Consider the following 57671-nt stretch of genomic DNA (forward strand, 5'->3'; position numbering starts at 1 on the left):
CCCTTGACCTTGATCTTCATCTTGCCCATGACGATCATCGCGACGCCCTTGTGGAGGCCGAGACCCGCCACCGCGCCCTTGTTGGCGTGGCTGTACTCCTTCTGCGGGAAGCCCCGCATGCCGGAGACCACGTTGTCGCCGAGGACCTTCGCCTGGCGCAGCGCGTGCTGGGCGTTCGGCGGGCACCAGGCGTTCTCCACGCCGGCCTTGCGGGCGGCGACGTCCGGCACCTGGGCGTTGTCGCCGGCGGCCCAGATGTAGTCCGTGCCCGTGACCTGGAGGGTGGGCCGGCAGTCCACGTGACCGCGCGGGCCGAGGGGCAGACCGAAGCGCGAGAGCACCGGGTTGGGCTTCACGCCGGCCGTCCACACGATGGTGTTGGAGTCGACCTCAAGGCCGTTCTTCAGCACCACGTGTCCGTCGACGCAGGAGTCCATGGAGGTGGAGAGGTAGATCTCGACCCCGCGGCTCTCCAGGTGCTCCTTGCCGTACTGGCCGAGCTTGGGGCCCACTTCGGGGAGGATCTTGTCGGCGGCGTCGACGAGGATGAACCGCATGTCCTCGCGGGAGACGCTCTTGTAGTACTTGGCCGCGTCCCGGGCCATGTCCTCGACCTCGCCGATGGTCTCCGCACCGGCGAAGCCGCCGCCGATGAAGACGAAGGTGAGCGCCTTGCGGCGGATCTCCTCGTCGTTGGTGGAGTCGGCCTTGTCGAGCTGCTCAAGAACGTGGTTGCGCAGGCCGATGGACTCCTCGATGCCCTTCATGCCGATGCCCTGCTCGGCGAGGCCGGGGATCGGGAAGGTACGGGAGACCGCGCCCATCGCGACGACCAGGTAGTCGAAGGGCAGTTCGTACGCCTCACCGACCAGCGGTGCTACCCGTGCGACCTTGCGGTCCTGGTCGATGCTGGTGACCCGGCCGGTGAGGACCTCGGCCTTCGGCAGCACGCGTCGCAGCGGGACGACGACGTGGCGAGGCGAGATGCTTCCGGCGGCGGCTTCGGGAAGGAAGGGCTGGTAGGTCATGTACGACCGGGGGTCGACGACCGTGACGGTCGCCTCTCCGTAGCGCATCTTCTTGAGGATGCGCCGAGCTGCGTACAGGCCTACGTACCCACCGCCTACTACGAGGATCCTGGGACGCTCCGTGGTGCTCATGGCATCGAGTATGTACCCGCCCCGAGGGGGGTCCTCGTGCGCCCCTTCACAAGGTTCACTCACCCCTGTGCTACACTCCGCGGCTCGCGTGACGCAGATCATGATCCGGCGGGGGAACCACCGTGCGGGGCGGACCGTTGTCAATGCCGCGTGAGCTGCCGCTCCGGGCCGAACGGCCCCTTGTGGGCCGCCCCGTTCACCTCTCCGCTACTCCCCCTGGAAGCCCGGAGGGCCGCCTTTCTGAACGCGTTCAGGGGCCCGTTCACCCCTTGAAGAGGTCAACCGGCCCCCCTTCCTCGCCCTAGGGGGGCCAATTCCTTGTGAAGAACTTCACGAAGTTTTTGGGCGGTGCCTTACCGAGAGGTGTTCCCGCGCTCCGGCGCACCCCTCGGCGGCGCTCATACGTTGTCCGACCTGCTCAGCAGAGTGCCCGGATGCGCAGGTTCCTTCTCCCTCTCCGCGTCCTCCGCCGCGGTGAAGGCGATGCCGTCGAGGATGTCGTGCTCGCTGACCACGACCTCCTCCGCACCGATCCGCTCCATGATCGACAGCAGGACGAGGGCGCCCGCGCCGATCACGTCCACCCGGCCCGGATGCATGGACGAGACCGCCGCGCGCTCGGCGTGGGTGGAGCGCAGCAGCCACTCGGTGATCTCGCGGACCCGGTCGCGGGAGACCCGGGAGTGGTGGATGGCGGCCGAGTCGTACGCGGGCAGGTCCTGCGCGATCGCCGACACCGTCGTCACGGACCCCGCCAGCCCGACCAGTGTGCGCGCCTCGCGCAGCGGCACCGTCTCCTCGGCGAGGTCGAGGGCCGCCTCGATGTCGGCACGTATCGCCGCGATCTGCTCCTCGGAGGGCGGGTCGCTCACCGCCCCGTCGTGCACCAGGTGCCGTTCGGTCATCCGCACGCAGCCCACGTCGACCGAGCGCGCCGCGCGCACACGGTCGTCGCCGACGACGAACTCGGTCGATCCGCCGCCGATGTCCACGACCAGGAACGGGCGCTGCAGGTCCTGCCTGCCCGCCAGTTCCCTGGTCGCGCCGGTGAAGGAGAACTCCGCCTCCTGGTCGCCGCTGACGACCTCGGGTTCGACGCCGAGGATGTCGAGCACCCCGCGCACGAACTCGTCCCGGTTCTCGGCGTCGCGGGACGCGGAGGTGGCGACGAAGCGCAGCCGCTCGGCACCGTGCTCCTCGATGACGGCCGCGTACGCGCGGCAGGCGGCGAAGGTGCGCTCCAGCGCCTCGGGGGCGAGCCGGCCGGTGCGGTCGACGCCCTCGCCGAGCCGGACGATCGTCATGCGGCGGTCGAGCTCGACGAGTCCACCGGTCTCGGGGCTCGCCTCCGCGACCAGCAGCCGGATCGAGTTCGTACCGCAGTCGATGGCGGCGACACGGGTCACTGGCCGTCCTCCCGCCCAGCCGTCACGTCCACAGCCTTCGCGTCCACAGCCGTCACGCACGGGCCCTTGCGCCACCACTCCGGCAGCATGGCGAGCGCCTCGTCACCCAGGGGGTTCACGCCCGGCCCCGCCGCCAGCGAGTGCGCCACGAGCACATGCAGGCACTTCACCCGGTCCGGCATGCCCCCGGCGCTCGGGAACCCCTTCAGCTCCTCGATCTCGTCACGGCGCCGGATGTAGTCCTCGTGCGCGGCGCGGTACGCGGCGGCCAGCTCGGGGTCCGTGCCCAGCCGCTCCGTCATCTCCTTCATCACGCCGTTCGCCTCCAGCGTGCCGATCGCGGAGGCGGCCCGCGGACACGTCAGGTAGTACGTCGTCGGGAACGGCGTACCGTCCGGCAGCCGGGGCGCCGTCTCGACCACGTCGGGCTGCCCGCACGGGCAACGGTGCGCGATCGCGCGCAGCCCGCGCGGCGGGCGGCCGAGCTGCTGCTTGAAGGCCTCTACGTCCGCGTCGGTCGGCTCGGTGCGCGGGGTGGAAGGCGGGGGTGTTTCCATGCCTGCTGCTCAGGTCTCTCTCGTCAGCTCTCAAGGTTCTCAACGGTCGGCGGCGTCGGCCTTGTCGATCCCGTCCCAGACGCCCGCGTACCAGGGGCGATCGGCCGCCCCCCGCGTCGTACGCGACTGCTTCGCCACGTCCGGGTCGATCACGATGTAGCCGGTCTCGCCGGGCATCACATAGTGCAGCCGCTGCCGGATCTGCTGCTCGGCGTACGCGTCGTCCTGCCAGCGCGCCTTGAGGTCGCGCAGCTGCTCGACCCGCTCGCGGGCCTCGTCCCGCCGCTGCTCCAGCTCGGCGATCTCGGCGCGCTGGGAGACGTACTGCCTTATCGGGTACGCCAGCGCCACGATCAGCGAGCAGAGCACGAGCGCGAGCAGGGCGGCCCGCCCGGTCAGCCGGGAGCGGCGGGCCTGGCGTCTGGTCTGGGAGCGGTAGACGCGGGCCGCCGTCTGCTCGCCTAGCAGTCGCAGCCTGGTCGTGGTGGAGAAACGGTCCCGGTCCTTGACGGCCATTCAGCCTCTCCGCCTCCGCTCGCCTGTGTGCTTTCTGCGTGCTTCCTACGCGCGTACGTCCCCGCACACGGTACGGGACCGGGCACGGGGACGTACGGAGGACTGGCCAAGCCCTGCCCGTGGGCGGCTCAGCGCTTGATCAGCTCTTGAACCTGATCAGCCCTTGAAGCGGGGGAAGGCACTGCGGCCCGCGTACACCGCCGCGTCGTCGAGGATCTCCTCGATGCGCAGCAGCTGGTTGTACTTGGCGACGCGCTCGGAGCGGGCCGGGGCGCCGGTCTTGATCTGGCCGCAGTTGGTGGCAACGGCCAGGTCGGCGATGGTGACGTCCTCCGTCTCGCCGGAGCGGTGGGACATCATGCACTTGAAGCCGTTGCGCTGGGCCAGCTCGACGGCGTCCAGGGTCTCGGTCAGCGAGCCGATCTGGTTCACCTTGACCAGCAGGGCGTTGCCCGCGCCCTCCTCGATGCCCCGGGCCAGGCGCTCGGGGTTGGTGACGAACAGGTCGTCGCCGACGAGCTGGACCTTGTCACCGAGCTTGTCGGTGATGGTCTTCCAGCCCTCCCAGTCGTCCTCGAACAGCGGGTCCTCGATGGAGACCAGCGGGTAGGCGTCCACCAGCTCCGCGTAGTACTCCGTCATCTCGGCGGCCGAGCGCTCCTTGCCCTCGAAGACGTAGGAGCCGTCCTTGTAGAACTCGGACGCCGCGACGTCGAGCGCGAGGGCGATCTGCTCGCCGGGGGTGTAGCCGGCCTCCTTGATCGCCTCCAGGATGAGGTCGAGGGCCTCGCGGTTGGAGCCGAGGTTCGGGGCGAAGCCGCCCTCGTCGCCGAGGCCGGTGGCCAGGCCCTTGCTCTTCAGGACCTTCTTCAGGGTGTGGTAGACCTCGGCGCCCCAGCGCAGGGCCTCGGAGAAGGTCTCCGCGCCGATCGGGGCGATCATGAACTCCTGGATGTCCACGTTCGAGTCGGCGTGCGAGCCGCCGTTCAGGATGTTCATCATCGGCACCGGCAGCAGGTGCGCGTTCGGGCCGCCCAGGTAGCGGAAGAGGGGGAGGTCGGACGCCTCGGAGGCGGCGTGGGCGACGGCGAGGGAGACGCCGAGGATGGCGTTGGCGCCGAGCGAGCCCTTGTTGTCGGTGGCGTCCAGGTCGAACATCGCCTGGTCGATCAGGCGCTGCTCGGTGGCGTCGTAGCCGACCAGCTCCGGACCGATCTGCTCGATCACGGCCAGGACGGCCTTCTCGACGCCCTTGCCGAGGTAGCGGTTCGAGTCGCCGTCGCGGAGCTCGATGGCCTCGAAGGCGCCCGTGGAGGCGCCGGACGGGACGGCGGCACGACCGGTGCTGCCGTCGTCGAGGCCGACCTCGACCTCGACCGTGGGGTTGCCTCGGGAGTCCAGGATTTCCCGGGCTACGACGACGTCGATGGACGGCACGAGCATCTCCTTCTGGATGTGACGCGGTACGCGGGCCGTGGTAGCCCTGCGGGATGAGCCTAACCGGCTCCGGGGGATCAGCCAGTCTCCCGCCCACCCGGTGGACCAAACCGAGAGTAAATTGTTCCTGAACTGAACAAAATGGGGGCGTCCAGCGGGCTGAGTCAGCGGGGCACAGGGCGCGCACAAAAAGCCCCGCCCCGGTGCGTACGGGGGAATGCGCACCGAGGCGGGGAGCCCGTGGGGACAGGGGGGAGGCCTCACGAGGCGTCCCTGTGAAGGAACACGGATGTGAGGGCGCCGTGGTTCAGCGGTGAACGCGCCTGTTCTCAGCGCAGGTGCAGCTGCTGACCGGGGTAGATGAGGTCGGCTTCGTCGATGATGTCCTTGTTCAGCTGGAAGAGCTTGTGCCAGCCGCCCTTGACCTTCTTCTTCTCGGCGATGCCGCTGAGGGTGTCGCCCTTGACGACCTTGTACTCGCCGTCGCCCTTCTTGACCTTCTTGCCGGTCGGGGTCTCCACGGTGGCCCGCTCCGAGGCGCGCGAGGCGCGCTGCTCCTGGCCGCTGGAGCTCTTGGTGCTCTGGTCGGCGGTGCCGGAGTTCGAGGACGAGCCCGAGTCCGAGTCCGAGGAGGAGCCGGAGTCCGAGGAGGAGCCGCCACCGTCGTACGCGGCGCTGGACAGACCCGTGCCGCAGTTCGGCCAGGCGCCCTTGCCCTGGCCCGCGAGGACCTTCTCGGCGATCTCGATCTGCTGGGCCTTGCTGGCCTGGTCGGCGGTGGCGGCGTACTGCGTACCGCCGTACGCAGCCCAGGTGGAGGCGGAGAACTGAAGACCGCCGTAGAAGCCGTTGCCGGTGTTGATGGACCAGTTGCCGCCGGACTCGCACTGGGCGACGGCGTCCCACTCGGAGGCGGTGGCGGCGGAAGCGGTGCCGGTCACGAGCAGCGGGGCGGCGATGGCGGCACCGGTGACTCCGGCGAACGCGGCGAGCCGGGCGGCCTTGGACGGACGGCGGTGCTTGCCCTTGCAGGAAGACAGCATGGAGTGATCCCCTCACCGACGCCTACGAGGTGAGCTGTCGGGTTCGGGCCGGTTGAGTTGCCCGGCCGCGCGATGTGGCCGCGGATGACCTCCGCTGCCGCTTCCGCGCGGCTTCACCCCAAGCCGTCCCCGGTCGTCTCCCAACTCCCGGGTCCGGCGCCTACCTTGGGTCCCCCGCTCCTGCCCGCGGCGCTTGACGCGACGACTGTTCCCGGGCGGCCACTGGCAGGATTCGGCGTTGCGGCAGCCGGGGCTCGCGGTGGCGAGCGGTCTTGACCGTAGACACGCGATTCGCGGAATTTCAAAGACGATCAGGGCTTCTGAGATCTATCTCTCACCGCGTTCAAAACGGACATTCAGAGGCGAACCGGTGTGCGAACTCCCGCCGTTCTCCGCCCTATTCGGCGGGGAGTTGCAGCGTCCGACCGGGGACGATGTTGTCCGCGTCGCCGCCGATGGCCTGCTTGTTCGCGTCGTACAGCGCACGCCATCCGCCGTCGAGGTCAAGGGAGTCGGCGATGGACGCGAGGGTGTCGCCGGGGCGCACCGTGTACGCATGGCGGCCGGAGGAGGCTTTGACGCTGTCGGCCGCGGCCTCGTCGACACTGGCGCCGCGATGACGGCCGGCACCGCCCGCGCCGCTGTCGGCCGTGTCACTGCCGACGACGCCGGTGTCGACGAGGCTCCAGGAGCCCACCGTCTGCTCCGACTTGTCCGAGTCGTCACCCTCCGCGGCTTCTATGGGCGAGCTGTCGGGCGACCGTGAGGCACCGGCGTCGGAACGGGGAGGCGTGCCGGACCTCGCAGAACCGTCCGCCGGGGCGGACGCGGAGGGCGAAGACGCAGGATCCGGAGAGGTCTCGGACGACGGATCCGATGAGTCCGATGAACTGGTGGAGCCGGACGAGCCAGACGAACTGGATGACTTGGACGACTCGGGAGACTTGGACAATCCGGAGGAAATAGATGATCCCAATCCGTCGGAGGACGAGTCGCCGGCAACCCCGGTGTCGACGTCGACCGAGCCCGACTCCTGGGTGAGCCCGTGGAGCAGTCCACAGGTACGCCACGCACCGACGCCCTGGTCCTGAAGGATCTTCTGGGCGACGGCGATCTGCTGGGAACGGCTCGCCAGATCGGCGCTGGAGGCGTAGTCGAGCCCGCCGTACTTCTCCCAGTCCTCCTGGGTCAACTGCAGGCCGCCGAAGCGCCCGTTGCCCGTGTCGGCGCTCCAGGAACCGCCGCTCTCGCACTCGGCCACGCTGTCCCACACGGTGCCGTCGGCGGCACTCGCCCCCGTGGCGCCGAGGAGCGGAATCGCGATGGCGGAGCCGGTCACACCGGCCGCGACGAGAAGAGCCGGCGCCTGACGGGGGCGACGGTGACGACCGTTCCCGGAGAGCATGCGGGGACCTTTCGCGAGACAAAAGTGACCGGCGCGACGGATGGTGCGCGTCACGCTGCCCGGTGAACGTATCGGCACTCTTCGGCTTGTCACAAGTTCATGCCGCGCAGATCACGTGAAGATCACAGCAGTGTGGGTGTGTCCTCTCGACAGCACCCCGAGGTGATCCGCGCGGTGACCTCGACCTCCTCAACCCAGCGCCTCGCCCTCGCCCCGCACCGAAGGAACCGGCTCCGGATACGGTCGTCGTGTGAACGTCCCGAACGCCGCCCCCGAACTCTTCACCTGGGAGTTCGCCACCGACCCGTACCCGGCCTACGCGTGGCTGCGCGAGCACTCCCCCGTGCACTGGACGACACTGCCGAGCGGGGTCGAGGCATGGCTGGTGACGCGCTATGCCGACGCGCGTCAGGCTCTCGCGGACGGCAGGCTGTCGAAGAACCCCGACCATCACGCCGAGGACGCACAGGGCAAGAGCAGGACCGGTATCCCCGGGGAACGCAACGCCAATCTCATGGCGCATCTGCTGAACATCGACCCGCCGGACCACACTCGGCTGCGCCGTCTCGTCTCCAAGGCGTTCACTCCCCGCCGTGTGGTCGAATTCGCGCCCCGGGTGCAGGAGTTGGCAGACGGTCTCATCGACCGGTTCGCGCCACAGGGCGAGGCCGACCTCATCCACGACTTCGCCTTTCCCCTCCCCATCCACGCCATCTGCGATCTGCTCGGCGTCCCGCGCGAGGATCAGGACGACTTCCGTGACTGGGCGGGGATGATGATCCGGCACGGAGGCGGTCCGCGCGGTGGTGTCGCCCGCTCCGTCAAGAAGATCCGTGGCTATCTGGCCGAACTCATCCATCGCAAACGCAGCCACCTCGGTGACGACTTGATCTCCGGCCTCATCCGCGCCTCCGACCACGGGGAACACCTCACCGAGAACGAAGCGGCCGCGATGTGCTTCGTGCTTCTGTTCGCGGGTTTCGAGACCACCATCAACCTCATCGGCAACGGCATGTACGCGCTTCTGCGCCACCCCGAACAGCGCGCCCGGCTCCAGGGGTCGATCGAGCGCGGTGAAACCGCCCTGCTCGACACCGGCATCGAGGAGCTGCTCCGCTACGACGGCCCCGTCGAACTGGCCACCTGGCGCTTCGCCACCGAACCCCTCACCATCGGCGGGCAGCGCATCGCCACCGGCGACCCGGTACTGGTGGTCCTCGCCGCCGCGGACCGCGACCCCGCACGGTTCGCCGAGCCGGACACGCTCGACCTGTCCCGCCGCGACAACCAGCACCTCGGATACGGCCACGGCATCCACTACTGCCTCGGCGCGCCTCTGGCCCGCCTAGAAGGCCGTACCGCCATCGAGACGCTGCTGCGCCGGCTGCCCGATCTCCGGCTCGCCGCGGACCCGGCCGACCTGCGGTGGCGAGGTGGGCTCATCATGCGCGGGCTGCGCGACCTCCCGGTGCGGTTCACCGCCCCGCGTCGCCCCGTCTGATAGCCCTCGGCTGATAGCCCTCAGCCCTCCGCTTCCCGCACCGCGTCCCGGTAGGCCCGCGCCGCCGCCCGCAGCGCCGCCTCCGGGTCGACGCCCTCCGTCTCGGCCCGCACCGCCAGCGCCAGCAGCTCGTACCCGATGCCCTCGGCCTTCGGCAGCGGCACCTCCAGTCCGGCCATGCGCACGCGCGACGCCAGCTTCGCGGCGAGGGCCAGGCCGGGCTGGTGGAGGGGGATGCCCTCGGTGACCGAGGTGCGCCGCTTCTCGACCGCCTTGGTACGCAGCCAGTGCTCTCTGACCTCCTCGGGGGTGGTCGCCGTCTCGTCGCCGAAGACGTGCGGGTGGCGGTAGATCAGCTTGGTGACGATGCCGGCGGCCACGTCGTCGATGGAGAAGGGGGCGTCCGGGTCCTCCTCGGCTATGCGGGAATGGAACACGACCTGGAGGAGGACATCGCCCAGCTCCTCGCGGAGCTCGTCCCGGTCGCCCTCCTCGATGGCCTCCACCAGCTCGTACGCCTCCTCGATGCCGTACTTCGCGAGGCCCTGGTGGGTCTGCCGGGACGACCAGGGGCACTCGGCCCGGATGCGGTCCATGACCTGGACGAGGTCGAGGAGACGGGCGCCCGGGAGGTCGTACGAGGCGGGGAGCAGCTCCAGCTCGGGCATCGGCACGCGGCCCGAGCCGGCGAGGCGGGCGAGACCGTCGGTGAGGTGCGGCTCGCCCTCGCCCGTCGCCACGACGACCAGCGTGTGGCCGCCGGCGCAGGCGTCGACCAGCTCCTGGGCGGTCGGGGTCGCCTCCTCGACCGCTATGCCCGCCTCCCGGAGGTACGGCAGCTGCGGGTGCGTGCCGTCCGCGCACAGGACGCGGTCCGCCCCGTGCAGCGCCTGCCAGGCCTGCCAGGAGAGCAGGCCCGGTGCTACGCGGTGGCTGGTGGTGAGCAGGACGATGCGGCCGGATGAGCCGCCGGGGCTGGATGCGCCGCCTGGGCTGGTTGCGTTCACAGATCGAACGTAACCCACGTCACCGTCACCGCCCGAAGTTATCCACAGGCGGTAGTTGTCTGCCCTGGCTACCCCGGCTCTGGCTACCCGGCCCTGGCTACGCCGGCTGTGGCTGCGCGGGCGCCGTGATCTCCCGTACCCACGGCGTCTTCGCGTCCACACGGCTGCTCTTCTGGACGTCCCAGCTGCCGTAGCGCGGGTTGAGGTCGACGTCGAGTTTCTTCGAGGCGTCGGAGAGCGCCTTCCAGAAGGTGGCCTGGCCCGCGTCGGTGTTCATGTCGGCGCCGAGCGCGGCGGCCAGCTTCTGGGCCTCGATCTCGGTGCGGAGGTTGTCGTCGAGGCGCTGGGGGGCCACGCCGTACTGCTGCAACCAGGTCGTCTCCAGGGCCTTCGGTCCGCCCACCTGCCGCTCCAGGGAGGTACGGAAGGTCTGGATGTCCTTGCGGGTGACGCCGACACCGGCGTCCTCGGCCGCTCTCTTCAGGACCTCGTCGAGGACCATGCTGTGCAGTGTGTCGCGGGTGAGGCCGCCCGTCCGGGCGATGGTCTGCTCGTACTGGGCGTCGTCCGCGGTGGCGGCCCGCTGTGCCGCGCGCACCTCGTTCACCCGGTTCTCCAGCTGTGCGACCGTGATCCGCTGGCCGCCGACGACGGCCGCCGCGCCGGGGTGCGCGTCGTTCCCGCACGCGGTGAGAAGGGGCGCCGCGGTGACGATCGTGGCGCAGAGGACGAGGGCGGTGCGACGACGGCGGTGCAAGTTGGCCTCCCGAGGAGATTGTGCGACGGTGCACAAGGTCTTGCGGTGATCGATGGTAGGCAGTGTCCGTGTTCCAGGCCAGCCTTCCCCAGGCACTTCGTGAAGCACTTCGTGAAGCAGGTCGTGCAGCAGGTCGTGTGGGGGAGGCCCCAGGACCAACGATTCACCACGACTTCGGGCACCGCCGCGCCGCCGCCCAGGGTTCTGGCCGCTTCTAGCCGCGCACCTGCCCCAGCCACTGGAGGGTTCGCCGTACCTCGCCGGCCAGCGGGTGGCCGGGGCCCCTGAGCCGTTCCACGTCGAGCACCAGGCGGGCCAGGGTGTCGCGGGCCAAGGCGCGGTCGCCGAGGGCGAGGAGGAGGTGGCCGATGCGGCGGCGGACGTCCAACGAGAGCTCGGGGTCGCCGGCCACGTACTGGTTCTCGTAGTACGGCAGCAGGGAGCGGTACTCGGCGAGCGCGGCGGACGCCTCGCCGAGCTGCTCCAGGCACTGGGCGATGTCGTAGCGGAAGCGCAGGGACTGCGGGTCGGCCTGGCCCGCCTCCTTGGCCCGTTCGTCGGCGAGGCGGCGCAACTCGGGCAGGGCGCGGCGGTACTGGCCGTCGTCCATGAGGGTCGCCGCGTACTGCTTGCGCAGGGTACGGACGACGGGTGAGTGCTCACCGTGCTGGGCGGCGGCGGCCGGGAGGATCTGGCCGAGGCTGTCGACGGCCTGGGTGATGCGGCCCTCGCCGAGCAGCCGTTTGACCTCGTCGACGGCGCCCGCGACGTCGGGCTTCTCGACGGCGGGCGCGGCCTGGGGCTGCGGCGCGGGTATGCGGGCGCGGTCGGGCCAGGGCGCGTGCGGGCGCAGGAACGGCCGGGTGGGGTCGAGCGGGGCGCCGGTGGGCATCCCGCGCGCGGGCAGGAGCGGCAGGAGCTGCTCGTACGTCTCCTGCGCGGACTCCGGGCGGTGCTGCGGGTCCTTGGCCAGCAGGCGCAGGACGAGCGCCTCCAGGGGCTCGGGCACCTCGGGGCGCAGACGGCGGACCGGGACCGGCGGCTCGTAGAGGTGGCGGTGGAGGACGCCGAGGGCCGTGGAGCCCGCGAACGGGACGTTTCCGCTGAGCAGTTCGTGCATGAGCACGCCCAGCGCGTACAGGTCGGTGTACGGGCCGACCGCGCCGCCCATCGCCTGCTCGGGGGCCATGTAGGCGGGACTGCCTATGGGTGAGCCGGTGTGTGTCAGCCGGGTGGTGTCCGTGTCCATCACGGAGGCGACGCCCAGGTCGAGGACGGTGACCGTGCCGTCCTGCTTGACCATGATGTTCCGCGGCTTCAGGTCGCGGTGGACGATCGGCACGGCGTGCACGGCGGACAGCACGGCGCACAGCTGGGCGGCGACCGAGACGGTCCACTGCCAGGGGTACGGGTCGTGCTCGGCGAGGTGGTCGGAGAGGTCGGCGCCGTCGATGTACTGCATGACGAGGAACAGCTCCTCGCCCTCGCTGCCCGCGTCGTGGACCGTGACCAGGCCGGGGTGGTCGACCTGTGCGGTGACCCGGCACTCGCGGAGGAAGCGGCGGCGCAGTTCGTCGGCCTCGTGGCCCGCGACCTTGTCGGGGCGCAGCAGCTTGACGGCCACGCGCCGGTCGAGGCGCTGGTCGTAGGCCGTCCAGACCTGGCCCATGCCGCCCTGGCCGATGAGCGTGGACAGTTCGTAGCGGCCCGCGACGAGGCGTCCTGTCTCGCCGCTCACCTGCCGCCCTCGTGCTTGCGCAGGTAGTCACTGAGCTCGTCGAGCTCGGCGCGCACCTGGTCGATACGCGCGGGTGCCGGGCGCTGCGGCTGGGGCTGGGGGTGCGGTTGCGGCTGGCCCTGCGCTTGCGGCTGTACGGGCGGCGGCTGCTGGACCGGCGGGGAGGGAGGGAAGGGCTGGGGGCCCGGGTAGCCGTATCCGGTCTGCGGCGGCTGCGCGTAGCCCGCGGTCTGTGCGTACTGCGTCGGCCGGTACTGGCTGAAGTGGCGTATGTCCGCGTACAGGTAGTACGCGACGATCGGCACCATGCCGACGAGCATCAGCCACATTCCGGCGCTGCCCTCCGCCTGGAACTCGTCCTCGCCCGGGTCGATGGAGATCAGTGTGATGACGACGGAGATGTGCACGACCGCGAGGGTGAACAGGGCCCAGTGGAGCGGCTTGCGGGTCACGACGGCGAGCCTCAGCAGGCTCGGCCACGCCAAGAAGCCGCAGCTGAAGACGGCCAGCGCCACGAAGACCGCACGCAGGGTGATCTGCGCGCCCGGTGAGGGGCTGTGAGGCGGTTGCGGCACGTAGCCGGGGCCTTGCATGGCTGCTCCTGGTGGCCTGATGACGGCGGACGTTCGATGTCGTAGTCGAGCGTATAGGGGGACCAGGACAAGCGGTCCAGGGATGTGGACAACCGTTGCGGCACCGTTCCCCACCACCGGTTACGGGCCACCGGTTACGGACCACCGGTTGGGGAAGAGGCCGGAAAGAGACGGCCCGCTCGGCCCGGTGCGACGTCCCGTCGGTCAGGCCGTCGTCCATCGCACTCCCAGCGGCGGGCCGTAGGCGATGGGCGGCTGCCCGCCGCCCGCCGACAACCGCTGGTGCACCCGCCGACCGCAGACCCCAGCTGCCAGCCGCAAGCCGCAAGCCGCAAGCCGCAAGCCGCAAGGGCGACCTGACCTCAGTCCGCGTGGAACCGCGCCGGTGCCTTGGTCGGGTTGCCGCCCGAGGGAAGTTCCTGGTCGGGGCAGCCGGACAGGACGCTCTTCATGGCGGCCTTCTCCGCGGTGGTGACCCACAGGCCGTACTTCTTCTTCACGGCGATCTGCGCGGCCACGTACGTACAGCGGTAGGACTTGTTGGGCGGCAGCCAGGTGGCCGCGTCGCCGTCGCCCTTGCTGCGGTTGGGCCCTGCGTCCACGGCGAGGAGGTTGAGCGGGTCGTTGGCCAGGGCTATTCGTTTGCTCGCGTCCCACTGCCCGGCGCCCTTCTGCCAGGCGTCCGAGAGCGCGACAAGATGGTCTATGTCCACCTGGCTGCGACCGCGCGTGAAGGTGATCTCCTTGCCTCCGTAGGGATCGGGATCCAGCACTCCCGAAGCCACCGTGCAGTCGCCGTCCTTGAACTTCACGTCCTCCAGGTCGCGTTTGAGGATGTCGTCACGGGTGCCGCAGCCGTTCGAGTCCGTGTCGGCCCACGGGCTGCCGAACTTGTCCCGGTCGTATCCCGTCTTGGGCGCCCGGCCCTTGACGGTGAGCGAGTCGACGGCGGCGAGTGCGGCACCGCCGCCTCCGCCCGGCCGCTCATCGGGCCGTGAGGACCCCTCGGTCTCCTCCTTGCAGCCGGTGACGGCGACCAGCACCAGCGCGGCGACCGCGATCCCGCCCTTCAGACGCTCCACGCGACGAACCTCCCTTGCCCGCATGCCCGTTACGCATGCTCACTTGCTTATCCCGACGGACTTTTGACTGTTCAACAGTAGCCGGGGCAAGGGTGCGGCCCTACCGTCGCCCAACGGGCAACAGGTGCACGCCGGGCGTATCGTCGGTGGTGAGTCACCTCCGGAAGGAGTTCTCGCATGGGCATCTTCGACAGGTTCAAGAACCGGGCCCATCAGGACAAGGCCAAGGAAGCGTCCGACGCCGCGGAACGGAAGATCAACGAGAGGACGAGCGACAGGTACGCCGGCCAGGTCGACCAGGCCCAGCAGCGGGTCGAGGAATCGATGGGCATCAGGCGCGACGAGCCGCCGGAGCGGCGGTAGCCCTGAGACTTCAACTCCCCGCCGGCCCCCTCCGGGCCGATGAACCGCCAAGGGCCGGCGGCGAGTTCGTTCACCCCTTTCGTTCGCCCCTCCTGATGATCAAGACCCCAGAATCGCCTAAGGCCCCAAGAATCGCCTAAGACCCCAGAATCGACGCGAGGAACTCCCCGGTCCACCCCAGCAACTCCCGCCCGACCAGCGGCTTGCCGCCCACCTTGGCCGTCTTCGGGCGGGGCACCAGGACCTGGTGGACGGCGGGCTTGATGACGACGCCCGGGTAGAGACGCTTCACGCGCAGCTCCTGGGACTCCCTCAACTCCACCGGCGCGAAGCGGATGTTGTTGCCCTGGAGCACGATCTCGCCGACACCGCACGCGCGCGCGAGCATCCGCAGCCCCGCCACGAGCAGCAGGTTCTCCACCGGCTCGGGCAACTTGCCGTAACGGTCGACGAGTTCCTCGCGTACGGCCTTGATGTCCTCCTCGGTGTTCACCGAGGCGATCGCACGGTACGCCTGGAGCCGCAGCCGCTCGCCGGGCGCGTAGTCGTGCGGGACATGGGCGTCGACCGGGAGCTCGATCTTGACCTCCAGCGGCGGCTCCTCCTCCACACCGCCCTCCAGCGAGGCGCGGTATTCGGCGACGGCCTCGCCCACCATCCGTACGTACAGGTCGAAGCCGACACCCGCGATGTGCCCGGACTGCTCGCCGCCGAGCAGGTTGCCCGCGCCCCGGATCTCCAGGTCCTTCATGGCCACGTACATGCCCGCGCCCATCTCCGTGTGCTGGGCGATGGTGGCGAGCCGTTCGTGCGCCGTCTCCGTCAGCGGCTTCTCCGGCGGGTAGAGGAAGTACGCGTACCCGCGCTCACGGCCGCGCCCGACGCGCCCGCGCAGCTGGTGCAGCTGTGAGAGGCCGAAGTTGTCGCCGCGCTCCACGATCAGCGTGTTGGCGTTGGAGATGTCGATGCCCGACTCGACGATCGTCGTCGACACCAGCACGTCGAACTTCTTCTCCCAGAAGTCGACGACCACCTGCTCCAGCGCCTGCTCCGACATCTGGCCGTGAGCGGTCGCGATACGTGCCTCGGGGATGATCTCGCGCAGCCTCGCCGCCGCCCGGTCGATCGACTCGACCCGGTTGTGGATGTAGAAGACCTGGCCCTCGCGCAGCAGTTCCCTGCGGATGGCCGCGCCGATCTGCTTCTCCTCGTACGGGCCGACGAAGGTCAGGACCGGGTGGCGCTCCTCGGGAGGCGTGGTGATCGTGGACATCTCGCGGATGCCCGTCACCGCCATCTCCAGTGTCCGGGGGATGGGCGTCGCGGACATGGTCAGCACGTCCACGTTCGCCCGCAGCTTCTTCAGCTGTTCCTTGTGCTCGACGCCGAACCGCTGCTCCTCGTCGACGATGACCAGGCCCAGGTCCTTGAACCGGGTCTCCGCCGAGAACAGCCGGTGCGTGCCGATGACGACATCGACCGCCCCGTCCTTGAGGCCCTCCAGGGTGGCCTTCGCCTCGGCGTCCGTCTGGAAACGGGACAGCGCCCGCACGTTCACGGGGAACTGCGAGTACCGCTCGCTGAACGTCCCGAAGTGCTGCTGCACCAGCAGGGTCGTCGGTACCAGCACGGCGACCTGCTTGCCGTCCTGGACGGCCTTGAAGGCGGCGCGCACGGCGATCTCGGTCTTGCCGTAGCCGACGTCGCCGCAGACGAGCCGGTCCATGGGGACCGACTTCTCCATGTCCTCCTTGACCTCGGCGATCGTCGTCAGCTGGTCGGGGGTCTCGGCGTACGGGAAGGCGTCCTCCAGCTCACGCTGCCAGGGCGTGTCACCCCCGAAGGCATGCCCGGGGGCCGCCATGCGCGCGCTGTAGAGCTTGATGAGGTCCGCCGCGATCTCCTTGACGGCCTTCTTGGCACGCGCCTTGGTCTTCGTCCAGTCGGCGCCGCCGAGCCGGTGCAGGGTGGGCGCCTCCCCTCCGACGTACTTGGTGATCTGCTCCAGCTGGTCGGTGGGGATGTAGAGCCGGTCGCCGGGCTGGCCGCGCTTGGCGGGCGCGTACTCCACCACCAGGTACTCACGGGTGGCGCCCTGTACGGTCCGCTGGACCATCTCGATGTACCGGCCGACGCCGTGCTGCTCGTGCACGATGTAGTCGCCGGACTCCAGGGTCAGCGGGTCGATGGTCTTGCGGCGGCGGGCCGGCATACGGGCGCCGTCCTTGCCGGCGGCCTTCTGGCCGGACAGGTCGGTCTCCGTGAGCACGGCCAGCTTCAGCTGCGGGTCCACGAAGCCGTAGTCGATCGACCCGCAGGCCACGTGCACCACGGACGGGCTGATCTCGGCGAGGTCCGCGTCCAGCCTGGCCGCGATGCCCTCGCCGCCGAGCACCTCGACCGTACGGGCGGCCGGGCCGTGCGCCTCCGTCACGAAGACCGCGCGCCACCCGTCGGCGAGCCAGCCCTTGGTGTCGGCGAGCGCCTTCGCGGTGTCGCCGCGGTACGTCTCGGGGGCGTGCATGCCGAGCTTCAGGGTGTCCGCATCGAGCTGCTCGTCAGCCGCGAACGGGGACACCGACCACCACATCATGCCCAGCTCGCGCGCCCGGTCCCGGACGTCGGCGAGGGACCACAGGGAGGCCGCGCCGACGTCGATGGGGGCCTCGCCTCCGCCGGCGGTCGCGGCCCAGGACGCCTGGAGGAACTCCTGGCTGGTGGCCACCAGGTCGGCGGCCCGCGTCCGCACCCGCTCCGGATCGCACACGACGGCCATGGCCCCCTTGGGCAGGACGTCAAGGAGCAACTCCATGTCGTCGACGAGGACGGGCGCGAGCGACTCCATCCCCTCCACAGCGATACCCTCGGCGATCTTGCCCAGCAGCTCCCCCAGCTCCGGGTGCTGCTCCGCGAGGGCACGCGCGCGCGTGCGTACGTCCTCCGTCAGCAGCAGTTCACGGCAGGGCGGCGCCCACAGCCCGTGTTCGGCCACCTCAAGCGACCTCTGGTCGGCGACCTTGAAGTACCGGATCTCCTCGATGTCGTCACCCCAGAACTCGATGCGCAGGGGGTGTTCCTCGGTGGGCGGGAACACGTCGAGGATGCCGCCACGCACGGCGAACTCGCCGCGCTTCTCGACGAGCTCGACCCGCGAGTAGGCGGCCGCCGCGAGCGCGTCCACGATGTCGTTCAGGTCGGCGGTCCGGCCCGTCCGCAGGGCGACGGGCTCCAGGTCCCCCAGGCCCTTGACCTGAGGCTGGAGCACGGAACGCACGGGTGCCACGACCACGGAGACCGGGCCGGTCTCGGGGTCGTCGGGGCTCGGGTGGGCGAGCCGCCGCAGCACGGCCAGGCGCCGCCCCACGGTGTCGCTGCGCGGGCTCAGCCTCTCGTGCGGAAGGGTCTCCCAGGACGGATACTCCACGACGCCGTCCGGCGGCAGCAGCGACCTGAGCGCGGCCGCCAGGTCCTCGGCCTCGCGGCCGGTCGCCGTCACGGCGAGGACGGGCCTGCCGGCGCCCCTGGCCAGCGAGGCCACCGCGAACGGGCGGGCCGCGGGTGGCCCCACCAGGTCGACGTGCATGCGGTTGCCGTCGGTGGCTGCCGTGATCGCTTCCGCGAGGGCCGTGTCCTTGACGACGACGTCGAGCAGACCGTGCAGGCTCATGAAGGGCTTCCATCCCGGAGAAAACTGGAGAAACGAGAGAAAGGGCGCAACGCGAAGGGCCCGACACGCGGGGCGGGCCGGGGGTGTCCAGGGTACGACGGCTCCGACGGGCTCACCCGTTTGAGCGATCGACTCGAAATGTGTGGATCTTTACAGTTCCGTACACGAGTGTCACGCTTCCAGCCATGAGCGCCGAGTTCCCCATCACCGAGGCCCGTGCACAGTTCGGTTCCCTCGTCCGCCGGACCGCGCATGCCCGCGAGCGCATCACGATCACGGATCATGGCCAGCCTGCGGCGGTGTTCATAAACCCGACGGAGCTGGCTGAGCTTGAGGCACGGCTGGAGGACGCAGAGGATGAGCTCGCGCTGCTCCGATACCGGCAGCGGGAGGCCCGGGGCGAGGTCGTAGGTATCCCACAGGACGAGGCCCGTGCGCGTCTGGGGCTGAACCGCCCTTGATCTACACGGTCCTGTGGGAAGAAGAAGCCCTCGACGTCGCTGCCAAGTTCCTCACCGAGGATCCTGACGGGCTACGCCAGGTCTTCGCCGCAACTGATCTCTTGGCCTCGGACCCCCGGCCAACGGGAACCACGGAGTACGGATCACGGAATCTGCGCCGTCTGCGCGTCGGCCGGTACCGCGTCATGTACGAGATCAAAGAGGGCACCGTCACCGTCATGGTTCTCCATCTCGGCCGCAAGACGTGAACACAGGGCCGGGCCCGGTGGACAACCCACCGGGCCCGGCCCTTCCCCCGTTTCCCCCGCTCCCCCTGTTCTCTTCGCCCGCGGCAGCTACTCCGTCGCTATCGCGTTCAGCACGTTCATCCGCCCCGCCCTGAACGCCGGGACCAGCGCCGCGAAGAGCCCCACGAACGCGGACCCCAGGAACACCGCAGTGATCGTCGGCCACGGGATGTCCAGGACCTTCAGGCCCTCCAGGGCGAGGAGCTGCTGGGCCGTCGCGCCCCAGCCCATGCCCAGGCCCAGGCCCAGCAGGGCGCCGAACAGGGCGATCACCACCGACTCCAGGCGGATCATGCGGCGCAGCTGGCGGCGCGAGAGGCCGATCGCGCGCATCAGGCCGATCTCACGGGTCCGCTCCACCACCGACAGGGCCAGCGTGTTCACCACACCCAGGACCGCGACGATGATCGCCAGGGCCAGCAGGCCGTAGATCATGTTCAGGAGCTGGCCGATCTGGTCCTTCAGGGCTTCCTTGTAGTCGGTCTGGTCGCGGACCGTGTACTGGGGGTAGTCGTCCAGCGCGGCCTTGAGCGACGTGTACGCGGCCGCCTCCTGCCCGTCCTTCGCCGAGGCGAAGAGGAGCATGTCCAGCGGCATCTTCTCAGCCGGGACGTACGTGGCCATCGTGTCGATGGACGTGTACATCGCGCCCGCGTCGATGACCACGTCACTGCTGGTGATCGCGCGGACCGTCAGCCGGGCCGGGGCACGGCCGTCCTTGAACGCGACCGTGATCGTGGAGCCGAGCGTGATGTCGTGGTCCTTGGCGAACTTCTCGTGGACGGACATCGAGTCCGGCTTGTACGCGTCCTTGAGGTCCCCGGCGACCGTCTCGGTGCGCAGGTCCGTCGCGTACGACGGGTCGGCGGCCGTGATCGCGGTGTCCTTGAGCGTCTTGCCGTCGGGCGTGGTGAAGTCGGCCTGGGTCCACTTGTACTCGGTGACCCCGGTCAGGTCCTCGGCGGACTTCGCCGCCTCCACGGCCTGCGGCGTGATCAGCTGGCCGCTGTCCGACTGGATGATGAAGTCCGTACCGACCGTCTTGTCCAGCTGGTCCGTCGCCGAGGCCACCATCGAGGAGCCCACGACGGACAGACACGCGACCAGGGCCAGCCCGATCATGAGCGCGGCGCCGGTCGCCCCCGTACGGCGCGGGTTGCGCAGCGCGTTGCGCTCGGCCATCCGCCCGACCGGGCCGAAGATCCGCAGCACCACGGCGCCCAGCACCCGCACCACGGCGCCCGCGAGCACCGGCCCGATCACGACGAAGCCGATCAGCGACAGCACCACACCGCCGCCCAGCCACACCGAGCCCTCGCTCGCCTTGTCCGCCTGGGACGCGAGGTAGAGGCCGTAACCCCCGGCACCGGTCAGCGCGAGCCCCAGTACGGCCCGTACGACACCGGACCTGGCGCCGGCCGGCGCGCCCGAGTCACGCAGCGCGGCCATCGGGGAGACCTTGCCGGCCCGTCGCGCGGGCAGGTACGCGGCGAGCACGGTGACCACGATGCCGAGCAGCAGCCCGACCACCGGGGTGGTCCAGGCGACGGTGAGGTCATCGGTGGACAGGTTCATGCCCGTGGCGCTCATGAGCTTCATCAGGCCGATGGCCAGACCCACGCCCGCGCCCACGCCGAGGACCGAACCGAAGACACCCAGCAGCAGTGCCTCGACGAGCACCGACCGGTTGACCTGCCGCCGCGAGGAGCCGATGGCCCGCATCAGGCCGATCTCACGGGTCCGCTGGGCGACCAGCATCGAGAAGGTGTTGATGATCAGGAAGATGCCGACGAGGAAGGCGATCCCGGCGAAGCCGAGCATGGCGTACTTCATCACGCCCATGAAATCGCCGACGTCCTTGGCGTTGGCGTCCGCGACCTCCTTGGCCGTCTGCACCTGGTAGCCGCCGCCCAGCGCCGCGGTGACGTTCTTCTTCACCTGCGCGTCGCTGAGACCGGAGGCCGCGGTGACGTTGACGTTGGTGTAGACGCCCTTCTCGCCGAGCAGGGACTCCTGGGCGGTCTTCGTGTCCAGGTAGAAGATCGCGGCACCGGGGTTGGTGACCTGGAACTCGGCGATGCCGGAGATCTTCGCCCGATGCGTGCCGACGGCCGTGATGACGCCGATCTCGTCACCGAGCTTCAGGTGGTGCTTCTCGGCGGTGTCCGCGTCGACCATGACCTGCTCCGGCCCGCGCGGTGCCTGCCCGGAGGAGATCTCCATGGTGCGGGCGTCGTTGGCGTTCCAGTTGCCGACGATGGTCGGGCCCCCGCTCGTCGGCGAGAGGCTGTCCTTGTCACCGTCGACGACGGTCACCGACGTCGAGAACACCGTGCCCTCGGCCGACTTCACGCCGTCCGCCCCCCGCACCTCCTCCAGCACGGACGCGGGCATGGTCGGCGGTTTGCCGTTGTCGGACTGGGTCTCCCCGGTGTCCGAGGCGCCCTTGGCACTGACCGTGACATCGGACGCGGTGGCCGCGAACAGCTTGTCGAAGGTGGTGGACATCGTGTCGGTGAACACCAGCGTCCCGCAGACGAAGGCCACCGAGAGCAGGACGGCCACCGCGGACAGCGCCATGCGTCCCTTGTGCGCGAAGAAGTTGCGCAGGGAGGTCTTCATGACGGTCATGACGTGCGCCCCCGGGCGTCGAAGTCCTTCATGCGGTCGAGCACGGTGTCGGCGGTCGGCTCGTACATCTCGTCGACGATCCGGCCGTCGGCGAGGTACAGCACACGGTCCGCGTACGAGGCGGCCACCGGGTCGTGCGTGACCATGACGATGGTCTGCCCGAGCTCGTCGACGGACCGCCGCAGGAAGCCCAGCACCTCGGCGCCGGCCCGCGAGTCCAGGTTCCCGGTCGGCTCGTCACCGAAGATGATCTCGGGCCGGGCCGCCAGGGCACGGGCCACGGCGACGCGCTGCTGCTGACCGCCCGAGAGCTGGGTCGGCCGGTGCTTGAGCCGGTCGGCGAGCCCCACGGTGTCCACGACCCGCCCCAGCCACGCCTTGTCCGGCTTACGGCCCGCGATGTCCATGGGCAGCGTGATGTTCTCCAGCGCGTTCAGCGTGGGCAGCAGGTTGAACGCCTGGAAGATGAACCCGATCCGGTCCCGGCGCAGCTTCGTGAGCTTCTTGTCCTTCAGGCCGGTGATCTCGGTCTCGTCCAGATAGATCTGACCGCTGGTCACGGAGTCCAGTCCGGCGAGGCAGTGCATCAACGTGGACTTGCCGGACCCCGAGGGGCCCATGATCGCGGTGAACTGACCGCGGGCGATGTCCACGTCGACGTGATCGAGGGCGACGACACGGGTCTCACCGGAGCCGTACGCCTTCACGACCTGCCGCGCCCGCGCGGCAACGGCCGTAGTCCCTCCAGTACCCCCGTGCCTGGTGATGGTCACAGCCGATGTCACGGTATGTCTCCTATATCTGCCAGCAGTTCGAAACGAGCGCTGCTGTGAGCGAAGTAGTGCTGATGCGGTGCTGATGCGGTCCTGATGAAAGCGACGCGCTGATGTGCGGTGTGCCCGCCCCGGCGCGTGACCGGTGTTCCGCCGGTGTTCGGCCGGTGTCCGGCGTGCGGTACGCCGATGAGTCTGGCTTCCGCGAAGGGTCCGGCGCGCTGGTGCCGGACCCCGTCTCGCCCTGGGGAAAACCCCACCCCCGAACCTGCGGTCCGTACGACCCCCGTACGCCCCGACCGCTCCCCAGCGACGTAAAGCCAGGCTAAGGACGCCCCCTGCCCCGTCTCGTCCTCCGGCGGTACGAACCGCCCCCCGGCCGTAGTACGGAGATACCCCTAAGGGATGTCCACCGGCAGGTGGAGGGCATCTCAGGGTCCGATCCACCCACTGACCCACCCACTGACCCACCCACCGGTCCACCCACCGGTCCTCACACCTTGCACCCTCCCGCTACGTGAAGCTCAAGTGGCAAGCTGTGATCGGCCGATAGATGCATAGGGAAAGGACTCCGGTGGGCGAGACGAAACCCGCGATACGCGACACCGCACAGCACACCGGAACCCATCGGCGCGGAGCCGTCGTCGCCGCGCTCATGCTTGTCATGAGCCTGGCCGCGCTGGACACCACGATCGTGTCGACCGCCGTCCCCCAGATCGTCGGCGACCTCGGCGGCTTCTCCGTCTTCTCCTGGCTGTTCTCGGGCTACCTGCTGGCGGTCACGGTCACGCTCCCCGTCTACGGCAAGCTCTCCGACACCTTCGGCCGCAAGCCGGTACTGATCGCCGGAACCGCCGTCTTCCTCCTCGGCTCCCTGCTCTGCGCCCTCGCCTGGAACATGGCGGCCCTCATCGCGTTCCGCATCGTGCAGGGCCTGGGCGGCGGCGCCCTCCAGGGCACGGTGCAGACACTCGCCGCCGACCTCTACCCGCTGGAGGAGCGCCCGAAGATCCAGGCCAGGATCTCCGCGGTGTGGGCCACGTCGGCCGTCGCCGGCCCGGCCCTCGGCGGGGTCCTCGCGGCCTACGCCGACTGGCGGTGGATCTTCCTCATCAACCTGCCGCTCGGCGCGGTGGCCCTCTGGCTCCTCGCCCGCCATCTCCACGAGCCCCAGCGCCGGCAGGGCGCCCCCCGCCCCCGTATCGACTGGGCGGGCGCGCTCACGGTGTTCGCCTGCGGGGGCGCCCTGCTGACCGCCATCGTCCAGGGCGGGGTGGCCTGGCCATGGCTGTCCTGGCCCTCACTCGCCCTGCTGGGCACGGGACTCGCCCTGGTCGTGGCCCTGGTGGTCATCGAACGCCGGGCCGCGGAGCCGATCATCCCCGGCTGGGTGTGGCGACGCCGTACGATCGCGGCGGTCAATCTGGCCCTGGGCGCCCTGGGGTTGCTGATGGTGGCCCCGACGGTCTTCCTCCCGACGTACGCACAGTCGGTCCTGGGCCTGGCCCCGATAGCCGCCGGATTCGTGCTGTCCGTCTGGACGTTGAGCTGGCCGGTGTCCGCGGCGCTGAGCCAGCACGTGTACCGCAGGATCGGCTTCCGCAACACGGCGATGCTGGGCATCGGCGCGGCGACGCTGATCCTGGCCGCCTTCCCGCTGCTGCCCTACCCGGGCGAACCCTGGCAGCCGACCCTGCTCATGCTCCTGCTCGGCGCCGCGCTCGGCCTCTTCCAGCTCCCCCTCATCGTGGGCGTCCAGTCGACCGTGGAGTGGGCGGAACGCGGCACCGCCACGGCCTCGATCCTCTTCTGCCGCCAGACGGGCCAGACACTGGGCGCGGCGGCCTTCGGCGCCGTCGCCAACGCGGTGCTGGCCTCCCGCCTGGGCGGCACCGGCGACCTCGACGCCGTGACCCGCGCCCTCGACTCCGGCGCCGCCTCGGAGCACGTACGGCGAGCGGTGGCGGACGCGGTCAACGCGGTCTACCTGGGCGCGGCGGGCGCGGCCGCGCTGGGGTTCCTGGCCCTCCTGCTGCTGGCGCCCCGCCGTTTCCCCGTAATCAAGGACTGAGAGGATCGCCACAGACCGTTACGTGAAGGAGGGGGACGACCGTGATCGTCATCTTGTCCGTCGTCGTCGTGCTCGTGCTGGCGGGCTGCGCCTGCGTCGTGTGGGCGGCGCGGGGCGGCCCGCGCTGGGTCCGCGGGATAGCCGCCGTAACCCTGACGGCGGGCGAGGCGGTACGCCGCTCGGGGCGCACGAAGTCGCGACAGGACGCGGACTCGGACGACTAGTGCTGTGCCCGGGATGGTTCACCGTGATCGAAAGGCGGCTTGTGGGACGAGCGCACGCGAAACGGCTGGTATTACTGGGGCATGCAGGAAGAGACCGCACGCTCCGCGATCGACACGTTCATCTCCGCGTTCAACGCCTCGGACGACAGCTATGTGACTGCCCTGCTCTCCCAGGCCCTGACCTCAGACGTGGTCTTCTGGGGGCCGTTGGGCCGCAGCGAAGGAATCGCGGCGGTCGAGCGGTTCGTGCTGGACATCCGGCACCACCCGGCGGGGACCGGCACGATGGTGCGCTGCTCAGCGGTGGACATGCCTGACGAGTGGGCCCGGTACCAGTGGGTCTTCACCACGCCGGATGGAGGCCCCCGGCTGGCGGGAACGGACGTCGTCCATCTGCGGCGGAGCCTCATCGACCAGGTCATCGTCTTCGCGGGCGAGATCGAGCCGTCCGCCTCCTGAGTCATCTGTCGCTGTCCTTCTCCTGAACTTGCCCCCTTCGGCGCTCGGGGGCTGCGGTTCGCAGTTGGTCGGGCCGCGGTGTTGAGGGGGCGTCCGCCCCAGCGGATGCCCTTTTCGCTGCGAATGCGGGCACGTTCCTTGCGTTGGGCGGCGAGCACGTCGGGGTGGCGGGGGTTGGTGTTGCGCCAGCGCAGGTAGCGGTGCAGTGCCTGGGTTTGCTCGGGGTGGCTGCGGTGGTGGGAGTTGGCCAGGGTGAACTGCCGCAGCGGGCCGAAGTGGGCCTCGATCGGTTTGGCCCAGGAGGCGTAGGTCGGGGTGAAGCACAGTCCATCCAACCGTCGCGACCACCAACACGGCGAACCTTCACGGTCACAGCACTAGACGGGTCGGTCTGTCTTCCCGCCCTCCCCGCCCTTCCCGTCGCACCTGGGGCATTCGCGGGGCGGAAAGCACCCGGCCGACTCGATCGGCGCGTCCTTGCGCGACGGCAGATACGTCACTCTCGGTCCCCAGGTCCGCCCGCCGTCGCGTCGGTTCAGGACACCCGGCCAAGAGCGACGAGAAACGGGACAGCCTCCTCGCCACTCGTCTCGAACGGGCCCGAATCCTGGGCAACTTCGACTCGCCCAAGGTGACGCTTCTGCTCTCCGAAGCGGTCCTGCGCCAGGTGATCGGTGGCCCGGAGGTCATGTGCGAGCAGCTCCAGCACATCGTGGAGTTGGGTGAGAGCAGGCGCATCCGCGTGCACGTGCTCCCCTTCACGGTGGGCGCGCATGCCCTCCTTGAGGGCCCGGTCAAGCTCATGTGGTTCGAGGAACTGCCACCCGTCGCGTACGTCGAAGGCCTCAAGTCGGGGCGGATCTGGGAACCTCAGGGCACCGTGCGTGAGTTGGAGGACGTCTACGATCACGCGCTGGGCGACGCGTTGTCGCACCGCAAGTCCCTGGCATTGATCAGGTCGGTGGCCGAGGATTATGAGCATGAAGCGCAGCGAGAACAGCATTCCTGACGCATCGATACTGACCGGCTGGCGCAAGTCGAGCTACAGCGGTGAGAGCGGGGGCAACTGCCTCGAAGTCACCCACACCGCCCTCCCCACCCACATCCCCGTCCGGGACAGCAAGAACCCCACCGGGCCGGCCCTTGTCTTCCCGGCACCGGCCTGGCAGGCGTTCGTCACTTCACGATGGTCGTGATCAAGACCCCGCCGCGTGCGGTGTCCCCGAACCGGGCCGCCCCACTACTCCGACTCCGTCGGCGCCCGCCCCGTCAGCGCCGCCAGGCTGTTGCGTACGTGGTCCATGTGGGCCTGCACCGTGTCCCATTGCTCGGCGTGTTCGCGCAGCACGCGTTCCGTCTCGCGGATGATGCGGTCCTCCTGGACGCGGGCCTCGGCGATCACTTCGGCGGCACGGGCCTCGGCGTCCGCCTGGATGCGGGCGTCGGACTCCTCGGCCTCGGCGATGGCGCGCGTCGCCTCGGCGAGGACGGCCTCGGCGCGGGCCACCCGTTCGCCGTGCCGCGCGTCGCGAACGGACTCACGTTCGGCCAGCTCGCGGTCCATCTCCACGCACCGGTCGGCGTACTCCTTCTCCCGCTCGGCGAGCAGGCCCTCGGCCCGCTGCCGCATCTCCCGCAGCGCGGCCAGCGCCTCACCCCGGCGCTCCTTCACCTCCAGCCGGGCCTCGACCCGCAGGTCGTCCGCCTCGGCGCGCGCCACGAGCAGCCGCTGCCGGGCCCGCTCCTCGGCCTCGCCGCGCACCTCGTCGGCGTACGCCTGCGCGGCCTCCAGCGCCGCGCGCCCCTCCGCCTCCGCCTCATCAGTGATCCGCAGGGCGTCGTGACGGCCGCGCTCACGCACCGCCTCCGCCTCCTGCACGCCCAGCTCGAACAACTCCCGCGCCCCCTCACCGAGCGCCTCGTACGTCTGCGGAGGCAGCGCCGCCACGGCCTCCCGCAGCCGCTCCGCCTCCGCCTCCATCTCCCTGGCCAGCACGGTCAACCGCGCGGCCCGCTCCCACGCCGCGTCACGGTCCTGCGAGAGGGCCGTCGTGTACGCGTCGACCTGGTCGGGACGGTAGCCGCGCCGTACAACCGCGAAGCCGTCCGGCGACACCGATGCGCTGCTCATCCTGGAACCCCTCTCGAATGATTTCGCGCATATCTTGATTGATCAGACCTAAGGGCTCATAACGCGACACTCCAGCTGTAAGTAACGGTCGTCGTTCCCACACGAAAGGGCCGGGCCCGGTCACACGACCGGGCCCGGCCCTCCGCACAGGGTGACGCGACGTCAGCGCCGCGCCAGCCTCACCTTTTTCGGGTCACCGTCTTCGGGATCACCGTCAGAGCAATCCGTCCCACATCTGCTCCAGCAGCACCGACCACCAGCTCTCCGGCGAACCCAGCGCCGCCTGGTCGAGGGCGGCCAGCTGGGCCTGGAAGTCGACCGTCCAACGACCCGCCTGCTCCTGGTTCAGGCCGTAGCGCAGACGCCACATGCGGCCCAGCAACGCCAGACAGCGCTGGAACTCGGGCAGCCCCGTGTTCACGAACTGCGGCGGCACCGGAGCACCACCCGGCGCGGCCTCCACCGGAACCGCCACGATGTTCGCCGTGCCGTACTGCACACACAGCGCCTTGCCGAAGTCGCTGCCCATGACGAGGTACGAGCCCGCGTCCGACGCGGGCTGCACGCCCCGCTCCTGCGCCAGCTCGGCAAGCGTCGGCACCGGCCGCGCCGGCTGGGCCTGCGCCCAGAAGAACGGGCCCATGTCGACCGGCAGTCCGCCCACCACCAGCGAGTGCGCCACGATCGGCGGCACACCCTGCCGGGACACCGCCTGCTGGTCGAACCGGAAGAGACCCGGCCCGAACGCCGCCGCCAGCTCCTGCGCGACCCCCTCCGGCGGGATCGGCGGCGCGGGCTGCACCGGCGGCAGCGGCGCCCGCACCGGCGCGGGCCGCGCGGGACCATCGGCCACCTGGTGCAACTCCCCCTGATGCGCGAGGAGTTGCGCCATGCCCTGCTGACGCGAGGCGTGGTCGGTGCCGTACGGGGCGATCGACGTGATCCGCGCGTTCGGCCACTGCTCGCGGATCATCCGCGCACAGTACGCACCCGGCAGCTCACACGACTCCAGCTCCGTGTGCAGCTCCAGCACCTGGTCCGGCGGGATGTTCATCCCGCGCAGCTCGTGGAAGATCTGCCACTCCGGGTGCGGCACACCCGGCGCCGACCGCCGGATCACCTGCTGCTCGGAGCCGTCCGGGGCGCGGTAGCGCAGCACCGCCTGGTAGCCGGGGCCCACGGTCGGCTGGCCCGAGGGCTGCTGCGGATAGCCGTACGCGGGAGGCTGCTGCCCCGGGGCCGGCGGCTGGCCGGGCACCGGCTGATGACCGGGGACCGGCCGCGGGGCGCCCGGAGGCATGCCGGGCGGAGCCGGGGGCGGGGGAACACCGGGCGCTCCCGGCGCACCGGGAGCGCCCGGGGGGCCGACCGGAGGGGCCGCCAGCATGGTCTCGGCGTGGTGTACGGCGCCGGGTGCGCCCGGAGTTCCGGGAGCAACCGGTGCGCCCGGAGCACCAGGCACACCCGGAGCACCCGGAGGAGGCGGAGGTGCCGGCACACCCGGCGCACCAGGCGCACCCGGAGGCGCCGGAACACCGGGCGCACCCGGCCGGCCCGGAGCCCCGGGGGGACCCGGGGGCATGGGCGCGCCCGGACCGCCGACAGGAGGAGCGGACAGGACCGTCGCCGCGTGATGAACGCCACCCCCCGGCGTACCACCAGGCGGAGTAGACCCGCCCGAAGGCTGCGAACCACCAGGCACACCCGGAGCACCCGGAGCACCCGGAGGAGCCGGCACACCCGGAGCGCCAGGCGCACCCGGAGGCGCCGGAACCTGCGGGGCCAACTGCGTCGGCAGGTACCCAACCCCCGGGGCACCCGGAGGCGGCGGCGGAGGCGGCGGAGTGTTGCCGGTCGCCGCGTCGGCGGCCTCACCCGCGCCGGGCGGAGGCGTACCGGGAGACTGCGGGTAGCCGTACCCGGGCGCACCCGGAGGAGGCGTACCGGGACCCTGCGGATAGCCGTACGACGAAGCGCCCGCGGGCGGCGCGCCCTGCGGACCGCCCGGCTCGTTCGGCGGCGGAGAGACCGCTGTCGGCGGCAACTGGCTGCCCCCGGCCAACAGCGCGGTCTTGGCTTCCGGCGCCACACCGGGCGGCGGAACATCGGCGTCGTCCACACCGGTCAGCGGCGGCGCGAACACAGTCTGGGGCAGCGGTACCGAACGGTCCTCCTCCGCACCGGCATTGGTGTCTGTCCCGGCCCACGGAGTCGCCCCCGGCGCCACACCCGGCACCCGGTCCTGCGGCGGCGCGTCCCGCACGTCGTCAACGGCACCGGCGGCCGGCCACGGCGTGGCATCGGCCGTACCGGAAGGCCCCGCGAGAGTCTCGGGCAGCGCACCGTCCCGCCCGGGCACCGCATCCGAGACGGAACCCGTGTCCGAGCCGGCCCCGGCCCCCGCCACACGGGAACCCTCCCCGTCGGACGCGTCCGCCCCCGAACCCTCACCCGAGATACCCAGCTTGTCGGCCGCCTCCTGCAACCACTCCGGCGGAGTCAGCAGGAACGACGTCTGGTTCAGGTCCACCCGGGCCGGAGGAGGCGCGGACTCGGGCTCGGGCGCGGTCTCCGTCCGGCCGTACTCCTCCTCGTACCGCCGGATCACCTCACCCACCGGCAGCCCCGGCCACAGCGTGGCCTCACCGCTGTCCCGCGCGATGACGAGCCGCTGGGCGCCGCCGTCCGACCGCGGCCCCTCGGCCCGGTCCTCGGCCCAGACCACAAACCCCAGCTCGAACTCCCGCACCCGCACCTCACGGTGCTGGTAACCGGGCACATCCCCATTGATCCACTCTTCGGCCCGCTCCTGCGCCTGCGCGAAGGTCACCATCGAAAGCTCACTCCCCCACCGAAGACGCGGAAGACGACGAGGAGACAGGCACCGCACGCGCGAAGCCACCGTCCACCATCAGATTCGCCACGGTCTCCAACTCCGGCGGATTACCCGCCAGCCGCGACAGAAACGCATCGAAGTCATCCCCACACGGCAACAACAGCCGCTCGGCACGCTCCGCAGGCGTCCACGACGGATCCACGTCACGGGCATCGTCGTACGCGCAGAACCAGACCGACCCGACCCGGTCACCCCTCACCTTCACGGCGAGCAACCCGCCCTGCACGAACCCGACACCCAGATAGTCCTTGGTCAGATGATCCCGCAGACACTTGTTCACGTACACAACGTCATTGATGGCGGCCTCGTCCCGCACCGTGAAGAACGGCTGGTCGACCAGCACACCCAACTCCGCGTCCAGAGCCGCCCCCACAGGCGCACAACCACCCGCGGCCTTCAGAAACGACCGATACGCCCCCGGCAACCGGTACCCGAGATCCTCCTCGACCCCCAGCACCTGCTGCTCCGTCACCGCCAACGCCGACTTCGGCAACCCGAAATGCGCCGGCCGCGTCTCCTGCAACGGCCGCGTCCCCCGCTTGCCCTGATCGACAACCGCCGTCGCCACACCACCGTGATGCCGCAGCAGCGCCTTGACCTCCACCGGCACCAACTCAAGCCGCCGACTGCCCCGCACGTGATGCCAGGTCCAGCCGTGCGGAGTGGCCACCGCGGGAATCGTGTCCCACAACTCATGCCCCGAAGCGGCGAGCGCGGCGTTCGCGGACACGTAGTCCGTCAACCTCAACTCATCCACACCGAACCCTTCCGGAGGGTCCGCGATATCAGCGGCGGCACGCGCATAGGGCGAGAAGTCGGGATAGCCATGGGCGTCCACACGCACGCCTCTCGGATGACGCGCCGCCCGGACCGGATCCGGAAACTGCACGACCTGCCCGGCGTAGGCCGCGTTCGGCGGCGCGGCTTGATGCCCGAGCCGACCTGTCGTCATGGCGGATGCCCCCTGCGGCGTTCTCTATGGCCTGATTTGCCTGTCGGTCACGCGATAGCGGTAAGGATCGCGGTTGCCGACAGCCTAAGCCGTACGGGGGCACCGGTCACCGGGCCCCAGTTCCGTGACCAGCCGTCACCCCGCCGTGACGGTGCGGCGACGCCGGGCGTGTCGCACGGCCCCAGCTTCCGCACCCGCCACGGACTTTGGCAGGCTGTCTCCGCTGCCGGGGGACCGAACGGAGGGCATGAGAAGCATGAACGCGACCCAGACGGGCACCTCGGGCGACCCACGCATCGGCTGGAGCAACGCCGACACCGTGCACGCGCCCACCCTCCACCACCGCCGCGACGGCATACTCCCCACCGTGGCCGCCGCCCTCTCCGTCCGCGGCGAAACCCTCACCGGCACCGCCGCCAGAGGCGACCAGCCACCACCCCTCCACCCCCTCGTCCAGGACTTCCTCGACACCCTCGCCACAGCCCAACGCGACCGCTTCACCGGCCGCTGCGCCGAAGCCATCCTCATCTCCCGCCACATCGCCAGCACCGACGCCAACCGCAGCAAACGCGCGGCCCGCAAACCGATGACCAACGGCGAAGCCCGCAAAGCCCTCAAACAGGCCAAACTCACCGCCCGCCGCATCCGCGAGGCCGGCGACCCACTCCACGGCAGCTTCGCCCCGCCCTGCCGCGCCTGCCAGGCCCTCAGCGCCCACTTCGGCGTACGCATCGTCGACCCCACCCAGGAACCCTGACCCAGCAACCCACCCAGGAACCCTGACCCAGCAAAACGGCGTCACCCACGTCACCCCCACCAGCACACGGTGACCGCCCAGCCCACGACCCTCGACGAACGAAGGGCAGATGCAAGCCGACCGCTCCTCCACCACCCGCTTCCCCGTGCCCGTGGACGCCGCCCTGCGCGCCGCGGGCTGGCTGCCCGGCCGCTGGGACATACGGCAGGCCGAGATCTGGGCCGACACCCTCCGCGAGCACACGTCCCCCGCGGGACACCGCCACGCGGTCTTCCCGGCGGCAGTCGAGGTATGGGCGGAGTTCGGCAGCCTCCACATCACCGCACAGGGCCCCGGCCGCGCACTCGCCCCCTCAGCCCTGCACCTCGACCCCATGCACGGGCTCCACATGGCCCGCACCCTCGCCGACCTCGGCCGCGCCCTCGGCACCGAGGTCTGCCCCCTCGGCCTCGAACCCGACACCCACACCCTCGTCGCCATCGACACGGAAGGGCGCGTCTACGCCCTCGACCACACCGGCGACTGGTACCTGGGCCCCACCGCCGACCAGGCCCTCGCCACACTCCTCACGGGGATACCACCGGTACGGCTCACGGCAGGCTGATACGACAGGCCGATACGGCCGGCTCGGCGACCGGCTTGATACGAGGGGCTGAGCGACCAGCCGACACGGCGGGCCGGGCGACCGGCACCACTCACCCCTCCGCCGGAATCACCGCCGACACCCGAAAACCCCCCGCATCCGTCGGCCCCGACACAAACACACCCCCGAGCGCCACCACACGCTCCTTCATCCCCACCAACCCATTCCCCCCGGAAGGCAACCGCGCCGACGACGCATCCCCCGGCTCCGGCGGCGGCTCGTTCTCCACCTGCATCGCGATCTCAGCGACCCGATGCGCCAACCGCACATACGTCTTCGCCCCCGCCGCATGCTTGTGGACGTTCGTCAACGCCTCCTGAACCACCCGATACGCGGTCTGCTCGATCTCCGCCGCATACCCCCGCACATCCCCCTCCACCGACAGATCCACCACCATCCCCGCCGCCGCGGACTGCCCGACCAACTCCTCCAGCTCCGCAAGACACGGCCCCTCCACCGCCTCGTCCTGCCCCCGCGAAACCCGCGACGCCGCCTGAGCCGCAGCCACCCCCACAGCAGCCAACGGCACCGACTCACCCCGGACGCCCTCACCGCCCTTGGACGCCAGCCCATCCCCCGACCGCAGCACCCCCAACATCTCCCGCAACTCCGTCAACGCCTGCCGCCCCATGTCCCCCACCAGCGCCGCGTTCCTCACCGCCTTCTCGGGATCCTTCCGGGCAACCGCCTGCAACGCAGCCGCATGCACCACCATCAACGACACCCGATGCGCCACCACGTCATGCATCTCACGGGCGATCCGCGTCCGCTCCTCACCCCGGGCCCACTCCGCCCGCTCCTCCGCCCGCTCGGCCAGCAACTGCAACTCCCGCTCCAGCGAGTCCGCCCGCTCCCGCAGACTCTCCATCAACCGCCGCCGCGCCCCCACGTACAACCCGAGCAACACCGGCGGCGCGGTCAGCCCGATCGCCATCGTCAACGACACGAACGGCGGAAACCACTCCGATACCACCGCCGCGTCCCCCCGCACATTCCCCTGCACGGTCTGCACGTACGCGACGACGAACACCCCCACGAACGACATCCCCGACAACGCCGCGATGATCCGCCGAGGCGCCTCCGACGCGGCCAGCGTGTAGAGGCCGACCACACCCATCAGATAACCCATCTGCGCCGGCGTGATCGCGATCGACACGAGCACCACCGCGACAGGCCACATCCGCCGCACCAGCAGCACGGACCCGGCCAGCAGCCCGAACACCACCCCCACCGCCACGGGCAGCCCCGCGTCCCGCGCGAACGGATACCCCTGCACCGCACACTCGATCATCGACAACAGCGCCAGCCCGGCATCCAGCGCCGCGCTGCGCCACCGCCCCCACCACACCGGACCGGCCCTGGTCCCGGCCTCACAGCGGTCTTCCCCCGTCGTGGTCATGGCTCCCAGCCTACGGGCGCGACCCAGCGCTTTTCCGGCGAGTTTCCCGTACTGCCCTACACCACGCTCCGCAATCAAACAGAAGCGAAACCGACCGGAATCCCTCGAACTGCTGAATCGCACACCGTTCGACCCCGGAACCCCACATTCCGGCCGGACGGTATGCCCATGGCACACGCACACAGCAAGTACACGGACTTCGAGGGACTACGGGAACAGGCGGTCACCCTGCGCCGGGCAGGCCTCAGCCGCCGCCAGATCCGCGACCGGCTCCACGTCGACAACAACGACATCCTCAACCGCCTCCTGGAGGGCGAGCCCCCACCTGAATGGACGAAGCGCCCGAACGCAAAGGACGACCTGCGGGCGCGGGCAAGGGAGCTCCGGCTCCAGGGCTGGACGTACGACCAGATCCAGGTGGAGCTGGGGTGCTCGAAGAGTTCGATCTCGTTGTGGGTACGGGATTTGCCTAGGCCGGAACGGCGGGATCCGTCGGAGCAGGCGAAGCTCGCGGCACGGAAGCGCTGGGAGCACGAGTTGGCGGTACGGGACGAGAAGCGCGAACAGACGAAGGCGATTGCACAGCAGGAGATCGGCTCCCTGACCGAACGTGAGCTGTTCCTGCTCGGCGTGGGGCTCTACTGGGCTGAGGGCGCAAAGGACAAGGAGTACAGCCGCCGCGAGTTCGTCCTCTTCGTCAACAGCGACCCCGGCATGATCAAAGTCTTCCTTGCGTGGCTCGACCTGCTCCAGGTCGAACGCGAGCGCCTACGCTTCCGCGTAATGATCCACGAGTCTGCCGACGTCGGAGGGGCTGAGCAGTACTGGGCAGCGCTGGTGGGGACAGACACCTCCCGCTTCGGCAAGACCACCCTCAAGAAGCACAACCCGAAGACGGTCCGCAAGAACGTAGGTGATCAGTACCGAGGCTGCCTGGTGATCAGCGTGGTCCAGAGTGCCGACCTCTACCGGCGGATCGAGGGGTGGTGGAACGGAATCGTTCTTGGCAGCCCGCCAAGCTCCGGTAAGGTCTGATGCAGCGATCCGCCGTAGTGTAATTGGCAGCACGGCACCCTTTGGAGGTGTTTCGGTCTAGGTTCGAGTCCTAGCGGCGGAGCTGCTCAGTTCGGGGCCTGACCCACACAGTCAGGCCCCGCTCACATTTCCCCCTCACAACCCCCCGGTATCCTGCGGACGTCGACCCCACACATCCGAAGCCGAAGGGCACACCCGTGAGCGCCAACCGCCCGGCAGCCGTCGTCGTACTCGCAGCGGGTGAGGGCACCCGTATGAAGTCGGCCACACCGAAGGTCCTGCACAGCATCTGTGGCCGTTCCCTCGTCGGTCACGTACTCGCCGCCGCGCGCGAGTTGGAGCCCGAGAACCTCGTCGTCGTCGTGGGGCATGCGCGCGAGAAGGTGGCCGCGCACCTCACCGAGATCGACCCCGGCGTACGGACGGCCGTCCAGGCGGAGCAGAAGGGGACGGGGCACGCCGTACGGATGGGCCTGGAGGCGCTCGGCGGCAGCGTCGACGGGACCGTGGTGGTCGTGTGCGGTGACACGCCGCTTCTCACCGCCGCGACGCTCCAGAGCCTCGCCGCGACCCACACGACCGACGGCAACGCCGTCACCGTGCTCACCGCCGAGGTCCCGGACGCGACCGGGTACGGGCGGATCGTGCGGGACGGGGCCAGCGGCGCGGTCACGGCGATCGTCGAGCACAAGGACGCCACGGAGTCGCAGCGGGCCATCCGGGAGATCAATTCCGGGGTGTTCGCCTTCGACGGGCAGCTCCTCGCGGACGCGCTCGGGAAGGTCCGTACGGACAACAGTCAGGGTGAGGAGTACCTGACCGATGTGCTGGGGATCCTGCGTGAGGCCGGGCATCGGGTGGGAGCCTCTGTGGCCGGCGACCACCGTGAGATCGCGGGTATCAACAACCGTGTGCAGCTGGCCGAGGCCCGCCGCATCCTCAATGACCGGCTTCTCACCGACGCCATGCTCGCGGGGGTCACGGTCGTCGATCCGGCGACGACCTGGGTCGATGTCACCGTGACGTTCGAGCGGGACGTAGTGGTGCATCCGGGGACGCAGTTGCAGGGCTCCACGCATCTCGGGGAGGGCGCGGAGGTGGGGCCCAACTCCCGGCTGTCGGACACCCGGGTGGGGGCCGGTGCTCGCGTGGACAACACCGTGGCCGATCACGCTGACGTCGGGCCGCAGGCCACCGTGGGCCCGTACGCGTATCTGCGTCCGGGCACCCGACTGGGCCTGAAGTCCAAGATCGGGACGTATGTCGAGACGAAGAACGCGTCCATCGGGGAGGGGACGAAGGTTCCGCACCTCTCCTATGTGGGGGACGCGACGATCGGTGAGTACACGAACATCGGTGCGGCGAGTGTGTTTGTGAACTATGACGGTGAGAGCAAGCACCACACCACGGTTGGTTCACATTGCAAGACGGGCTCGGACAACATGTTTGTGGCGCCTGTCACGGTCGGGGACGGCGCGTACACCGCCGCGGGTTCGGTGATCACGAAGGATGTGCCGCCCGGTTCGCTGGCTGTCGCCCGTGGCCAGCAACGGAATATCGAGGGTTGGGTGGCCCGTAAGCGCCCGGGGAGCGCGGCGGCGAAGGCTGCCGAGGCGGCCTCTCGCCAGGGCGAAAGCGAAGGCTGAGCGGAAACGGGGGCGTCTGGGACGGCGTACCGTGATAAGTGCATACCCGCACCCCCCAGCTGAGACGACCTCTCATGCCCAGCTGAGACACCTCTGAGGAGACTGTGCTGTGACCGGGATCAAGACGACCGGCGAGAAGAAGATGATGTTCTTCTCCGGCCGCGCCCACCCCGAGCTTGCCGAGGAGATCGCCCAGGAGCTGGGTGTCGGGGTTGTCCCGACGAAGGCCTTCGACTTCGCCAATGGTGAGATCTATGTCCGTTATCAGGAGTCGGCCCGTGGCGCGGACTGCTTTCTGATCCAGAGCCACACGTCTCCGATCAACCAGTGGATCATGGAGCAGTTGATCATGATCGATGCGTTGAAGCGGGCGTCGGCGCGTTCGATCACTGTGATCGTGCCGTTCTATGGTTACGCGCGGCAGGACAAGAAGCACCGGGGGCGTGAACCGATTTCGGCGCGTCTGATAGCTGATCTGATGAAGACGGCGGGTGCGGACCGGATTCTGGCTGTGGATCTGCACACGGATCAGATTCAGGGTTTCTTCGACGGTCCTGTGGATCACCTGTTCGCGTTGCCGCTGCTGGCGGACTATGTGGGCGGCAAGGTGGACCGGAGCAAGTTGACGGTGGTGTCTCCGGACGCCGGCCGGGTGCGGGTGGCCGACCGGTGGTGTGATCGTCTGGGTGCGCCGCTGGCGATCGTGCACAAGCGTCGTGACAAGGATGTGGCGAACCAGGTCACCGTGCATGAGGTGGTCGGTGATGTGAAGGGCCGTATCTGTGTCCTGGTCGATGACATGATCGACACGGGTGGCACGATCTGTGCGGCGGCGGACGCTCTGTTCGCGCACGGTGCGGCGGATGTCATCGTGACGGCGACGCATGGTGTGCTGTCGGGTCCGGCGGCCGACCGGTTGAAGAACTCGAAGGTGAGTGAGTTCGTGTTCACGAACACGCTGCCGACGCCGGGTGAGCTGGATCTGGACAAGATCAAGGTGTTGTCGATCGCGCCGACGATCGCGAGCGCGGTGCGTGAGGTGTTCGAGGACGGTTCGGTGACGAGCCTGTTCGACGAGCAGTAGGCGAGCGGTAAGCGGGCGGCAGGCGAGCTGTCGCCGAGCTGTGGATGATCCTTTTGGGTACGGCCTTCCTCTCCGAGTAGACTGCTCCAGTTGCTCGGCGAGGGAGGCCGTTCCCGTTTGAGGGTTCGGTGGTCCGTAATCGACGCGCTCTTCGTAGCAGGCCGTTCGTGGCCGGGTGACCACGACCGTTTCCTTTCGTACTACGAGGAGTGATCATGTCCGAGGTGAAGCTCACCGCCGAGACGCGTACCGAGTTCGGCAAGGGTGCCGCCCGTCGTATCCGTCGCGCCAGCAAGGTTCCGGGTGTTCTGTACGGTCACGGGTCGGACCCGCTGCACCTGACGCTGCCGGGCCACGACCTGCTGCTGGCGCTGCGTACGCCGAACGTCCTGATCTCGCTGGACATCGACGGCAAGGGCAATGAGCTGGCGATTCCGAAGTCCGTGCAGCGTGATCCGATCAAGGGTTTCCTGGAGCACGTCGACCTGCTGCTGGTGAAGCGTGGCGAGAAGGTCAACGTCGAGATCCCGATCCACACCGAGGGTGAGCTGGCTCCGGGTGGGAACCTGCTGGAGCACGTGCTGAACGCGCTGCCGGTCGAGGCCGAGGCCACGCACATCCCCGAGTCCGTGACGGTGTCCATCGAGGGCCTGGAGTCGGGTGCCTCCGTCCTCGCCAAGGACGTCAAGCTGCCGTCCGGTGTCTCGCTGGCTGTCGAGGAGGACGCGGTCGTCCTTCAGGTGCTGTCCGCTCAGGCGGAGGAGCCGACGGGTGAGGCCGCGGAGGGCGAAGAGGCCGCGGAGGCCTGATCCCTTCGGACCCTGGATCTGGGTCCTGGATCTGGATCCTGGTTCCTGGTTCCTGTGTCGGCCGCCGGGTCCGCGCCGTGAGGCGTGGGGCCCGGCGGCTGTGTGTGTGGCCGCGTGTGAGCGCGTATGAAGGAGACATGGACGTGACGACCGATGCGGGCGCCCCCTGGCTGATTGTGGGGCTGGGCAATCCTGGGCCCGGGTATGCGATGAACCGGCACAACGTGGGGTTCATGGTGGCCGATCTTCTGGCGGAGCGGATCGGCGGGAAGTTCAAGCGGGCTCAGAAGGCGCAGGCGCAGGTGGTCGAGGGCCGGATCGGTCCTCCGGGTCCGGCGAACCGTCGGGTGGTCCTGGCCAAGCCGATGTCGTACATGAATCTGTCCGGTGGTCCGGTGAACGCCTTGCGTGAGTTCTACAAGGTGCCGGTGGGCAATGTCGTGGCGATCCATGACGAGTTGGACATCGATTACGGCACGCTGCGGTTGAAGTTGGGCGGCGGTGACAACGGCCACAACGGTCTGAAGTCGATGACGAAGGCGATGGGTTCGGACTATCACCGGGTGCGGTTCGGGATCGGGCGTCCTCCGGGCCGTACGCAGGTCGCCGATTTTGTTCTGAAGGATTTCTCGTCCGCTGAGCGCAAGGAGCTGGACTACTTCGTGGACCGTGCTGCCGACTCGGTCGAGTGTCTTGTCACGGAGGGGTTGGAGCGGGCGCAGAGCGCGTACAACTCCTGACGGCGGGGGCAATGTAGGCGTACAACTGCCGACTTGTCACCCACGGGGGTTGACCGATCGCAGGACCATGGCCAAGGATCGCGGCCATGCCTGCGCCCGCCGCCTCCCGTGCGCCCCGTGAGGGCGCTGCCGCCGTGCTGCGGTTCGGGCGTCTGGCGGCGATGGGGACGGTCGCGGCGCTGATCCTGGTCGCGGGGGTGTGGGCCTCGTGGGGCACTGCCCAGCATGTGATGTTCCCCAAGGGCCGTGAGCAGGGCGCGATGACGGTGACGCGGTGTGCGGAGGACGTCTGTACGGGTCCTTTCACGCCGACGTCCGAGGGGGCGAGGGCGCGTGATCGTGTGGCGATCGAGCGGACCGTGGCGGTGGAGCAGGGGACGACGTACGCGGTCGCGGTGAAGCCCGGCAGCGGTGAGGTTGTCCGTACCGGCGCGTCGGGGCTGCTGTACGCCTGGGTGCCTTTCGCCGGTGCTCTGCTGCTCGCGTCGGTGGTCGTGGCGGGTGGGCTGGGTTTGAGTCGGCTGGGGTGGGTGCTGGGCGGCTTCGGTCTGGCTCTGGTCACGGCGGCGTTCGTCGTTCTCTGAGCGCACGCTCAAGCGCAGCGAAAGGCGCGACGAAAGGGGTGCCCCGGAGGCGTACGGCCTCGGGGCACCCCTTTGTCGCGGAGTGCGGTCAGCCGGTGTTGCGCAGGCCGGCTGCCACGCCGTTGACGGTCAGGAGCAGGGCCCGGGAGAGCACGGGGTCCGGGGTCTGGCCCGCGGCGGCCGCGTCGCGCTGGCGCTTGAGGAGGGTGACCTGGAGGTAGGAGATCGGGTCCAGGTAGGCGTCGCGGATGGCGAAGGTCTGCTGGAGGACGGGGTTGGCGTCGAGCAGCTTGTCCTCGCCGGTGATCCGCAGGATCTCGCGGACGGTCAGTTCGTGTTCGGCCTCGATCGTGGCGAAGACGTGCTTGAGTTCTTCGGGTACGAGGGTGTCGACGTAGTGGCGGGCGATGCGGAGGTCCGTCTTGGCGAGCGTCATCTCGACGTTGGAGATGAAGTTGCGGAAGAAGTGCCACTGTTCGTGCATCTCGTCGAGGACGGTGTCCAGGCCGGCCTCGCGCAGGGCCTTCAGGCCGGAGCCGACGCCGAACCAGCCGGGCACGATCTGTCGTGACTGGGTCCAGCCGAACACCCAGGGGATGGCCCGGAGTCCGTCGAGTCCGGCTCCGGAGTCGGGGCGGCGTGAGGGCCGGGAGCCGAGGTGCAGGTCGGCGAGTTGGTCGACGGGGGTGGCGGCGAAGAAGTACGCGGGCAGGTCGGGGTCTTCGACGAGTCGCCGGTAGGCGGCGTGGGCCGCGTCGCTGACGACGTCCATGGCGGCGTCCCAGCGGGCGAGTGCTTCCACGGACTGGCGGGGGGCGGTGTGCAGGGCGGAGGCCTGGAGGGTGGCGGCGACGGTGAGTTCCAGGTTCTCGCGGGCCAGTGAGGGGATCAGGTACTTGTCGGAGATGACCTCGCCCTGTTCGGTCACCTTGATCTCGCCTTCGAGGGTGCCCCAGGGCTGGGCGAGGATCGCGTCGTGGGAGGGGCCGCCGCCGCGTCCCACGGTTCCCCCGCGGCCGTGGAACAGGCGCAGCCGTACGCCGTAGCGGTGGGCGACGTCGCGCAGGCGGCGCTGGGCGCGGTGGATCTCCCACTGGCTGGTGGTGATGCCGCCGAACTTGGAGGAGTCGGAGTAGCCGAGCATGACCTCCTGGACGTCGCCGCGCAGGGCCACGAGTCGGCGGTAGGAGGGGTCGGCGAGCATGTCCTCCAGGATGGTGTCGGCGGCCTTGAGTTCGTCGGTGGTCTCCAGGAGCGGCACGATCCCGATCTTTGCCCAGCCGGCGTGGAGGTCGATGAGTCCGGCTTCGCGGGCGAGTACGGCCGCGGCGAACACGTCGTCGGCGCCCTGGCACATGGAGATGATGTAGGACTCGATGACCTCGGGTCCGAAGACGGCGAGGGCTCGCTTGACGGTCTCGAAGACGCCGAGGGTCTTGGCGCCTGCCTCGTCCAGGGGGGCGGGGGTGGGGGCGAGGGGGCGGCGGGACCTGAGTTCCTTGGCGAGGAGCTTGTGGCGGTACTCGCGCGGCATGTCCTCGTAGCGCCAGGATTCCTCGCCGAGGCGGTCGAAGAGCTGGCCGAGGGCGTGGTGGTGGGCGTCGGCGTGTTCGCGTACGTCCATGGTGGCGAGTTGGAGGCCGAAGGCGGCGAGGGTGCGGATGGTGCGGTTCATGCGGCCGTCGGCGAAGAGGCCGCCGCGGTGTTCGCGCAGGGATGTCTGGATGAGGGTGAGGTCCTTGAGGAGCTCGCTGGTGCCGAGGTAGTCGCGGCCGGGTTCGTGGGGGGTGCCCTTGGCGAGGCGTTGCTTGGTGTTCTCCAGCTTCTGCCGGATGCAGGTGGCCTTGAGGCGGTAGGGCTCTTCGGCGTTGAGGCGCTTGTAGCGGGGGCTGATCTCGGGGAGGGCGTCGAGGTCGGCCTGGAGCGAGGACAGCAGTTCCTCTGTGGCTCCGGTGTAGCGGATGGAGTTCGACAGGAAGCCGCGGAGTTCGTCGATGAGGTCGAGGGCGTCGTTGATGCCGTGTTCGTGCTGGAGGATCAGGACGTCCCAGGTGACCTGTGGGGTGACGTTGGGGTTGCCGTCGCGGTCGCCGCCGATCCAGGTGCCGAAGGTCAGCGGCCGGGTGTCGTCCGGGAGGGTGAAGCCGACGCGGTCGAGTTCGGCGGTGAGGTCCTCCAGGACGTCGCCGACGGCGTTCGCGTGGAGTTCGTCGAGGTAGTAGATGGCGTTGCGGGCTTCGTCGGCGGGCTCGGGGCGGACGACGCGGAGTTCGTCGGTCTGCCAGACGAGGTCGATGTTCTCGGCCAGGCGGATGTCGTAGCGGCGTCGGTCGGATTCGATGACCGGGGTGTCCAGGAGTGCGGCGATCCTGCGCAGCTTGTTGAGTACGGACCGTCGGGCGGCTTCGGTGGGGTGGGCGGTGAAGACGGGCCGTACGTTGAGGTTTCTGATCGTGTCGCGCAGGTGTTCGGGGTCGGCGTCCTTGAGGCGGTCGGCGGTGCGGGCGAGGAGGCCGCCCTCGGCGGAGCGCTTGGCGCGCAGTTCGCGGCCTCGGTGGACCTGTTCGGTGACGTTGGCCAGGTGGAAGTAGGTGGAGAAGGCGCGGACCAGCTTGGCGGCGGTCTGAAGTTCGGTGCCGCGCAGAAGTTCGGCGGCGGCCTCGCCGTCCTCGCGGGTGAGGCGGCGGACTCGTTCGACCAGTTCGAGGAGTTCGGGGCCTTCCTGGCGGACGAGGGCTTCGCCCAGCAGGTCGCCGAGGCGCCGGATGTCGGCGCGCAGTTCACTGCTGACCGTGGTGGTCTGGTCGTCGGCACTGCTCACAGGTGCGGCTCCTTGCAGTGTTGAAGCTCGTCTGGGAGGGAACCCGGACGTTCGCCGGGCGGCTGGACCGTGGACGGGTCGTGGCCGCTTCTAGGACCGGTCGTCCGGGCAGAAATCAGAGCGGACGGCGCTGTCCGACCGTTTCCAAGGATAGGTGTCGGTGCGGACGCGCAGGCCGTCGGGCTCTTGCCGCCGGGCGCGGCGCTGCCATACTTACGATGCCGTAGGTTACGGAACCGTAGGGAATGCCTCCGCGTCCCCTGCGGGCTGTTGCCGCAGGCACCTGACTCAGTCCTCAGGCATCTGACTCCACTCTCGAACCCCACAGGGGACGCCCCATGACCACAAGCTCCGATGTGATCGAAGACGCCCCGCAGGCGAACGATTCCCAAGGAACCACGGCGACCGGCACCGCGCTGCCCTCGGCGACGCTGGGCGGCGAGCAGAAGCGTTCGGTCGAGCAGATCACCCTTCTCCTCTTCATCATCGTCCCGTTTCTCGCGCTGGTGGCGGCGGTGCCGCTGGCCTGGGGGTGGGGGGTGAGCTGGCTGGATCTCGGTCTGCTGGTGTTCTTCTACTTCCTGGGCTGTCACGGCATCACGATCGGTTTCCACCGCTACTTCACGCATGGTTCGTTCAAGGCCAGGCGTCCGTTGAGGATCGCGTTGGCGATCGCGGGCTCGATGGCGGTCGAGGGGCCGCTGGTGCGCTGGGTGGCGGACCATCGCAAGCATCACAGGTTCTCGGACGCCGAGGGCGATCCGCACTCGCCGTGGCGGTTCGGGGAGACGGTGCCGGCTCTGATGAAGGGGCTGTGGTGGGCGCATATCGGCTGGATGTTCGATGAGGAGCAGACGCCGCAGGACAAGTACGCGCCGGATCTGATCAAGGACAGGGCGATCCGGACGATCAGCCGCCAGTTCATTCTGTGGACGGCGGTGTCCCTGGCGCTGCCCGCGCTGATCGGCGGTCTGGTGACCATGTCCTGGTGGGGGGCGTTCACGGGCTTCTTCTGGGGGTCGCTCGTCCGGGTGGCCCTTCTCCACCATGTGACGTGGTCGATCAACTCGATCTGCCACGCGGTGGGCAAGCGTCCCTTCAGGTCGCGCGACCGTTCGGGCAATGTGTGGTGGCTGGCGGTCCTGTCGTGCGGCGAGTCGTGGCACAACCTGCACCACGCGGACCCGACGTCGGCGCGGCACGGTGTGGAGCGGGGTCAGCTTGATTCCTCGGCGCGGATCATCCGCTGGTTCGAGCGGTTCGGGTGGGCGTACGACGTGCGCTGGCCGTCACGCTCGCGTATCGATTCCCGCCGGAACACCGGGCGGGACGGCTCCCGGCGCAAGCGGGAGACCGCCAAGGCGGCATGATTGACGGGTGGCGACCGACTCCAGTACCTCCAGCAGCGACAAGCAGCGGCGCCCTCGCCGAACCCGGATGACGGGTGCCGAGAGACGTCAGCAGCTTCTTGAGATCGGTCGCACCCTGTTCGCCGCGAAGGGCTTCGAGGCCACGTCGGTGGAGGAGATCGCGGCGAAGGCCGGGGTCTCGAAGCCGGTGGTGTACGAGCACTTCGGTGGCAAGGAGGGCCTGTACGCGGTCGTGGTGGACCGTGAGATGCGTCGTCTGCTGGACATGGTGACCAGCTCGCTGACGGCCGGCCATCCTCGGGAGCTGTGCGAGCAGGCGGCTTTCGCGCTGCTGGACTACATCGAGGAGTACACGGACGGCTTCCGCATCCTGGTCCGTGACTCTCCGATCCCTCAGTCCACGGGCTCCTTCGCTTCGCTCATCTCGGACATCGCGACCCAGGTGGAGGACATTCTGGGCCGCGAGTTCAAGAGCCGCGGCTTCGATCCGAAGCTGGCCCCTCTGTACGCCCAGGCCCTGGTCGGCATGGTCGCGCTGACGGGCCAGTGGTGGCTGGACGTCCGCCGTCCGAAGAAGGCCGAGGTGGCGGCGCATCTGGTGAATCTGGCGTGGCACGGGTTGGACGGGCTGGAGGCGAAGCCGCATCTGATAGGCCGCCGGAAAAGCTGAGTCACCCGAACGGGTTGATACGCCTGAATCAACAGACCACAAGATGAACCTTGTGGAACCATCATCAACTCGACGGCCTATGGTCCGGACATCCGCCGCCTACGCGTCGGCGGGTACCGGGTGCTGTATGTCATCGACGACGAAGTCATCCGCATCCTCATCACCCACCCCGGCCGCACCCCGTAGGTCGCCCGGTGCCGCCCGCCCTCAGCCGAGGGCCGTGATCACCGCTTCGGTTTCCTGGCCACGACGAACACGCGGCGGAACGGGTAGACCGTGCCGTGACCGGTCGCCGGGTACGCCTCGCGCAGAGCTGCGCGGTACTCGGTGAGGAAGGGTTCGGCGTCGTCGCCCAGTGCGGTGAGGACCGGCCGTAGTCCGGTGCCCTTCACCCAGTCCAGGACGGGGTCCTCGCCGTGGAGCAGGTGGAGGTACGTCGTCTCCCAGGCGTCGGCCTCGCAGCCGAGGTCGGCGAGCCGGTGCAGGTAGGCGGCGGGGGTCAGTACCGCGTCGTCGTGGCGGAGCGTGTCGCCGAGCCGGTCCTTCCAGCGGGCGGAGTGGGCGAGCTCGCGCATGAGCCGGTGGCTGGGCGCGTCGAAGTTGCCCGGCACCTGGAAGGCGAGGACGCCTCCGGGGGTGAGGCCCGCCACCCAGTCGGGGAAGCGTGTGACGTGGCCGGGTACCCATTGGAGGGTGGCGTTGCTGAAGATCAGGTCGTACGGCTCCGTGGGCGCCCATGTCGTGGCGTCCGCGGGCCGGAAGTCGAGGTGGCCGCCGCCCTGGGTGGGGCCGGCCAGGGGTGCGGCCTCGGCGAGCATCTCCGGGGAGTTGTCGAGGCCCGTGATGTGCGCTCCGGGCCAGCGGTCGGCGAGCAGGCGGGTGACGTTGCCGGGGCCGCAGCCGAGGTCGGCGATGCGGGGGCGTCCGGCGGGGAGCTCGGGCACGTGGGCCAGCAGGTCGATGAAGGCGCGGGCACGGTGGCCGGAGTGGCGCAGGTACTGGTGGGGGTCCCAGACGGGGGCGGCGGGGGACATGGGCGTATCTCCTCGTGGCTCCTTGTGACTCAAGTCGCCCTCTCACCGTGACACTCCATGTATCTCGAAGTCAAGATACTTAATAACAATATGCTCGACGTCAAGAGACTTCACATCGACACAACCACTACACTGATCGCCATGGAGGACGAGGTCGATCGGCTGGTCGCAGCGTGGCGCCGGGAGCGCCCGGACCTCGACGTGGAGCCGCTGGAAGTGCTCAGCCGGGTGAGCAGACTGGCCCGGCACCTGGACCGGGCGCGCCGTCTGGCGTTCTCCGAGCACCAGTTGGAGCCGTGGGAGTTCGACGTCCTGACCGCGCTCAGGCGCGCGGGAACGCCGTACCAGCTCTCCCCCGGCCAGTTGCTCACGCAGACCCTCGTCACCTCGGGCACGATGACGAACCGTATCGACCGGTTGGCGAAGAAGGGCCTGGTGGAGCGGCTGCCCGACCCCAGCGACCGCCGGGGTGTCCTGGTCCGGCTGACGGACGAGGGCCGGGACAGGGCGGATCAGGCCCTGGCGGGCCTCCTCGACCAGGAGCGCGCGATCCTGGCGGAGCTGTCGCGCGCCCAGCGAGGTGAACTGGCCGGGCTGCTACGCCAGTTGACCGCCCCGTTCGACAACATTCCCGGTTAGGTCGACCGGCCCGACCCCGGCGCGTCGGGCGAGTGCGACGGCGGCGAGGGTCGAGTGCACCCCGAGTTTCCCGAGGACGTTCTGCATGTGTGTGCGGACGGTGTGCGGGGACAGGAAGAGGCGCTCGGCGACGGCCTTGCGCCCCAGCCCCGCCACCATGCACTGCAGGACTTCCCGCTCGCGTGGTGTGAGGGACTCGACGAGCCGCTCGCTCTCGGTGCGGTGCTTGCGGGCCGCGGTGAGCTCCCGCAGCACGCCGGTGAGCAGAGCGGGCGGCAGATGCGTCTCGTCGCGCAGCACACCCCGTATGACGGTGAGCAGCCGGGACAGCGAGCAGTCCTTGGCGACCCAGCCGGACGCCCCGGCCTGCAGGGCGAGTGCGGCGCGGCGCGGGTCGTCCTTCTCGGCGAGGACGACGGTCCGTACGCCCGGCTGCCCGGAGCGGACACCGGCGACGAGTGAGATGCCGTCGACGAGCCCGTCCTCCTTGCCTTCCCGTACGGGTACGGCGGCCGGTCGTGCCCCGGGGGCGTTGCCCCCCAGGTCCGCGTCGACCAGCAGCACGTCGAATCTGCGGCCTTCCGCCGCCGCGCGTTCCAGGCAGCGCAGCGCGGCGGGGCCACTGCCGGCCGCGGACACCTCGACGTCGGGCTCGGCGGCAAGGGCCGCGGCGAGCGACTCGGCGAAGATGCGGTGGTCGTCGACGACCAGGACTCGGATGCGAACCACTGATACCCCCACTGGTCGGGGGACGACCGGCGCAGGTACGGCGCCCGAAGTGCTCCCGGTCATCCACCTGGGATTCGGGGCTGCCGCAACGGCACGGCCGCCGCCGTGCTGCAACTGCTACCCCCACTTCGGGCGTCGTACCCGACTGTCTCGCCCCCTGATCAGCACCGGCCCCCACCGGTGCTGTCCATCAGAGTAAGGCCGAGGGCAGGGAGCGGAAGGAAAATCACAGAACTGATTGACCGGCGCGCTTATGGTGAGCCGTATGTTTCGTGTTGAGACGGAAGTCGACAAAGAGCGTAGCCAATTGCTGCGTTCCCGACTACGGGAGGCGAACACTTCGGCTTCCCCGGTGCTCCGTTCCCTGCGCGGAACACCCGGTGAGCGTGAGGTTCCGCTGCATGTGTGGGCGCTGGACGCCTCCGGCGACCTGGTGGGCGGGCTCGTCGGGCACACCTGGACGACCTGGCTGCACGTCAGCTACCTGTGGGTCGACGAACGCTGCCGGGGCGCGGGGCTGGGTTCCCGCCTCCTGGCCGAGGCGGAGCGCACGGCCGTGGCCGACCGGGGATGCCGGAACTCCCGTGTGGAGACATGGGACTTCCAGGCACCGGACTTCTACAAGAAGCAGGGGTACGACGTGGTGTGCGTGATCCCCGACTATCCGCCGGGCATCACGGAGTACACGCTGACGAAGCGGCTGGGGTGATGTGCCCAGGGGGGTGAGAGGCGGGCGGAGCGGTTTCATCCACTCCCCTCCGCCCCGGACCCTCCGTTCACACCAGGCGACGCGCCCCCGCCGCGGGCACCGCCGCGAACACCCGGGGCGCCGTGAAGCCGGCGGCCGCGAAGGCCTCCTCCACCGCCTTGGTGACCGTCTCCTCGTCCGCGGCCTCGATCAGCACGATGGCCGAGCCGCCGAAGCCGCCACCCGTCATACGGGCACCCACCGCACCCGCGCCCAGCGCCGTGTCGACCACCAGGTCCAGCTCCGGGCAGGAGATGCGGAAGTCGTCCCGCAGGGACGCGTGGCCCTCGACCAGCACGGGGCCGATGGCACGGGTGTCGCCCGCCTGGAGCAGGGACACAACCCGCTCCACCCGTTCGTTCTCCGTCACTATGTGGCGGACCAGACGGCGGACCTCCTCCTCGTCGCCGAGGCGGGCCAGCGCCGCGTCCAGCCCGTCGTACGGCACGTCCCTGAGCGCGTCCACGCCCAGGAGCGCCGCGCCCTTCTCGCAGCCCGCGCGGCGCTTGCCGTACTCGCCGTCGCTGTGGGCGTGCTTGACCTGGGTGTCGACGACCAGCAGGCGCATGCCCTCCGCCGCCAGGTCGAAGGGGATCTGGCGCTGGGAGAGGTCCCGGGTGTCCAGGAACAGGGCGTGGCCCGCCTCGCAGCACGCCGACGCGGTCTGGTCCATGATCCCGGTGGGCGCGCCGACGTAGACGTTCTCGGCGCGCTGGCACAGGCGGGCCAGCTGCCAGCCCCGCAGGCCCAGCTCGTACAGGTCGTTCAGCGCGAGGGCGACCACGACCTCCAGTGCCGCCGACGACGACAGGCCCGCGCCGGTCGGGACCGTGGAGGCCAGGTGGACGTCCGCGCCCGTGATCGCGGTGTGGCCGGCCTCGCGCAGGGCCCAGACCACGCCGGCCGGGTAGGCCGTCCAGTTCCGGTCGGACTCCGGGGCCAGGGAGTCGAGGGTCAGTTCCACGGCGCCGCCCTCGATGTCCGCCGAGTGCAGACGCAGGATGCCGTCCGTGCGGCGTGAGACGGCCGCGATCGTGGTGTGCGGCAGCGCGAAGGGCATCACGAAGCCGTCGTTGTAGTCGGTGTGCTCGCCGATCAGATTGACCCGGCCCGGCGCCGCCCACACTCCCTCCGGCTCGACCCCGTACTGCTCCTTGAACTGCTCGGCGATGACGACAGCCTCGCTCATTCCCTGACCCCTGACCTTCCGGTGAACTGGTGGACCCAGTCCAAGAAACTACTTGCCGCGCTGCTGCGCGAACTCCCACGCGTCCGCCACGATCCCCGCGAGGTCCGCACGCGACGGCTTCCAGCCCAGCCGCTCACGGGCCGTCTGCGCGGACGCGACCAGCACCGCCGGGTCGCCGCCCCGGCGCGGGGCCACGACCTCCGGAATCGGGTGGCCGGTCACCTGGCGGACCGTCTCGATGACCTCGCGGACCGAGAAGCCGTTGCCGTTGCCGAGGTTGCAGATCAGGTGCTCGGCGGGCCGGGCCGCGTCCAGCGCCAGCAGGTGGGCCTCCGCCAGGTCGGCCACGTGGATGTAGTCCCGGATGCAGGTGCCGTCGGGCGTGGGGTAGTCGTCGCCGAAGACGGAAATGGCGTCGCGCTTGCCCTGCGCCACCTGGAGCACCAGCGGGATGAGGTGCGACTCGGGGTCGTGGCGCTCGCCGAACGTGCCATGGGAAGGCGTCCGGTACGCGCCCGCCACGTTGAAGTAGCGCAGGCTGACCGCGCCCAGGCCGTGGGCCGTCGCCTCGCTGGTGATCATGTGGTCGACGGCGAGCTTGGTGGCGCCGTAGGGGTTGGTCGGGGACGTCGGCGCGGACTCGACGATGGGGGTCGTCTCGGGTTCGCCGTACGTCGCCGCGGTGGAGGAGAAGACGAGCTTGCGGACGCCCGCCGAGCGCATGGCGGCGAGGAGCGCCATCGTGCCGCCGACGTTGTTGTCCCAGTACTTCTCGGGCTTGACGACGGACTCGCCGACCTGTGAGCTCGCGGCGAAGTGGAGGACGGCGTCGAAGGTGGGATCCACCCATTTGGCAGCGTCGCGGATGTCGCCCTCGATGAAGGAGGCGCCGGCGGGCACCGCCTCGCGGAAGCCGGTCGAGAGGTTGTCGAGGACGACGACCTCGTGGCCCGCCTCCAGCAGATGCTGGGCGACCACGCTGCCGACATAGCCCGCGCCACCGGTGACCAGGTACTTACCGCTCATGAACTCGCTACCTCTCGCAATCGCTCGGCCGCGCGTTCCGGCGGCACGTCGTTGATGAACACGTTCATGCCGGACTCGGAACCCGCGAGGAACTTCAGCTTGCCGGAAGTGCGGCGAATGGTGAAAAGCTCAAGGTGAAGGGCGAAGTCCTCACGCACGACCCCGTCGAACTCCTCCAGCGCACCGAAGGGGGCCTGGTGCCAGGCCGCTATGTACGGCGTGGGGGGCTCACCTTCGCCGAATATCCGGTCGAAGCGATTCAAGAGTTCCAGATAGACCTGGGGGAACTCTGTGCGCGCGTCCTCGCCGAGCGCCAGCAGGTCGGGGACGCGGTGGCGCGGGTAGAGGTGCACCTCGTACGGCCAGTGCGCCGCGTACGGCACGAAGGCGACCCAGTGCTCGGTCTGGAGCACGATCCGCTCATCTGCCGTTTCGCGCTCCAGTACGGCGTCGAAGAGGTTCTCGCCGCCGGTCGCTTCCTTGTGGGCGGCGAGCGAACGCAACATCAGGGCGGTGCGGGGGGTGGTGAAGGGGTAGGCGTAGATCTGCCCGTGCGGATGCCCGAGGGTCACGCCGATCTCGGCACCGCGATTCTCGAAACAGAACACCTGCTGCACGGAGGGGAGATGCGACAACTCGGCGGTGCGGTCGGTCCAGGCCTCCAGGACCAGACGCGCCTGCCCCTCGGTCAGGTCCTTGAAGGACGCGTCGTGGTCGGAGGTGAAGCAGACGACCTCGCAGCGGCCGGAGTCCCCGGCGAGCGACGGGAAGCGGTTCTCGAACACCGCCACGTCGTACGTGGAGTCGGGGATCTCGCTCAGCCGGTCGCCCCGGGACGGGCACAGGGGGCATTCGTCGGCGGGCGGATGGTAGGTGCGGCCCTGGCGGTGCGAGGCGATGGCGACCGAGTCGCCGAGGAGCACGTCGTGACGGACCCGCGAGGTGGTGACCGTCCGCTCCAGCGGCCGTCGGTCCACCGCGTCGCGCACCGAGTCGTCGCGCAGGTCGTAGTAGATCAGCTCACGACCGTCGGCCAGCCGGGTCGAGGTCTTCTTCACGGCGGACTCCCCATCCGTAACCGATCAAACCATCAGATCCATCAGATCCATCAGATCCATCAGATCCATCAGATCCATCAAACAGAACCGAACACATCAAACCACAAATACGCACGACGGTCACTATCACAATCCAACAAAGCTCACCAGCCGAAGCCGGTGGTTTGAGCAATGCAAGCAACGTGAGCGAAGGAAGCGAAGTGAGCTCCGGATGCGCATCCCCACATCCCTCGCAGAGCACGCAGAGCAGCCCCTGATAAAGCCCCCCACACAGCTGGCAGCGGAGCTGCGGCTCCCCACCAACTGGCTCGACTACACGATCCTGGCGATCTACTTCATCGTGGTCCTCGGCATCGGCTTCGCCGCCCGCCGTTCCGTGAGGACCAGCCTCGACTTCTTCCTCTCCGGCCGTTCCCTGCCCGCCTGGGTCACCGGCCTGGCCTTCGTCGCGGCCAACCTCGGCGCCACCGAGATCCTCGGCATGGCCGCGAACAGCGCCCAGTACGGCGCGTACACCGTCCACTGGTACTGGATCGGCGCCATCCCCGCCATGGTGTTCCTCGGCCTGGTGATGATGCCCTTCTACTACGGGTCCAAGGTGCGGTCGGTACCGGAGTTCCTCCTCCTGCGCTTCGACCGCTCGGCGCATCTGCTCAGCTCCGTGCTCTTCGCCTTCGCCGCGATCCTCATCGCCGGGGTGAACCTGTACGCGCTCGCCATCGTCGTCGAGGCGCTGCTCGGCTGGCCGGAGTGGGTGTCGATCGTGGTCGCGGGCTTCTTCGTGCTGGCGTACATCACGCTGGGCGGCCTGTCCTCGGCCATCTACAACGAGGTGCTCCAGTTCTTCGTGATCCTGGCGGCCCTCATCCCCCTCTCCGTGCTCGGCCTGAAGAAGGTGGGCGGCTGGGACGGCCTGTCCGACTCACTCACGGCGAGCCACGGAGGCGACTTCGTCACGGCGTGGGGCGGCACGGGCATCGGCAGCGACAACCCGCTGGGCGCGAACTGGCTGACGATCGTCCTCGGGCTCGGTTTCGTCCTGTCCTTCGGCTACTGGACGACGAACTTCGCGGAGGTCCAGCGCGCACTGTCCGCGAAGAACCTCTCGGCGGCCCAGCGGACCCCGCTGATCGCGGCCTTCCCGAAGATCTTCATCGTGTTCCTGGTAATGATCCCGGGCCTGGTCGCCGCGGTCCTGGTCCCGAAGATCGGCACTCCGGGCTCGGACCTCCAGTACAACGACGCGATCCCGTACCTGATGGAGGACCTCCTCCCCAACGGCGTCCTCGGCATCGCGGTGACAGGTCTGCTGGCGGCGTTCATGGCGGGCATGGCGGCGAACGTGTCGTCCTTCAACACGGTGTTCACCAGCGACATCTGGGCGAAGTACGTGGTGAAGGGCCGTGAGGACGGCTACTACGTACGCTTCGGTCGCCTGATCACGGCCATCGGCGTGCTGGCCTCGATCGGCACGGCCTTCCTGGCCTCGTCCTTCTCGAACATCATGAGCTACCTGCAGACGCTGTTCAGCTTCTTCAACGTCCCCATGTTCGTGGTCTTCATCCTCGGCATGTTCTGGCGGCGGTCGTCGGCGAAGTCGGGCTTCTGGGGTCTGCTGGCGGGCACGGTGGCCGCGATGGTGAACTACTTCGTCCTCTACAAGCAGGGCATCGTCGGCATCCCCTCCGACCAGGGCGCCAACTTCGTCTCGGCGATCGCGGGCTTCGTCGCCGGTGCGGTGGTGATGGTGGCGGTGTCCCTGTTCACCGCCCCGAAGCCGGAGGCCGAACTCCAGGGCCTGGTCTACGGCACGCGGTCTCCCGGCATGGCCGAGCCGCCCGCCGAGGGCGACGACGCCTGGTACCGCAAGCCCGCGCTGCTGGGCTGGGGTGCGGTGATCCTGGCGGCGGCCTGCTACATCCCGTTCTCGTTCTGACGCCCCCGTCTCTGCGCAAGGAGTGACCCCATGTCCGAGTACTCGGAGCACGACGTCCATCGCCAGGTCACCGAACTGGAGGGCAGGTCGGCCACGGCCGCCCGACTGTTCGACGTACGCCGCATCATCGGCGGCCTGTTCTCCCTCTACGGCGTCATCGTCACGATCGCCGGCCTCACCGCCTCCGAAGCCGACCTCGACAAGGCCGAGGGCATCAACATCAACCTGTGGACGGGGCTGGGGATGCTGGCCCTGGGCTTGTTCTTCCTGGGGTGGCTGCGGCTGCGGCCGCTGAAGCAGGGGGTGGTGCCGAAGGAGGAACAGCGGGAGGGGCTGCCGGAGGAGTGAGGGTCGCGTACGGGGTCGCGGGTGCCGGGGGTATCGGCCTACGGCACCCGCGGCCCCGTATCCGCATAAAAACAGTCGGGCTCCGTGCGAACTCCCGTTGAACGCCTCGCGAACACTCCGAGCCCCCTACAACGCATCCCGGGTCCCCCGCATCAAACACAGGCGTCCGGCTCTTCTCCCCCTCACGCCACAAGGACCCACAATGAAACTGCCTCGCACGTTGTCGGCAGCCGCCGCTCTCTCCGCGATCGGGGCGGCGTTGCTGACCACGACTCCCGCCCACGCCGACGGCGGATCGCCGGCGTCTCCCTCCGTGTCCGCGTCGCCCTCCGTGGAGGCGTCGCCCACCGCATCCGCGTCGTCGTCCGCGTTCGCGTCGCCCGCCGCCTCGGCGTCCGCCTCCACCCCGTCGAGCGCCGCGCCCGCCGCATCGCCGACGCCCTGCCGCAACGGCCCCTTCTCCATGATCAAGCTCGGCCTCAAGGGGCTGCCCGGCAAGATCGCGGCGGGCGGCGGCTGGCACACCTTCACCCTGAACGTGGCCAACACCACCAGCACACCGCTCGGCGAGGTCCAAGGGAGCGTCAGCGTCGACAACGGCCAGGCCAGCGAGAACGCGGACCTGTGGAAGTACGCCTACCTTGAGCGCTGGGACGCCGACAGCGGCACCTGGGAGGGCCTGAGTGAAGAGGAGAAGAACCAGTACCGCGAGACCGGCCTCATCATCGGCTACACCAACCTCGACGCCCGTGAGTCCGCGGACCTGAAGTTCCGCCTGCGGCTCGACGCCAAGGCCACACTGGGCCCCGCCTACGCCGATGGCGGCGGCACCTACGTGGACCCGGAGAAGCAGTGCATCGACGGCACGACCACATCGGTCAACTTCGACGTGGTCGCCCCCGGCGAGGAGGGCGGCGGCGGTTCACCCACGGCGAGCGCGACGCCCACGCCGACCGCGAGCACCTCGCAGAGCGCCACGCCGACGGCCACGCCGAGCGCCGACGCGTCGCAGAGCGCCCCGTCCGGCGCTTCGGTCAACGGCGGTCTCGCGGAGACGGGTTCGTCGTCCGCCCTCCCGCTGATCGGCGCGGTCGGCGGCTTGGCCGTGGCGGCCGGTGCGGGCGCGGTGATCATGGTGCGACGTCGCGGGAACGGTGACGCCCAGGCGTGACGTGCGGGGCCCGCGGGAGCATGCTGGGACATCCCCTTGTTCCCGCCCCGTTCACATACGGGACGGCTGCTACTCACGCTGTTGAAGCGTCGACTGCCGACCATCTGTTCCCTTGATTCGATGCTCAAGTAGGGGGACTTGAGATGGTCGAGACGATCGCCGACTTCTTCGACGGCCTGAGCAACGGGCAACTGTGGGCAGGCGCCCTGGTATGCGCCCTGAGCGCGAGCCTCGTGGCTTTCTGGCTGGACCGCTACCAGGGGTGGCGGCGCATCAGCTGGAGCGAGGTCTACAACGGGCCCATCAACAAGCACATCAACCACCAGCCGCCGCCCGGCATGTGGGAGATCCACTGGCAGGGCCGTCAGATCAGCGAAGGCAGCCTGGTCATGCTGGAGGTGCGCAACTCCGGTGTGCAGACGCTCGAACCGGAGCACTTCGCCGCCCCTCTCGCTTTCACCTTCCCGGGCAAGAGGGTCGTGCACTTCAAGGTGCGGGATGCCGACGAGCCACTGGAGGCGACTCTGCGTCCGCAGGTACGGGTACCTGCGGACGCGGAGCCGGCCGACGACACCCGCTCCGGCTCCGGCGTGGGCGTCAGACAGGCCACGGTCCGGGCCCCGCGTGGGCAGGCCGACACGATCGTCCTGCCCGCCTTCACCCTCAACCGGCGCGACTGGTTCCGCCTCCTGGTGCTGCTGGAGGACGACGGGGCCGGCTCCTCGGCGAAGCCCCCCAAGATCACCGCGGACGGAAAGCTGAAGGGCGGCCGCGTCAAACGGACCGCCGGGCGGGCCCGACGCCGGTGGGCCACCGCCATCGTCGTGACGCTCGTGGCGGCCCTGAGCCTGGGCAGCGGTGTCTACGCGAACAACGAGAGCCTCAAGCTGGACGCCACCTGCTCCCAGGCCCGTCGACTCACCGTGACGGGCTCGACCGCCTTCTCGCCCCTCGCCCACCAGGTCAAGGAGGCGTACGAGGAGCAGTGCCCCGAGACGGACGTGGCACTGGAGGCGAACGGCAGCAGCAAGGGGCTGGAGGAACTGCGTTCGAACACGGCCGCCGAGACCATCGCCATGGTGGACACCGTGGCCGGGCAGGAGCCGGAGAAGGGCCTCGACGCCCACCACGTCGGTGTGATCGTCTTCGCCGTCGTGGCCAACCAGTCACTCGCCCAGGACCTGGGCCCCGGTCAGTCGCTCTGGGACCGGGGGCTGACGCAGGACCAGCTGGGCCAGATCTTCACCGGAGGCGGCTTCCGCAACGAGGACGGACGCCTCGCCGAAACACCCGTGGCGGTCGTCCGGGACTACGGCTCGGGCACCAGGGACGCCTTCGAGGCGAGGGTGACGGGCGGAAAGGGCAGGACGTCCGCCCCCGCATGCACAAACGACTCGACCGGCTCGACCGGAGTCTGCTCCGTGAGCTCCACGATGGAACTGCTCGACTACGTCAACCGGACGAAGAACGCCATCGGATACGCGGAGGCCGACGCCCTGCCCTTCTTCCCCAACGTGCGCACCGTGCCGATCAACAGCACTCCCCCGACCAAGGAGAACGTCCTCGACGGCGACTACCCCTTCTGGGCGTCCGAGATCCTCTACACCCGCGAGGGCGCGTCCGGCCTGACCCTCAACTTCCTCGACTTCCTGCGCAGCCGGGGAGTCTCGAAACTCCTGGAGGGCCGGGGCTTCCTCCCGTGCCGGGAGCTGAGGGACTCCAAGGTCGCGGAGATGAGGTGTGAGGAGTAGGCGTTCGCAGGACAGCCTCGTGCCCGAAGAGCAGCGTCAGCGGGCACGAGGCCGGGTCATGGTCTTCGCGATGCTCGACGCACATCGTCCCCAGATCAGGGTCTGTCATCGCCGAACAGATCCTCCGCGTCCTTCGCGTGGACCGCCCGCTGAGCCCAGAGGTCGAGCTGCTCCAGGTCGGAGCAGGTCATCACCCGCTCACGAACGGATTCCGGAACCGAGATGCCGCGCCAGTCGAGGATCCGGAGGACCATCGATGCGCGCTCCTGCTCGACGCCTTCTTCGCGGCCTTCTTCTCGACCCTCTTCCCGGACCTTCTCGGCGACCTCATGCCGGAAGAAGTAGTTGACCGGCACCATCAGCTCCTTCCAGATCTGCTTCGCCTGCGCATCGATCAGGCACGACTCCACGAACTGTGCGATCATCCCCGCGCTGTCGGCCTCGGTGGTTTCCAAGGCCGCCGCCAGCGGTTTCAGTATGGCAGCGGCATCTGTCCCCTTGCCGTGTGTCATCGCCGAGAAGGCTGCGAGGAACACGTCCCGCTTGGCCTCGGCTTCATCAACGATCAGCGGGACGTTCTCCGGACTCAGCACAAGCGGCCGTACGGCGAGCGAGTGCCAGCCGGGCAGACCCAGGCGGATCGGGCGTGCCGCCCAGCGGGCCGTGGACCTGCTCTGGGTCAGGACAACCAGCACCGGCTCCCAGCGGTACTTCGCATACAAGTACGAGAGGTAGTACGCCCAGCTACCGCGTTTGTTGTCGTCCCTGTTGCCCTGGGACTCGATGACCAGCAGATACGTCCCCTCGTCCGTCTCCGCCTGCAACAGCGTGTCCACGCGCCGCTCGACCGGCTCGATCTCCGTCAGGTCCGCGTTCAGAACCGCGAAGTCACGCGGTTCAGGAAAGGGGATATGTAGCACTCTCTGCAGAGTGCGCGTGAACCCTGCCGGCTCCTTCTGGCAGATCCGGTGCAGCGCCTCGTGCGACGAGCCGACCATCGGCTCTCCTTTCTGTACGACGTGATCAACGAGCTACACCGCGGCCAGGTCACACCACACGTACTTGCCCCGACTGCCGCCCTTGGTCAGCGGCTGCCAGCCCCACAGGTCGGCACAAGCCCGGACGAGAGCGAGGCCGCGCCCTCCTTCCACATCCAGGTCGGCAACCTGGTCCAACGGGTACGGAGGTTCCGGGGGTTCGGGGTCCGCGTCCTAGGCGCCGACGCGGAGGACGCCGTCCCTCCAGGTGACGCGGAGGGCGGCGGGGCCCTTGGTGTGGCGTACGGCGTTGCTCACCAGCTCTGTTGCGAGCAGTTCGGCGGTGTCGACGAGGCGGATGAGGCCGTGCATGGTCAGGATCAGGCGGAG

The 57671-nt window shown here is 69.5% G+C and carries 51 protein-coding genes, 1 tRNA gene, 2 pseudogenes and 1 riboswitch (2 of these 55 running past the window's edge); of the genes and pseudogenes, 26 read left to right on the forward strand and 28 right to left on the reverse strand.

The window, feature by feature from the left end; all coding sequences use genetic code 11:
- The 7 genes from IE262_RS20840 to IE262_RS20870 form a co-directional block, all read right to left on the reverse strand.
- On the reverse strand, positions 1-1160 hold the 5' portion of the coding sequence (locus IE262_RS20840) for an NAD(P)/FAD-dependent oxidoreductase (RefSeq protein WP_134038903.1). It extends 229 nt beyond the left edge of the window; 1160 of the gene's 1389 nt are visible here — the first part of the coding sequence; the start codon lies at positions 1158-1160; the stop codon falls past the left edge of the window.
- A gap of 398 nt (positions 1161-1558) precedes the next feature.
- Positions 1559-2566 carry a Ppx/GppA phosphatase family protein gene (locus tag IE262_RS20845; protein ID WP_189875540.1) on the reverse strand — a complete coding sequence of 336 codons (1008 nt, stop codon included), beginning with the start codon at positions 2564-2566 and terminating at the stop codon, positions 1559-1561.
- Complete coding sequence (locus tag IE262_RS20850) at positions 2563-3123, reverse strand: DUF501 domain-containing protein (RefSeq protein ID WP_134038901.1); 561 nt, start codon at positions 3121-3123, stop codon at positions 2563-2565. The genes IE262_RS20845 and IE262_RS20850 overlap by 4 nt, the downstream gene beginning before the upstream one ends.
- 39 nt (positions 3124-3162) lie before the next feature.
- The gene (locus tag IE262_RS20855) at positions 3163-3639 is read right to left on the reverse strand and encodes an FtsB family cell division protein (protein WP_134038900.1); all 477 of its coding nucleotides are present in this window, start codon (positions 3637-3639) and stop codon (positions 3163-3165) included.
- Between the two features lie 156 nt (positions 3640-3795).
- Positions 3796-5076, reverse strand: a complete 1281-nt coding sequence (eno, locus tag IE262_RS20860; protein WP_134038899.1) for a phosphopyruvate hydratase — start codon at positions 5074-5076, stop codon at positions 3796-3798.
- 329 nt (positions 5077-5405) lie between these two features.
- Positions 5406-6119, reverse strand: a complete 714-nt coding sequence (locus IE262_RS20865) for a LysM peptidoglycan-binding domain-containing protein (RefSeq protein ID WP_189875542.1) — start codon at positions 6117-6119, stop codon at positions 5406-5408.
- Positions 6120-6123: 4 nt separating this feature from the next.
- Positions 6124-6321, reverse strand: a riboswitch (cyclic di-AMP (ydaO/yuaA leader).
- Positions 6322-6516: 195 nt separating this feature from the next.
- Positions 6517-7524 (reverse strand): transglycosylase family protein, encoded by a 1008-nt coding sequence (locus IE262_RS20870; protein ID WP_189875544.1) that lies wholly within the window; start codon positions 7522-7524, stop codon positions 6517-6519.
- Positions 7525-7774: 250 nt separating this feature from the next.
- Here IE262_RS20870 and IE262_RS20875 point away from each other — a divergent pair, with 250 nt between their 5' ends.
- Complete coding sequence (locus IE262_RS20875) at positions 7775-9025, forward strand: cytochrome P450 family protein (protein ID WP_189875546.1); 1251 nt, start codon at positions 7775-7777, stop codon at positions 9023-9025.
- 20 nt (positions 9026-9045) lie between these two features.
- Here the strand turns inward: IE262_RS20875 and IE262_RS20880 are convergent, their stop codons facing one another.
- The 5 genes from IE262_RS20880 to IE262_RS20900 all read right to left on the reverse strand — a co-directional run bounded on the left by IE262_RS20880 (position 9046) and on the right by IE262_RS20900 (position 14202).
- A complete protein-coding gene (locus IE262_RS20880) occupies positions 9046-10032 on the reverse strand; it encodes a nucleoside triphosphate pyrophosphohydrolase (RefSeq protein ID WP_229877372.1) in 987 nt (328 codons plus the stop codon).
- 97 nt (positions 10033-10129) lie between these two features.
- Positions 10130-10789: a SurA N-terminal domain-containing protein gene (locus tag IE262_RS20885; RefSeq protein ID WP_134038894.1), complete on the reverse strand. Its 660-nt coding sequence runs from the start codon at positions 10787-10789 to the stop codon at positions 10130-10132.
- Positions 10790-11003: 214 nt separating this feature from the next.
- Positions 11004-12485: a serine/threonine-protein kinase gene (locus IE262_RS20890; protein ID WP_268249576.1), complete on the reverse strand. Its 1482-nt coding sequence runs from the start codon at positions 12483-12485 to the stop codon at positions 11004-11006.
- 38 nt (positions 12486-12523) lie between these two features.
- Positions 12524-13120, reverse strand: coding sequence for a hypothetical protein (locus IE262_RS20895; RefSeq protein ID WP_189875551.1), 597 nt, complete (start codon positions 13118-13120; stop codon positions 12524-12526).
- 362 nt (positions 13121-13482) lie between these two features.
- On the reverse strand, positions 13483-14202 hold the full coding sequence (locus IE262_RS20900; RefSeq protein ID WP_189875553.1) for an HNH endonuclease family protein: 720 nt from the start codon (positions 14200-14202) through the stop codon (positions 13483-13485).
- 177 nt (positions 14203-14379) lie between these two features.
- Here IE262_RS20900 and IE262_RS20905 point away from each other — a divergent pair, with 177 nt between their 5' ends.
- Positions 14380-14565 (forward strand): antitoxin, encoded by a 186-nt coding sequence (locus tag IE262_RS20905; RefSeq protein ID WP_189875555.1) that lies wholly within the window; start codon positions 14380-14382, stop codon positions 14563-14565.
- Positions 14566-14701: 136 nt separating this feature from the next.
- Here the strand turns inward: IE262_RS20905 and mfd are convergent, their stop codons facing one another.
- Complete coding sequence (gene mfd / locus IE262_RS20910) at positions 14702-18232, reverse strand: transcription-repair coupling factor (protein ID WP_189875558.1); 3531 nt, start codon at positions 18230-18232, stop codon at positions 14702-14704.
- Positions 18233-18417: 185 nt separating this feature from the next.
- On the opposite strand from mfd, the gene IE262_RS20915 reads away from it, so the two are divergent.
- Positions 18418-18693: a type II toxin-antitoxin system Phd/YefM family antitoxin gene (locus IE262_RS20915; RefSeq protein WP_134038888.1), complete on the forward strand. Its 276-nt coding sequence runs from the start codon at positions 18418-18420 to the stop codon at positions 18691-18693.
- A complete protein-coding gene (locus IE262_RS20920; RefSeq protein WP_134038887.1) occupies positions 18690-18941 on the forward strand; it encodes a type II toxin-antitoxin system RelE family toxin in 252 nt (83 codons plus the stop codon). The genes IE262_RS20915 and IE262_RS20920 overlap by 4 nt, the downstream gene beginning before the upstream one ends.
- An 87-nt stretch (positions 18942-19028) precedes the next feature.
- On the opposite strand, the gene IE262_RS20925 is transcribed toward IE262_RS20920, so the two are convergent.
- Both IE262_RS20925 and IE262_RS20930 read right to left on the reverse strand, forming a co-directional pair.
- Entirely contained in the window at positions 19029-21611 is a 2583-nt protein-coding gene (locus IE262_RS20925; protein WP_189875560.1) for an ABC transporter permease, read from the reverse strand.
- On the reverse strand, positions 21608-22396 hold the full coding sequence (locus IE262_RS20930; RefSeq protein ID WP_134038885.1) for an ABC transporter ATP-binding protein: 789 nt from the start codon (positions 22394-22396) through the stop codon (positions 21608-21610). The genes IE262_RS20925 and IE262_RS20930 overlap by 4 nt, the downstream gene beginning before the upstream one ends.
- Before the next feature lie 562 nt (positions 22397-22958).
- Here IE262_RS20930 and IE262_RS20935 point away from each other — a divergent pair.
- The 3 genes from IE262_RS20935 (at position 22959) to IE262_RS20945 (ending at position 25138) form a co-directional block, all read left to right on the forward strand.
- The gene (locus IE262_RS20935) at positions 22959-24455 is read left to right on the forward strand and encodes an MFS transporter (protein WP_189875562.1); all 1497 of its coding nucleotides are present in this window, start codon (positions 22959-22961) and stop codon (positions 24453-24455) included.
- A 41-nt stretch (positions 24456-24496) separates the two neighbouring features.
- Positions 24497-24679, forward strand: coding sequence for a hypothetical protein (locus tag IE262_RS20940; RefSeq protein WP_134038883.1), 183 nt, complete (start codon positions 24497-24499; stop codon positions 24677-24679).
- A gap of 81 nt (positions 24680-24760) precedes the next feature.
- Complete coding sequence (locus tag IE262_RS20945) at positions 24761-25138, forward strand: nuclear transport factor 2 family protein (protein WP_134038882.1); 378 nt, start codon at positions 24761-24763, stop codon at positions 25136-25138.
- A 71-nt stretch (positions 25139-25209) separates the two neighbouring features.
- Here the strand turns inward: IE262_RS20945 and IE262_RS39555 are convergent.
- Positions 25210-25467, reverse strand: a pseudogene (locus IE262_RS39555) (IS630 family transposase); the annotation flags it as partial.
- 104 nt (positions 25468-25571) lie between these two features.
- Between IE262_RS39555 and IE262_RS20950 the strand changes: the two are divergent.
- Positions 25572-26147: a DUF5753 domain-containing protein gene (locus IE262_RS20950; protein ID WP_229877381.1), complete on the forward strand. Its 576-nt coding sequence runs from the start codon at positions 25572-25574 to the stop codon at positions 26145-26147.
- Positions 26119-26334: a DUF397 domain-containing protein gene (locus IE262_RS20955; protein WP_134038880.1), complete on the forward strand. Its 216-nt coding sequence runs from the start codon at positions 26119-26121 to the stop codon at positions 26332-26334. Before IE262_RS20950 ends, IE262_RS20955 begins: the two co-directional genes overlap by 29 nt.
- Before the next feature lie 44 nt (positions 26335-26378).
- On the opposite strand, the gene IE262_RS20960 is transcribed toward IE262_RS20955, so the two are convergent.
- The 3 genes from IE262_RS20960 to IE262_RS20970 all read right to left on the reverse strand — a co-directional run bounded on the left by IE262_RS20960 (position 26379) and on the right by IE262_RS20970 (position 31117).
- A complete protein-coding gene (locus tag IE262_RS20960) occupies positions 26379-27269 on the reverse strand; it encodes a coiled-coil domain-containing protein (protein WP_189875564.1) in 891 nt (296 codons plus the stop codon).
- A gap of 214 nt (positions 27270-27483) precedes the next feature.
- Positions 27484-30102: an SUKH-4 family immunity protein gene (locus IE262_RS20965; protein WP_189875566.1), complete on the reverse strand. Its 2619-nt coding sequence runs from the start codon at positions 30100-30102 to the stop codon at positions 27484-27486.
- A gap of 7 nt (positions 30103-30109) precedes the next feature.
- The gene (locus tag IE262_RS20970; RefSeq protein WP_189875569.1) at positions 30110-31117 is read right to left on the reverse strand and encodes an SMI1/KNR4 family protein; all 1008 of its coding nucleotides are present in this window, start codon (positions 31115-31117) and stop codon (positions 30110-30112) included.
- A gap of 256 nt (positions 31118-31373) precedes the next feature.
- On the opposite strand from IE262_RS20970, the gene IE262_RS20975 reads away from it, so the two are divergent.
- Positions 31374-31874, forward strand: coding sequence for a YwqJ-related putative deaminase (locus IE262_RS20975; protein WP_373305090.1), 501 nt, complete (start codon positions 31374-31376; stop codon positions 31872-31874).
- A 109-nt stretch (positions 31875-31983) separates the two neighbouring features.
- The gene (locus IE262_RS20980; RefSeq protein WP_134038875.1) at positions 31984-32478 is read left to right on the forward strand and encodes an SUKH-3 domain-containing protein; all 495 of its coding nucleotides are present in this window, start codon (positions 31984-31986) and stop codon (positions 32476-32478) included.
- 91 nt (positions 32479-32569) lie between these two features.
- Here IE262_RS20980 and IE262_RS20985 read toward each other — a convergent pair whose 3' ends face one another.
- Complete coding sequence (locus IE262_RS20985; RefSeq protein WP_189875573.1) at positions 32570-33916, reverse strand: sensor histidine kinase; 1347 nt, start codon at positions 33914-33916, stop codon at positions 32570-32572.
- Positions 33917-34084: 168 nt separating this feature from the next.
- Here IE262_RS20985 and IE262_RS20990 point away from each other — a divergent pair, with 168 nt between their 5' ends.
- The 7 genes from IE262_RS20990 (at position 34085) to IE262_RS21020 (ending at position 39814) form a co-directional block, all read left to right on the forward strand.
- On the forward strand, positions 34085-34951 hold the full coding sequence (locus IE262_RS20990; protein WP_134038873.1) for a helix-turn-helix domain-containing protein: 867 nt from the start codon (positions 34085-34087) through the stop codon (positions 34949-34951).
- Positions 34952-34959: 8 nt separating this feature from the next.
- Positions 34960-35033, forward strand: a tRNA-Gln gene (locus tag IE262_RS20995).
- 115 nt (positions 35034-35148) lie between these two features.
- On the forward strand, positions 35149-36597 hold the full coding sequence (gene glmU, locus IE262_RS21000; RefSeq protein ID WP_189875575.1) for a bifunctional UDP-N-acetylglucosamine diphosphorylase/glucosamine-1-phosphate N-acetyltransferase GlmU: 1449 nt from the start codon (positions 35149-35151) through the stop codon (positions 36595-36597).
- Between the two features lie 109 nt (positions 36598-36706).
- Positions 36707-37681 (forward strand): ribose-phosphate diphosphokinase, encoded by a 975-nt coding sequence (locus tag IE262_RS21005; RefSeq protein WP_134038871.1) that lies wholly within the window; start codon positions 36707-36709, stop codon positions 37679-37681.
- A 215-nt stretch (positions 37682-37896) separates the two neighbouring features.
- Positions 37897-38490: a 50S ribosomal protein L25/general stress protein Ctc gene (locus tag IE262_RS21010; protein WP_134038870.1), complete on the forward strand. Its 594-nt coding sequence runs from the start codon at positions 37897-37899 to the stop codon at positions 38488-38490.
- Positions 38491-38627: 137 nt separating this feature from the next.
- Entirely contained in the window at positions 38628-39230 is a 603-nt protein-coding gene (gene pth / locus IE262_RS21015) for an aminoacyl-tRNA hydrolase (protein ID WP_189875577.1), read from the forward strand.
- A gap of 86 nt (positions 39231-39316) precedes the next feature.
- Positions 39317-39814 (forward strand): hypothetical protein, encoded by a 498-nt coding sequence (locus IE262_RS21020; RefSeq protein ID WP_134038868.1) that lies wholly within the window; start codon positions 39317-39319, stop codon positions 39812-39814.
- Positions 39815-39902: 88 nt separating this feature from the next.
- Here IE262_RS21020 and ppc read toward each other — a convergent pair whose 3' ends face one another.
- Positions 39903-42635, reverse strand: coding sequence for a phosphoenolpyruvate carboxylase (ppc, locus tag IE262_RS21025; RefSeq protein WP_134038867.1), 2733 nt, complete (start codon positions 42633-42635; stop codon positions 39903-39905).
- 338 nt (positions 42636-42973) lie between these two features.
- Between ppc and IE262_RS21030 the strand changes: the two genes are divergently transcribed.
- Together IE262_RS21030 and IE262_RS21035 are read left to right on the forward strand one after the other, a co-directional pair.
- On the forward strand, positions 42974-44005 hold the full coding sequence (locus tag IE262_RS21030; protein ID WP_189875579.1) for an acyl-CoA desaturase: 1032 nt from the start codon (positions 42974-42976) through the stop codon (positions 44003-44005).
- Positions 44006-44012: 7 nt separating this feature from the next.
- Positions 44013-44675 carry a TetR/AcrR family transcriptional regulator gene (locus IE262_RS21035; RefSeq protein ID WP_134038865.1) on the forward strand — a complete coding sequence of 221 codons (663 nt, stop codon included), beginning with the start codon at positions 44013-44015 and terminating at the stop codon, positions 44673-44675.
- A gap of 224 nt (positions 44676-44899) precedes the next feature.
- Here IE262_RS21035 and IE262_RS21045 read toward each other — a convergent pair whose 3' ends face one another.
- Positions 44900-45709, reverse strand: a complete 810-nt coding sequence (locus tag IE262_RS21045) for a trans-aconitate 2-methyltransferase (protein WP_189875582.1) — start codon at positions 45707-45709, stop codon at positions 44900-44902.
- A gap of 141 nt (positions 45710-45850) precedes the next feature.
- Between IE262_RS21045 and tamR the strand changes: the two genes are divergently transcribed.
- Positions 45851-46348, forward strand: coding sequence for a MarR family transcriptional regulator TamR (gene tamR / locus IE262_RS21050; RefSeq protein ID WP_030844890.1), 498 nt, complete (start codon positions 45851-45853; stop codon positions 46346-46348).
- On the opposite strand, the gene IE262_RS21055 is transcribed toward tamR, so the two are convergent.
- Complete coding sequence (locus IE262_RS21055; protein WP_189875584.1) at positions 46307-47077, reverse strand: LuxR C-terminal-related transcriptional regulator; 771 nt, start codon at positions 47075-47077, stop codon at positions 46307-46309. The two genes, tamR and IE262_RS21055, sit on opposite strands and share 42 nt — an antisense overlap.
- Before the next feature lie 253 nt (positions 47078-47330).
- On the opposite strand from IE262_RS21055, the gene IE262_RS21060 reads away from it, so the two are divergent.
- Positions 47331-47786, forward strand: a complete 456-nt coding sequence (locus IE262_RS21060) for a GNAT family N-acetyltransferase (protein WP_189875849.1) — start codon at positions 47331-47333, stop codon at positions 47784-47786.
- Between the two features lie 67 nt (positions 47787-47853).
- Here IE262_RS21060 and galK read toward each other — a convergent pair whose 3' ends face one another.
- The 3 genes from galK to galT are packed head-to-tail and all read right to left on the reverse strand — an operon-like array spanning position 47854 to position 51098.
- Positions 47854-49014 (reverse strand): galactokinase, encoded by a 1161-nt coding sequence (galK, locus tag IE262_RS21065; RefSeq protein WP_189875586.1) that lies wholly within the window; start codon positions 49012-49014, stop codon positions 47854-47856.
- Between the two features lie 48 nt (positions 49015-49062).
- Positions 49063-50040 carry a UDP-glucose 4-epimerase GalE gene (gene galE / locus IE262_RS21070; protein ID WP_189875588.1) on the reverse strand — a complete coding sequence of 326 codons (978 nt, stop codon included), beginning with the start codon at positions 50038-50040 and terminating at the stop codon, positions 49063-49065.
- The gene (gene galT / locus IE262_RS21075; protein WP_189875590.1) at positions 50037-51098 is read right to left on the reverse strand and encodes a galactose-1-phosphate uridylyltransferase; all 1062 of its coding nucleotides are present in this window, start codon (positions 51096-51098) and stop codon (positions 50037-50039) included. Before galT ends, galE begins: the two co-directional genes overlap by 4 nt.
- A gap of 211 nt (positions 51099-51309) precedes the next feature.
- On the opposite strand from galT, the gene IE262_RS21080 reads away from it, so the two are divergent.
- From IE262_RS21080 to IE262_RS21095, 4 genes are all read left to right on the forward strand, one after another.
- The gene (locus tag IE262_RS21080) at positions 51310-53034 is read left to right on the forward strand and encodes a sodium:solute symporter family protein (protein ID WP_373305091.1); all 1725 of its coding nucleotides are present in this window, start codon (positions 51310-51312) and stop codon (positions 53032-53034) included.
- Positions 53035-53064: 30 nt separating this feature from the next.
- Positions 53065-53382: a hypothetical protein gene (locus IE262_RS21085; RefSeq protein ID WP_134038859.1), complete on the forward strand. Its 318-nt coding sequence runs from the start codon at positions 53065-53067 to the stop codon at positions 53380-53382.
- Between the two features lie 202 nt (positions 53383-53584).
- Positions 53585-54553, forward strand: a complete 969-nt coding sequence (locus IE262_RS21090) for an LAETG motif-containing sortase-dependent surface protein (RefSeq protein WP_189875592.1) — start codon at positions 53585-53587, stop codon at positions 54551-54553.
- A 143-nt stretch (positions 54554-54696) separates the two neighbouring features.
- Positions 54697-56304, forward strand: a complete 1608-nt coding sequence (locus tag IE262_RS21095; protein WP_189875595.1) for a substrate-binding domain-containing protein — start codon at positions 54697-54699, stop codon at positions 56302-56304.
- A gap of 95 nt (positions 56305-56399) precedes the next feature.
- Here the strand turns inward: IE262_RS21095 and IE262_RS21100 are convergent, their stop codons facing one another.
- Both IE262_RS21100 and IE262_RS21105 read right to left on the reverse strand, forming a co-directional pair.
- On the reverse strand, positions 56400-57302 hold the full coding sequence (locus IE262_RS21100; protein ID WP_189875597.1) for a hypothetical protein: 903 nt from the start codon (positions 57300-57302) through the stop codon (positions 56400-56402).
- Positions 57303-57335: 33 nt separating this feature from the next.
- Positions 57336-57671 (reverse strand): annotated as a pseudogene (locus IE262_RS21105) (ATP-binding protein) (it continues 84 nt past the right edge of the window).

This window comes from Streptomyces bluensis (assembly GCF_014650715.1).
Taxonomy (GTDB): domain Bacteria; phylum Actinomycetota; class Actinomycetes; order Streptomycetales; family Streptomycetaceae; genus Streptomyces; species Streptomyces bluensis.

Coding starts and splice junctions, on each gene's coding strand:
- IE262_RS20915 (WP_134038888.1), top strand. CDS start 18,418: ATGAGCGCCGAGTTCCCCATCACCGAGGCCCGTGCACAGTTCGGTTCC.
- IE262_RS20865 (WP_189875542.1), bottom strand. CDS start 6,119: ATGCTGTCTTCCTGCAAGGGCAAGCACCGCCGTCCGTCCAAGGCCGCC.
- IE262_RS21010 (WP_134038870.1), top strand. CDS start 37,897: ATGTCCGAGGTGAAGCTCACCGCCGAGACGCGTACCGAGTTCGGCAAG.
- IE262_RS21020 (WP_134038868.1), top strand. CDS start 39,317: ATGCCTGCGCCCGCCGCCTCCCGTGCGCCCCGTGAGGGCGCTGCCGCC.
- IE262_RS20985 (WP_189875573.1), bottom strand. CDS start 33,916: ATGACCACGACGGGGGAAGACCGCTGTGAGGCCGGGACCAGGGCCGGT.
- mfd (WP_189875558.1), bottom strand. CDS start 18,232: ATGAGCCTGCACGGTCTGCTCGACGTCGTCGTCAAGGACACGGCCCTC.
- IE262_RS21060 (WP_189875849.1), top strand. CDS start 47,331: ATGGTGAGCCGTATGTTTCGTGTTGAGACGGAAGTCGACAAAGAGCGT.
- IE262_RS20960 (WP_189875564.1), bottom strand. CDS start 27,269: ATGAGCAGCGCATCGGTGTCGCCGGACGGCTTCGCGGTTGTACGGCGC.
- IE262_RS21085 (WP_134038859.1), top strand. CDS start 53,065: ATGTCCGAGTACTCGGAGCACGACGTCCATCGCCAGGTCACCGAACTG.
- IE262_RS20945 (WP_134038882.1), top strand. CDS start 24,761: ATGCAGGAAGAGACCGCACGCTCCGCGATCGACACGTTCATCTCCGCG.
- galE (WP_189875588.1), bottom strand. CDS start 50,040: ATGAGCGGTAAGTACCTGGTCACCGGTGGCGCGGGCTATGTCGGCAGC.
- IE262_RS20895 (WP_189875551.1), bottom strand. CDS start 13,120: ATGCAAGGCCCCGGCTACGTGCCGCAACCGCCTCACAGCCCCTCACCG.
- IE262_RS20955 (WP_134038880.1), top strand. CDS start 26,119: ATGAAGCGCAGCGAGAACAGCATTCCTGACGCATCGATACTGACCGGC.
- IE262_RS20850 (WP_134038901.1), bottom strand. CDS start 3,123: ATGGAAACACCCCCGCCTTCCACCCCGCGCACCGAGCCGACCGACGCG.
- galK (WP_189875586.1), bottom strand. CDS start 49,014: ATGAGCGAGGCTGTCGTCATCGCCGAGCAGTTCAAGGAGCAGTACGGG.
- tamR (WP_030844890.1), top strand. CDS start 45,851: ATGGAGGACGAGGTCGATCGGCTGGTCGCAGCGTGGCGCCGGGAGCGC.
- IE262_RS20970 (WP_189875569.1), bottom strand. CDS start 31,117: ATGACGACAGGTCGGCTCGGGCATCAAGCCGCGCCGCCGAACGCGGCC.
- IE262_RS20870 (WP_189875544.1), bottom strand. CDS start 7,524: ATGCTCTCCGGGAACGGTCGTCACCGTCGCCCCCGTCAGGCGCCGGCT.
- IE262_RS20980 (WP_134038875.1), top strand. CDS start 31,984: ATGCAAGCCGACCGCTCCTCCACCACCCGCTTCCCCGTGCCCGTGGAC.
- IE262_RS20925 (WP_189875560.1), bottom strand. CDS start 21,611: ATGACCGTCATGAAGACCTCCCTGCGCAACTTCTTCGCGCACAAGGGA.
- pth (WP_189875577.1), top strand. CDS start 38,628: ATGGACGTGACGACCGATGCGGGCGCCCCCTGGCTGATTGTGGGGCTG.
- IE262_RS21030 (WP_189875579.1), top strand. CDS start 42,974: ATGACCACAAGCTCCGATGTGATCGAAGACGCCCCGCAGGCGAACGAT.
- IE262_RS20975 (WP_373305090.1), top strand. CDS start 31,374: ATGAACGCGACCCAGACGGGCACCTCGGGCGACCCACGCATCGGCTGG.
- IE262_RS20905 (WP_189875555.1), top strand. CDS start 14,380: ATGGGCATCTTCGACAGGTTCAAGAACCGGGCCCATCAGGACAAGGCC.
- IE262_RS20855 (WP_134038900.1), bottom strand. CDS start 3,639: ATGGCCGTCAAGGACCGGGACCGTTTCTCCACCACGACCAGGCTGCGA.
- IE262_RS21100 (WP_189875597.1), bottom strand. CDS start 57,302: ATGGTCGGCTCGTCGCACGAGGCGCTGCACCGGATCTGCCAGAAGGAG.
- IE262_RS21090 (WP_189875592.1), top strand. CDS start 53,585: ATGAAACTGCCTCGCACGTTGTCGGCAGCCGCCGCTCTCTCCGCGATC.
- IE262_RS21080 (WP_373305091.1), top strand. CDS start 51,310: ATGCGCATCCCCACATCCCTCGCAGAGCACGCAGAGCAGCCCCTGATA.
- IE262_RS21095 (WP_189875595.1), top strand. CDS start 54,697: ATGGTCGAGACGATCGCCGACTTCTTCGACGGCCTGAGCAACGGGCAA.
- IE262_RS20965 (WP_189875566.1), bottom strand. CDS start 30,102: ATGGTGACCTTCGCGCAGGCGCAGGAGCGGGCCGAAGAGTGGATCAAT.
- IE262_RS21045 (WP_189875582.1), bottom strand. CDS start 45,709: ATGTCCCCCGCCGCCCCCGTCTGGGACCCCCACCAGTACCTGCGCCAC.
- IE262_RS20990 (WP_134038873.1), top strand. CDS start 34,085: ATGGCACACGCACACAGCAAGTACACGGACTTCGAGGGACTACGGGAA.